This is a genomic window from Nostoc sp. DedQUE04 (assembly GCF_034530995.1).
Classification (GTDB): domain Bacteria; phylum Cyanobacteriota; class Cyanobacteriia; order Cyanobacteriales; family Nostocaceae; genus Nostoc.
Genome location: NZ_JAVRCA010000024.1, coordinates 1 through 57,671, shown reverse-complemented (window position 1 = coordinate 57,671; position 57,671 = coordinate 1). Strand labels below are relative to the sequence as shown.

Below are 57,671 nucleotides of genomic sequence, written 5' to 3'. Positions count from 1 at the left end.
CTCCAAAAATCAGGAGCTTTTTTAATTAAGTTGACTAAAATTTGGTTAGTTACCCAAAGCACGATCGCAAATGGAAATTCGCGCAATCCTTCCCTTGTCCACTGTAAGTAACCAAACAATTTCTCCTGTTCCGATTGCTCATTTCCCAATCTGAGAAAATACAATTGTTCAGCACCCGTCACAGTGATTACCGCCGGATTCTGCTGACGGAGATATTCTTCTTGTTGTACCAGTTGGTTAATAGCAGCTTTGAGACTAGGTTCTTGACGTGCTAGAGTTACTCGATATACACCGAAGGCAGGTTGTAGTTCAGCTTCATATTGAGCAATAATCCGATCGCGAAAGCTAGCATCATCGCAAACTGCAATCAGTAAATTTAATCCCCGCTTTTGAGCTTCAATAGAAACAATTAAATCATCATACGCATCTTGATTTTCTCCTTCATCATCTAATAATTCCTCATTTAACATTAATGGCTCCCTGTCTTTTTAAGCTTTCGATAATAATTGGATGAACATCATACCAAGTTTCATCAGTGCGATATTCTAGAACATACAGCCCGTGTAACAAATCTAAAAACTCTGCTTGTTTGGGGTCGTTGGGCATAAATTGTTCATAAACGCTCTGCAAAATATCGATATCAGTTTTTCCTAAGCGTATCGAAAAATCATTGCGTATTTTATTGATTGCTTGCAGAAGAATTTTATCATCAATAATAACTTCGGCTGAGGGGTTTCGCCGGATAGTTCGCAAACATATACGACAACATTCTTTAGAAATCCGAATTAATTCTCGCAATACGCCACCACTGTAAATCACAATTTTTTCAGCAGTTTCTACCGCGATTAATTCACTGGGAATCCGCTTTTGTAAAACTTCACCGAGAATCTTTGTTGCTTCCCGACGAGGTTGGGCATTCGGTAAGCGATTTTTACCTTTATCAAATATTTTTAATACCGGCATTGCCACAACTTGATCGTTGGTTTCAGTAGCAATTATTGTGCTAATAAATGTTTCTCGAAGGACTGCGATCGGGATAGTGTAGATAATTTGAAAGTTAGGTTGACAAAGAGCTTTAATGTTATCTCGATAAATTTCGTTAACTCTGCCTAAATCCAGTTTATCTAAATCATCAATAATTACTAAAACGTTTTGTTTAGTTGCAGCTTGAATTAAAGCAGCTATTTCGTTAATTCTCGCAACTAAATCTGATAACTTGCGTTCAAATTCTTGCTTAATTTCATCCCGAACGCTTGCATCAGCTTTTAATTTAGAGCTAATCAATTTTAAGAGGTCAAAACCTATACTAGCTTCTGCTTGCAAATTTAATTCTTCAGTGCGAGTGCGGGTAGCAAACCACTTATAAAGAGCTTCTTTAGTCGATTGTGGAATATCAACTCGGCGGGCTTCTGCCTCTGTCATTAAATTAACTGCGATCGCAAACAGTATATTAATATGATTAACTGCCGACATTTCAATTTTATCGGCAATAGAAAACAGAACTACAAAATATTTATCTTGAATTTGTCGGCTAAACTCAGCTAACAAAGTAGACTTACCACATCCTCGATGTCCTGTAAAGACTATTTTGCCATCTCCATTAGGGCTATCTTCTACTAATTGGTTCAGGTCTGCAATCAAATCATCACCATATTCGACTCGAAATCTTTCCATTTCGTTCCGTTCCATTAACGGAAACAGTTCGAGATTGCTGTATGCTTCTTGAAAGGAGTTTAATAAGTCTTGAGACATTGGATAGTGCTGTTAACGTGCTAACTATTCATATAATGGCTCATGATTTTTGAAGCACAAGTTTAGGTCATGTCTAGGATAGAGTATGCCTAGATAAATGATCAAATTCAGTTAATAAATAACTACTAAGTGAGTGATATGTTATGTCTGAAAAAGAGATGCCCTAATTCTCAAATTTCAACCTATCAATGAGTAACAGAGGTTAATAATCAATAAGACTGAATGATAGATTATACATTCGATAATTCAGACTGAATGATAGATTATACAGATAATATCCTAAAAGCTACTTAACATATAAATAAAATAAAATTTTCAGTTATAAAAATAAATTTTTAGTGTGCTTCGTCTCATTTCCCTCTAGCCGATGCGATGGTAGCTGTTGTTACTATTAGTTAGTAGTCTGTCAAGGAATAATTAACGAGTACATTCTTTGTAGAGACGGCGATTTATCGCGTCTGTCTAACGCGTCAATTTTTTAGACGCGATAAATCGCGTCTCTACATGAGATAATAAAGCTCCGCGACATCAAAACCAGCTTTTGCGACATCAAAACCAGCTTTTGCGACATCAAAACTAGCTTTTGTGACATCAAAACTAGCTTTTGTGACATCAAAACCAGCTTTTGTGACATCAAAACCAGCTTTTGCGACATCAAAACTAGCTTTTGCGACATCAAAACTAGCTTTTGCGACATCAAAACTAGCTTTTCTCAACGAATTTCAGCAAATATACCCGCATCTATCTAATTGGCTAATGCCATCCAATGCTTTTATAATTCTGTAACTTCACTGTGGCTGGTGCATCTGCTTGTTGCGTATCTTGATGATATATAAATAACTCAGTGTATAAAGTCAGGGTTATTTATAAATTAATCCAAATAGGAAAACTATATGCAACGGAAACGAAACTCCATCTCACTGACTAAAGCTGAACGACGGATTGAAGGAATGCAGACAATTAACCCTCAGTTAGACTTTAGTAATGGGTTTTCAATTGCTACTTACAACACTAAAGTAATTGAGTTACGAGAAAAGTTAGCCGCTTATAATCAAGCACAAATAATAGTAGATAAGACACACAATGCATTAATAGAAGCAGAACGAGAGTTGAATACTTATTCTGAGCAAATGCTGTTAAATGTTGCATCTCGCTATGGCAAAAATAGTGATGAATATGGGATGGCTGGTGGAACGCGCAGGTCAGACCGCAAGAAACCACGCCCAGTAGTAAACCAAACAGTGACATCTGTGAAGTAATTGTTTGGACTCGCCGCTTCTTTAGATAAGGGTGCGTTGACCTTTGTGACAACGCACTATTAAATAATTCGTAATTCGTAATTCGTAATTCGTAATTAAGTTTTATGACGGGGATTTAGACCCGATATTTGATGGCGAGATTGAAAAACACTGCCTTATCAATAGACCTCTTACAAAAGTAATTTTTGCACTCTTGTGGGAAAAGGGGAAAGGTTAAAGGGAAAAGGTTTTTTATTGTTCCTTTCCCCTTTCCCCCTTACCCTTTTTCCTACTTTTGCAAAAAGTCTAATTTACAACATAGATGGTTTGATATTTTCCCCTTACCTGCTATTCTGATTCCAAGCTATGGGGTTATGAGGTATACAAATCTTGCCAACTGCTGAACAAGGCATCAGGTGTGTCATACTATGTCAATCTTTGACCAATACATTCACTCCTATTTACATTATCCGCCTCGATGAACAAACAGGTAATGTGTTTATTTTGGCAGGAGATAACATAGAGATAGAAATCTATCGCAATGGTTTTTGGAGGTTCTTGTGATTGAGCCACAATTTAGCAGCATGAGCAAAACCGAGTTAAGAGCCTTCGTCATTGCTCACCCCGACAACAAAGCAGCGTTTCGTGCTTTTGTTGACCGCTTTACATCTGAAGCGTCTCCAGAGACTTTTGACATCCCAAAATCGAATGCTGAGATTGAAGAAGTTGAAATTTTGATTAAACAAAAATTAGAACAATTATAAATAAGCTAGATTTTAGAAGTTTCTTTTAAATCTTACATAATTAATTGAGTCGAACAACTGTTCGGTTTTGCAACCTACCAAGCTATCCGATTCGGTTTAATATTCGCAGGTTGTCGCCTTCCTCGCTTGTTCAAGTTTGGACTCTCTGGTATACACTCGATAAATTCCCATTTACCAACCCTAACAATGGGGAGTACTCACGCTACAGCCACAGCCACCACCCGAAAACCCACATCATCGGAAGGATTTGTGCGCGCGTCCATAAGGCGATTGGCAGAACGGCAATCTCTGGCATGGTTCTTCCAACTACTTCCACGCAGCAGCATAATGTTATTATCTTTACCACCAGTTAGCCAATCCAAATGCCGTCGTCTTGAGGTGTTTCTGACATATTACTTTAAATATTTAGATGAAATTTTCCCATAAATACAGATACAAGGGTAGAGATAGCGATTCCGATTATTAAGAAATTTCAGTTACCCTGAAATTTCACTGAATATCTTGGATATTGTACCAAATACCATAGAGATGCCGAAATGTTTTACAATCAGCTTCTTTTTGCCTCATTGAGATACTTCAAAACCAGCTTTACCCATTAGCAGTTAATAATTTAAAAGAATGCATCAATCAGAAAGAAGAAGACGGTTCTCAATTTATACGTAGAATATATTGCTACGAAGTTATTTGGAAGTGCGCCCAAAGTATGCTCTACCTAGCTTTTTATCAAGCTTGGCATCAACAAGAGAAAGTGAAAGATGGAGAGTAGGAAAAAAAATATTTCCTCCAGCCAAAACATAAGCGAAATGTAGAAGCAGCAATCCCTTGCAAAGACGCGATTCATCCCATCTCGTAAGCGTCTCGTAAATCTATCACGTCCGATCTTTCCGCAATCCAGGGAATGCGTCGCCCCTAGTAAAACAGATATCGTAAACAGAATGAAAATGCGATCGCAAAAACGATCCCCCCCTTGTAGAGACGCGATTCATCGCGTCTTCTTCCTGTGTTCGATTCATCGCGTCTTCTTCCTGTGTTTGATTCATCGCGTTTTCTTCCTGCGTTCGATTCATCGCGTCTTGTACTATTGACGGGTATAACGATGTTTCACCCCAATCGGGAAATATTCAAAATCACCCATTGGCGCTAATGTAACCTGTGGTGTTTGATATTCTACCGGAACATAATTAGCAAACTCGCTATTTAGACGTAACAATTGTGAAAGAATCGAAGATGCGATCGCAAGTCTTTGAGCTTCACTACCCTCTACCCCGACTGCTAATTCCACAACTACAGATAAAAATCGGTTTTTATCTGCATCTTCTTTCACCTGCAACACGAATTTACCCGTCACCCATTCTTGAATTCCTGGTTGTTCTAATCCTACCGTCACATTTTCGGGATAGATATTTGCACCAAAGTAAGAAACTGTAAAGTTAGAACGGCCGAAGACATAAACAAAAGGTAGCTGATGAATACCTCTAGGTGAGTGCTGAGTGCTGAGTTCTGAGTTTGGAGTGTTGAATTCTGAATTGTGACTCTCATTCTGTAACGCTGCAACAGCATCAAATCCCCATTCTGCTAAAAATTGCAGCATGGCATCATAACTAATTATCCCGCCAGTATCCAAAATGTCATAACGCACTAAGGGAATACCGTTATCTCCCGAAAACAGCAATCCGCCATCTTGAGCTTCAAAAAAGCGAGTGAAAGGATCGTATTGTACTAATGTGGGTAAACGCGATTCTCCAAATAAAGCTCTCGCTGCATCGGGATTTTCTGCTAAAAAACGGCGAATACAGATACTTAACGGTGTTTCATTACCCAAAACTCCGGCATCCGCAGTACCGTAAAGTGATGCAAAATCATAACAAGGATTTCGCGAACCAACTCTTTCGCCAACTAAACTCCGCCATTCTTCACTAAATACTTCTCCCGCCATCACTAATTTAATCTGATATTGCTGCCACTCCACACCACGAGCGATACCAGTATCAATCACATCTTTTAAAAATGGCGGGTATCCCAATAACACCACTTGCTCAAAACCTGAACCAAGTTCTTGGACAACTCGCAAGATTTCTTCTTTATTATTACCAGGAGTAATTACAGTGATGGGATAACCTTTGCTAGCAAGATAACGACAGCAATTAGTGGTAAACATTCCACCTACCCAAGTGCCTAAAGTGAAACAAATCACTGCTAGGGTACGTCTGGTATCTGCATAGAAACTATCGTGAAAAATCTGTTCAAAACGTGTGGCGATTTGGAGTTCATCTGTGAAAAAACGAGGCCAAAATGTCGGTTTACCACTAGATCCTGATGAAGCAGCTATCATGTCGCACTCTTGGAGTTGTCCGTTGCGGCACAAGTCAGCTAGAGGATAACGCAGTATATAATTTTGTTTAGCGATCGCTGGTAGTTTTTGAAACTCCTCTAAGGTTTGAATAGTCGCGGGATTAATTTCCCTTTCTGCTAAAAACGCCTTGTAGGCTGGTACATTCGCCGCCACATCGTGAAATAAGCTCAAAGCTGCCGAAGTTTGAGTGTTGAGATGCCTTTGCAGTAGAGTTTCTAGGGGGGTAGACAAAAAATCTTCAAATGCTTTAATTACTTGCTGATGTCTTGATTTGCCGTTCATGACACTTGCTTATTTATCCTGAAGTAGAACCAACACCGTTTAAAATAATTCGTAATTCGTAATACTCGCCTTCATGCGAGAAGCAAGCTACGTAATTCGTAGAATATCCGAAAATGAGGGTATGTGCGTTGTAGTCATTAAATAAAACCTTATATTTATCCTTCAGCACCATGCAGCTCTATTGCAGTAAACAACACACAAATAATGGTAGTAACCGCTTTTGCACCCATTGTGGCGAACCATTACCTCTTGCTGTGGGACAGGTTGTGGATAATCGTTATCAAATTATCCGTCATTTAGGACAGGGCGGCTTTGGACGCACCTATTTGGCGGAAGATATCAATAAATCCCATCAAACCTGTGTGCTGAAGGAATTTGCACCCCAAGTACAAGAAAATCAAGATTTACAAAAAGCTAAAGAGTTATTTGAAAGAGAAGCAAATGTCTTAAAAAAACTCCAGCATCCACAGATTCCGCGTTTTCACGCCTCGCTACAAGTGAAGATAGGCACTAAAGATTTTTTCTTTTTAGTGCAAGATTATGTGGATGGTGATAACTACTACCAGTTATTAGAACAGCGTGAAAGTCAAGGAAAAACCTTTAGTGAAGAGGAAGTAATCATCCTCCTGCAACAAATTTTACCTGTACTATCCTACATCCACTCACGAGATGTAATTCACCGTGATATCTCTCCCGATAATCTCATCTGGCGGCGTTCTGATAATCTACCAGTGCTAATTGATTTTGGTGGCGTCAAGCAATTGCCAGCTTCTCAAGGTTTTTGGCGTACCAAGTTGGCTGAAAATAATACTTTGCTGGGTAAAAAAGGTTACGCTCCAGAAGAACAGCTACGGCAGGGAAAGGCATTTTTTAGTAGCGACCTATACTCTTTAGCGGTAACATCACTGGTGTTACTCACAGGTCAAGAACCGCAGAAACTATACGACAGCTATCAGGGAATTTGGAGGTGGGGAAAAGAAATTCGAGTTAGTCCCCAACTGGAAACAGTGTTAAAAAAGATGTTGGCTTATCGACCGAGCGATCGCTACCAACGAGCCGAGCAAATCCTCAGAGATTTACCATCGCCAACTGCAACTAAATCTTCAGGCAATTATATTACCACCAAAATCAAGACGATGGTAGTTGCTCCGGGAAGACAACGCGCCAGTGCTGTTGTAAGTCGATTCCAGAGGCAAACACAAGCAATTGTGAAACCGGCATCTTTCCCTGTTTGGATTCGCCCTTTTGTGATGAGTTTAGGGGGAACGGCTTTAGTTGTCTTAACTGGCGCAGGTGCTTGGGCGGTAGTAAATGCAGTGATTAAGAGTGTAACTTCAATTACTATCCCATCAATTTCATTACCGCAAATCCCCCAGTTTCCCAATCCCAGCGGTAAACCAGCAGGCGACAAAGGAAAAAATAGCGATCTCCAGAAACTTATCAATCGTCGTCAAGAGCTAGAAATTACTGAAGGATTTTTTATTCGCACAGTAGATGATTTATTTTATACAAAAAAACCTGAATTAAAGGGACGTAGCCTGACATCTAAACCTGAAGATGCTGGTTTACGAGATGAATGGTCTGATATTGCCGATAATTTATTAGATAAACTAGAACAGGCTGACCTCAGTACAGCAGCTCGTCGGAAATTAGGTAACTATAGTCAAAAAGATTACGATACATTGAGACAACAAGCGCGATCGGGGCAGTTTGGCAACTATACAATCGATCAGTTGACTAAAGACACAAATGAAAAATTCGATCGCTTGTTTCCCGATCAGCAGCGTAAGAAACTCAATCAACAGACTTTTGGTCAAATTTGGTATGCGATCGCAGCCGATCGAGTCAGTAAAGTACAATCTGGCAAATAAAGCAACTGGGGATTGGGAACTGGGGACTGGGAACTGGGGAAGAGTAACAAATGACAAATGACAAATGACAAATAACAAATGACAAAAATATATTGTTCTAAAGGACATGAAAATTCCCCAGGTAGTCGCTTTTGTCTCCAGTGTGGCGAAAATTTGTTGGATACACCCATGAGTTATAGTATCCAACCAGGAATGACTTTAGGCGATCGCTATGCGATCGTGCGTCAAATTGGCCAAGGTGGCTTCGGACGCACTTATTTAGCTGAAGATGTCAACCGTTTCCGCGAACTTTGCGTTTTAAAAGAATTTTCCCCCCAAGTTCAAACCGCTTACGTTGTCCAAAAAGCTGAAGAACTGTTCGAGAGAGAAGCGAGTGTTCTTTATAAACTGCAACATCCCCAAATTCCCCGCTTCCGGGAACTGCTGCGGCTGAATTTAGGGGGCAAAGAATATCTATTTTTGGTGCAAGATTATGTAGAAGGGGAAACTTACAATTCTTTGTTAAATACCCGGATACAACAGGGTTTGCGCTTTACAGAGGCGGAAATACGCCAATTGTTCCAGCAAATTTTACCAGTGTTGGAATACATTCACTCACTAGGAGTAATTCATCGAGATATTTCTCCAGATAACTTAATGCTTCGGACTGTTGATAAACTGCCAGTTTTAATTGATTTTGGTGGTGTCAAACAAGTAGTAGCAACCGTAGCTTCCGAATATTACCAACCCGGTATGGTTGCACCTCCGCCAGCACCAACCTTATTAGGCAAAATCGGATTTGCACCCCCAGAACAAATGCAAACTGGGTTAGTATCTCCCCACAGCGACTTGTATGCTTTAGCAGCAACAATGTTGGTTTTACTGACAGGAAAACAACCCCAAGAATTAATTGATACCTATACTCTCAGTTGGCAATGGCGACGGGAAGTTAATCTGAGTCAAAATTTGGCACAGGTATTAGATAAAATGCTATCGGCTAGACCAAGCGATCGCTATCAATCAGCCCGTCAAGTACTCCAAGCCCTCAACTCACCGCCAGCGAACTATCCGCCAACTCAATATCCCACTCCACCACAACCCACATCCGCCACCGTCGCCGTCTCTCCACCTCCCCCACCTTCGCCAACCCCTCCATATCCCTCATATCCCTCATCTTCTCCCTCTTCCTCGTGGTGGACGCCAACAAAAACCTTCCTGGTGGCGGCGCTAGTCGCTGGTAGTGTGGGATTAATTTGGTGGGGATTGAATGGCAGACGAGATGTGGGGCAAGTCGATCCTAATCCTACAGCCAGTCCCATTCCGACTAGCGAACAACCAACCGATCCTCTAGCGCAATATTCGCCAGCAGAACGAGAACGCAAAGAAAGATTAAGCGATCGCCGTCAACAGTTGAGTATTGACTCTAACTTCTACGTGAACTTAGTGAATCAAGTTTTTTGGGACAGAAATCCCAGTTTACGGGGACGTACTCTCAGCAATGGCCCTGAAGATGAGAGTTTGCGCGCAGAGTGGGATAAAACAGCTTCAGAATTACTAGAAAAGCTTGCACCACTGAGTAATAATGCCCGCCAAAAACTAGGAACTTACACAACTGCTGAACGCGATCGCTGGAAAGCAGAAGTTAACAAAATCAATGTTGGTAGCCGTTCTTTGTATGATTTGGGAGATAACGCATTCTTAAGTGTATTTCCTGAGCAGCGAGGTAAAAGTTTCCAAGGTCAGCCCATTGGACAAGTTTGGTATGGATTTGTTAGCGATCGACTCAGTGCAATCCTTGACGGTAGCGCTTTCCAGAAACTTGTCTTCGATCCTGGGGCTACTGGCAAAACAGTCAATGGTACTCTCCAATCTGGTGGTGGGAAAGTATTCATTGCTGGACTTGCCAAAAACCAATCTCTAGACTTGAAGCTAGAAGCAAATTCCCAAGTCTTGTTATCAGTCTATTCACCCTCTGGCAAAATTCGATTTTTAGAAGATTCTACCAAGCGTAGTTTGTCAACTAAATTACCAGAAAATGGATTTTATGAGTTTGTCGTAGTTTCCACAGCAACGAAACCAGTAGATTATCAACTCACTATTACAGCAGAAAATCCCACCGCTTCCCCATCACCAACACCCACGCCCACGGAAATATCCACGCCGACACCAACACCCACAGCAATCCCGACACCCACACCAACACCCACGCCTACAGAAACCTCCACACCTGAACCGGAACCTACACCAATACCAACTCCTGAGACAACGCCATAGTACCGCAAGGCGGAAGTCAAAAGTCAAAAGTTTGTATATCAAGGCTTTTGCTTGTTTAAAATGGTGGCTTGATTTCCGCCGCGCTGTACTAGTATTGGTGTTTAGATTAAGAAAGGACAAAATGACCCAGTAGTGCTGAGTTAAGGATCTCAAAATGTATATAGTTAAAAGTCGAAGATTTAAATTAACTTTGAGGCTTATTTCCTTTGTTTAATAGTGCCTTTTTTAATAATACTTATAGCTAAGACCGCAAAAAAAGTGATGAAATGGATAATTTTTTATATAACAAAACCATTAGTAATCTCAGCAATCATAGGATCAATCATAGGATCGCTCTGGGCAATATTTTATCTACTGTATAGCCAAAATATTCAAATAACTCTCAAATTATTTTTCTACTCATTTTTGGGAGGATTGCTTGGTGGAATAATTGGTGGTTTTATTGGTCATCTAGTTGGTTCGAGGGTATCTGAAGAATTTTCAGGTGATTTCTTTATTACCTCTGAAGGCGCAAGTTGGATTATTTGGCTTTCAATTTTCTGGATTATAGGCATTATTGTGGGAGCAGTTTTAGGAGGATTGATTTTTATCAGATTTTATTCATAATCCGTTCTGGATAAGTACGTGTTTATAGATCCTATTCGTGCACGTATTTTTTAGTTTTTTGTCGAATTTCCATCTTTTATGTTATGTGTTTAACTAGAAATTTTTCCGGCTAATACTACTATACATATATTATAAATGAAAACTCAAAGTATTATTGTAATCGTAACGATTCCAACAGTTATTTTAGGAATGCTTGGAGCAATTTGGGCAATATTTTATTTCAGATATACCCAAAATATTCAAGCAAGTTTTGAATTGTTTTTCTACTTCTTTTGTGCCGGTTTGATTGCTGGAATAGTTAGTCTAATTATTGGTATTTTATTTAAGTCGATACTTTATTAAAGTATCAGGTTTGGGATGGACATTATTAGAAGGTTCTTTGAGAGAGAGTACACTAATAGTACTTTTTTATACCTAAATATTAATAGTTAATGTTTCGCTCTCTAGTGGTCAAACTTTAGCTATTCTCATTGCTGCACCTTTATTAGAGGATGTTTGAAAAGTCGTATTGTCGGTATAAAAAGTTATAAATACCCCTAAATCCCCCGATATATTGGAGGACTTTGATTCCCGTTCCCACTTTTTTAAGGGGAGCTAGGTAAAATACTTTTCAAACAACCTCTAAAGTCTAGCTAGTAGTCTCTCAAGTTTAAATTGATAGGTAAGTAAGTTCGTAGTAAAGACTTTAGTCCTTAGTTTTCTAAGCACTAAAATGCTTACTACAAACTTTTCATTACTAGCTTAGACATTAAACCTCTTGCAAAAATCCTTGAATACCCCTCCCCAACCCTCCCCGATGTGTTGAGGAGGGGGCAATATTTCAAGTTTCCCCCCTTTATAAGGGGGGATTAAGGGGGGTCTATTCGACTTTTGCAAGAGGTCTATTGTAGTAGTACAACACGGCGGAAATAAACATACCATTTCAAATCAACAAAACGCTTATGCTGCATTAATTTTGAATTTTGAATTTTGAATTTTGAATTCCGCCTTGCGGTAGTAGTGTCTTTCAATCTGTTTGCACTACACCTAAACGCAACGCAATTCGCTGGTGCTTCGTTGGATCGTAAGGTCTACCTCTGTGCATCACTTGTGAATTGTCCCAAAAAATAATATCTCCTGGCTGCCAAACATGAGAGTAGACTGGCGTACAGTCTAGAACAGTCCTAAACAAATCCTCCCAGAAACGTTTTGCTTCTTCTGGTCGATCTTCCATACCAACTGCGATCGCAGTGTCCGAACCTAAATATAATCCCTTTTTACCAGTGACTTTGTGAGTGGACACAATGGGATGCAGTTTCTTCGGTATATCAGTATCTGCATTGGGTTTTTTAGAAAACATTGGTGGTGAGTGATACATCGACATCTGCTCTAATTGCTGCTGATGTTGAGGATCTAGGTTATTGTAAGCTTCTACCATATCGAGGAACTCGGTAGTGTGAGGTTGTCCATCTACACCTTGCGGCACTTGTATTCCATAAAGCATTACAACATATAGTGCGTTCATATCCAGTCCCTCTGTACTAGGGAGACCATCTTTATCATGATGCCATTGCCATGCATATTTCCCGGCTGGATCGGGAACCGGCCCCTTCGGATTGCCCAATATATAGACATATTGGCTTTGTAAGTCTGGACTAATCTCAGGATCTAATGTTTTCGGAGGGCCGCCAAACATAAAATCGCCAAAGGTCTGCTTGGCAAATTCTTTTAATTGTTGTGCAGTCATCTGTTGCTTTCTGACGACTACAACGCCATGTTTCCACAGTGATTCTTTTAATTCACGCGACTCTAGATTTGTGAGGCAGTTAAGATTACAACCGCGCAGGACTAAACTCCAGATCAAATCTTTCTCTCTAATTGCGGGTGCTACAATCTCGGCAAACTAAATCCTTATTTTTAGCGTTGCTGATTACGACGCTATCGAATAAACCGTTGATTAGTCGTATTGACACTTTTTCCATAACCTAGTTACGATTTAGTAACTGTCATAGCCGAGCGATTTATTATTAAATTGTTTAGCTGTAGATAATCAAGAATGTTTTGAAGCAGCAAATATTTGAGCAACAGGAATAATTTAGATTATGCAATGGAAACCAGACAATCAAACGCTATTAGCAATTGCCATAGTATTCATTGCAACGTGTTTTTTTGGAGGAGTAGTTGCTGGAATAGCTACTCTAATTATCACTAGGAAAAATAATTTTTTTGTTGAAATATTTAGACTATTAATTGGGGCTATAGGAGGATATGAAAGTGTATTAATCTGGAGTATTTTCTCTCTGAAAAACAAAAACTCAAATGAAATACTTAAAGCAATTATTTATTATCATCAAACCCCCCCTGGTTTCTTCCTTTTGAGTATATCGATTATATCCGGTGCAATAGGTGCAAGTATAGCTATATTTATGATGAGAAAAGTATTTCGCTGGCGTTCATAAATTTTGACTATAGGCTCCGACAAAATTGTGATTACCTAACTGCTGAAGAGTCTTGGTTATAGTGGTTCTAACCCCATCGCTGATAGCTATGTTAAGTTTGGCTCCTCTGGAAGGTGTTGGGTTTCGTTCCTCAACCCAACCTACGCATAGATTTATAAAAACTTATTACAACAAAGGTTTCTAATTTTTATCTCGTGAGAGTCATAAAACAGCGCTAATCAAAGTCTGTCGGTAAATTTGGTTGCCGATAATGTTGAAAAAGTCGATTTATTTGTGTTGGTGTCACACGTCCAAGAGAAAGTTCTGGTAACGCACCTTCAGGGAAAAAACCTACTTCTTCAGTTTCAATACTTGATGATGGAGAACCACCAATAAGTTCGCAGTGAAAAAACAGCTTGTAGACATAAAACGGTAATGGTGGATGTCCCTGTTTGTTTCTGTCATAGACTGCTAAAAGTTTGATAGCGCGTGCTTGATATCCCGATTCTTCATATACTTCTTTTACAACTGCCTCACTGGGCGACTCACCAACATCAGCCCATCCACCAGGTAAAGTCCAGCAGCCGTCTACTCGTTCCTTGACTAACAATATAGTATCGTCACGAAAAATTGCTCCTCGCACATCAACTTTGGGAGTTGCATATCCGAGTTCACGGCTAAATAAATCGAGGACATAGCTGTGTTCTACATTTGAGTAACTCGCCATGATTTCCGTGGCGATCGCTCGTAATTGTTTGTAACGTTCTATATCAAAAGGGTTTTCAGAATAGGTTAGACCATTTTGAGCGATCGCTTGTAACTTCTGTGCCCATTCCAGCCATTTGGTTTCCACAGTTTTTTCTCCTATCTACAGTAGAGGCGCACATCTGTGCGCCTCTAACGATGGTTTAATTACCTGAAAATTGCTGTAACGTCTATATTAAGCATCATCTAAAGCTGCAATTCCAGGCAACACCTTGCCTTCAAGTAACTCCAAGCTAGCGCCGCCGCCGGTGGAAATGTGGCTCATTTGATCGGCTAAACCAACCTTTTCCACAGCCGCTACTGAGTCACCACCGCCGATAATGGTAGTTGTGCCAGTTTTACCGATTTCAGCGAGGGTATGAGCGATCGCTTCTGTACCTTTCGCAAATTTATCAAACTCAAACACACCCATTGGCCCGTTCCAAATTACCGTTTTGGTATCTGCAAGGGCTTCTTGGAAAAATTTCACCGAGTCTGGCCCAATATCCAAACCCATCCAACCATCGGGGATATTCTCAATGCTAACGGTTTGAGAATTGGCATCTGGGGCAAAGTTATCTGCCAATACCACATCTGTGGGAAGCAATAAAGCAACGCCACGTTCCTTAGCTTTAGCTTCCAAAGACTTCGCTAGTTCCAGCTTGTCTTCTTCTACCAACGACTTACCAACATTCAAACCACGGGCTTTGTAGAAGGTGAAAATCATCCCACCGCCAATGATTAGCTTGTCGCACTTCTCCAGCAGTGTTTCAATTACGCCAATTTTGCTGGAAACTTTGGAACCGCCAATAATTGCTGCTAAAGGACGTTGGGGATTTTCAATGGCATTTTGCAGATATTGCAATTCCTTCTCAACCAAATATCCAGCCACAGAAGGGCTGAGGAATTTAGTCACACCTTCAGTAGAAGCATGGGCGCGGTGTGCAGTACCGAAAGCATCATTTACATAAAAATCAGCATTAGCTGCCAATTTTTTGGCAAATTCTGGCTCGTTTTTCTCTTCTTCTGGGTAAAAACGGACATTTTCGAGTAACAGCACTTGGCCATTTTGCAACGCGCCAACTTTAGCTGCAACTTCATCACCAATGGAATCATCAGTTTTAACGACTTCTTGCCCTAGTAACTCAGACAGACGTTTGGCAACGGGAGTTAGGCGTAATTTGTCATCCACACCCTTGGGACGCCCAAAATGGCTGGCGAGAATGACCTTAGCTCCCTTCTGCGTCAAATCTTGGATGGTTGGTAGAGCGGCGCGAATGCGAGTATCGTCGGTAATGTTGCCTTGGTCGTCCACAGGCACATTAAAGTCAACCCGCACTAAGGCACGTTTCCCAGAGATATCAGCCGAAGATAAACTTGCTAAACTTTTTTTGGACACACCAAACTCTCCTGATTGCCTTTTTGTTATTGTTTTGAAAGTAGAACCATCAAGATTTTACCGGAGTCAGGGGTACCCAAGTGACAGATATATTTAAGACGGTATTATTTCCTATCGATCAAAGCCGGGAAACGCGGGAAGCTGCTGATGTTGTTACCAACGTAGTCAAAAAGTACAGCAGTCGCTTGGTGCTGCTGTCTGTGGTAGAAGAAGCGCCTCCAGACGCACCTAGCGCCGACGATCCAATGGTGTCGCCAGAGGTAGTTGCGAAACTACTGGAAAATGCCCAATCTTTATTTTCTGGGCAAGGAATTCAATCTGAAACCTTGGAAAGGAAAGGCAAACCAGCTTTTACGATCTGCGATGTCGCTGATGAAATCGGGGCAGATTTAATTATCATGGGCTGTCGGGGGCTAGGTTTGACTGAAGAGGGAGCGGATGATAGTGTTACTACTCGTGTGATTAACCTTTCCCCTTGCCCAGTGTTGATTGTGCCTTAGCAGTGTGTTGCCGAATACTAGTTGTAGTGCGATCGCTAATAAAAAGTTCTGCGGTTGTTGTAAAAAGGGGGCTGAGGAAGGTTGTCCTAGATTTAGTAGTGCTAAATAAAGGCATCAAGTTTTAGCCTTAAGCAAGCATTATTGACTCCTACCTCCTGCCCCCTGCCTCCTTAAACCTTAGCATTCTGAATTTTTTGATTATTATCTAATTTTCTGATTCCTCCAAAAACAATTAACCAAACTACTACTACAATCCAGTGAATTAAAACGATCGCAAATAAAGATCCTGTGAGGGTATATGCAACAGTACAGATAATTCCCAAAAATGCCGCTAAAACAAGAAAAACACGATCAAAAAATGTAGGAATTCCAGCTTTAAAAAATGTTTTAGCATTCAAGGGATGATACAAAACAAATAATAATAAACTCACTATTGCCCACAAAGACCATTGGAACCAACTGGTAATTTCGCTAGGATGAGGAAGCAAAAAAATGCGAAAAAAGAGTTCTTCCACAATTGCAGGTAAAAATAAGCAACGTAATATTAACAAGCATTTATTAGTCCAATTTGCAGACCAAAGTTCTATCTGTAAAAATCCAAATTTCCAACCATAAGGTAGAGCAAGAATACTATAAATTATCAACAGTACAACAATAACTAACCAATCTTTGAACCTCGGAACTACTAAGGACGCTAAAGTGCGATTTAAAAGAATTGAAAGTGGTGAAATATTGGTAAAAGGAATCTTAATTTGTCCTAAAAGTGCTGTTGGGGCAATGGGTGTAATATTAGATTCCCAACCACCAACTTGATTAGTTCGCAATACTTGCATAGTTGCGCCATGTTTTAAAAATATTGCAGCTAGGTCGTCATGTGCAAGTCTAGGCATTATTGTTCGCCATGTTGTCAAACCAGCCCAAATACTACGATCTTGAAATGGTTCCGTCGTTTTTCCTCTGCCCGTACCTGCAAGTATACCTGCTTGACTTTGCCAATCAGCGCGAACTATACCTAAGGGTGCTAATTGTTGTTCCAAAGATTGACCTAATTCAACTAGCTGCTGAAAGCGTAATGTTTGCGGGTGATTGGGGTTGGCGCGTATCCAAGTTTGAATTTGAGGAGTTATAGCAACTTGGTTTTTAATTGCTAATATCGCAGCATAAAGTGCTTGGCTTGAGTCTTGAACGCATGAGGTAGCAGGTGATACCATTGCGCCACCAGTTCCATCACCAACTCGATAACGTGCCATTGTTATCTGTAATTGTTGCTGAAATTGTTTTAAAGGCGAAAGTTTAACACCATCAAAATCATAATCCTGCGTTACAGGGTCGAATTGGATCAAAATATCTGATACTGGACGTGTTGCCAGCCAACCACGTTGTAAATTACCCATATAATCAGCCCATGTATGCGTTCCGGCAATAATTCCATCGGGGTTATGGGCATAAATTTGGTGGTATTTAGTCTCAAAGCGTAATTCGTTAGTAAACTCGTCACGGACAACTTCTGCAATTCCAAAAGCAAAATGTCCGGTGATAGTATAAGGTACTCCTAATGGTTCAGCTTTACGTCCGCCAATTCCACCAAATAGGTGTAGAACAATAGCCTTATTGCCTTCTTGCCATGTTGATATAGATTGATTAAGGGAATTTTGTGTTTCTCCAGGCTTTAATAATACAGTATTGAATTTACCTTTATTTTTCTCAGTATTTTGCCAATTTACATCTTGGATGTAATTTAGCCCTAATTCCTTACCAGTAATAATTTGACGGGGTTGAATTTGCAACAGAGAACGAGGTGCAAGTGCGCGTACCGTAAATACGCCCTTTGCATCGGCAGCACCATAAATATACCACCCATCTTCACCCGCAGGCGATCGCTCGATTTTCTGCGAACTTGAAGGAGCAAAATTTCGCGAATCTATTACTTGTTGGGGAATGCGAATAGTTTCTTCAATCCCATTAAATTGATTTGCATTAGGATTATAATGTTGTACTAAAAAATAATCGTTAAACTGCTTTTGATTTGAAAATAAACTAGTTTTATATTGAGATTCAATCGGTTTAATTATTTTTACCAACCCATAAAATCTACCAGTTGCCAAAACAGGTTCGCGTTCAATTTGCAAAATAGATTTTTCTTGATTTGCATCAATGATTGTAGTTGAATCTAAAACAACAATTGTTTCATCATCAGGATTTGCACCAGCCAAAGAGCGTAAAATCCCTACCTGACGAACTCCATTTAGTCGAAAAGGATGAATATTTCCTTGTTTTTGGCTTTTAATTACTTCAGGAGTGAAATTTATATCTCGCGTTAAAACTCGTTCTAAAGCCAGCAAATTTTTATTCTTTTTCCAATCCAAACGCACAATTTTACCTACCAAATTTTGTGCTGTAGGTGGTGCATATTGTACTTCCATCCATACCCAATCTAAACCATCTTGTAATTGCTGTTTCGTTGGTAAAATTAACCTTCCTACCCAATCGCCAATAGGTTTATAAAGGTTTGTAGATGGAATTTGGGCAATGGGATAAAAAGCAGATTGATTAAAGTTTTGTTGAATATGGATTGCGTAATTACTTTTTTGTACTAACTGGGGTTGGGTTGGGGAGAGTTGGCACAACGCAATTACTGCAATGAACACTAGCAGTAAAAATTTCGTAAATCGTAACCTTGCTTTTCGACTTAATCCCCGGAAAATCATATATTATCAGCAAGTTTTATTTGCTGATAATCTTACTATAAATACACAATTTTGACTTTTTGCTCTAATTTAGGGCTATTTCATTCTAAATGTAGGCGATATATAAGACATCTGGTGAAATTAAATATGCTTTATCTAGAATCTTTGTAGAGACGTAGCATTACTACGTCTCTATATTCTTTTTCAGCAAATATCTAATGACAAACAGAAAATTCTGAGCGTGAAAAATCAGCGCTCAGAACTTTAGAGACAAAGCTTGCATATTTACACGCTTTGCCTAACAGCTTAAAAACGATAGTTGCGATCGCGCACCCACATACTAACTGGCACTGCCTTTCCTTGTGGATCTACTTTCGCCTTGACCACAATAGGTGGTACTTGTCCTCTGCGGGCGCGTTGGGCTTGCAAATCGTTGCGAATCTGCTGCCGTTGGTTTTCTGGGATGTAATATGTTTCCAAGCCGTAGTTAACAGAACCATCCTGATAAACACCTTTTAAGGCTGCCTGATTGGCTCTAAGAGTTGTGGGGCGATCGCTACTTACTCGTAACGGTCTCCAAGCTCTAGGAACACCGCGACCAGAAGATAATTGCTCTTGCAAAGTCACGTAAATATTGGTTCCTTCAGGCAATCTTCTGCCACTTCCACGACCTCTGCTGACTAATGTTTGCCAACCAGGTAGTCTGCTCAAATTTGAGGTACGGGATATGTTGTAGTCTAAGGCTAAGGTGTTACCTTCTAGGACATTGTTAGGATCTACAGGTACGGTTTGCAAAATCACCGTTTTACCTGTGACATCTGTATAAACTGCTTGGGCTGGTACTGCCATAATTAGCCCTGTTTGTAGCGCCAGGGGAGCTAGTAACCGCCAAAAAGGTAAGGGCTTATTCGATTTTTGTTCAGTAGCAATCAAGTAATCCCGAAAAGTCACCTTATTGGAAAATTCGGCTTCGGGAGACAAGGGTTTATTTTTAGATTCAGAAGAAGTATTACTCATGAGCGTAGTCCTAAAAAGCAGAGGTCTTGAGGAGGTTAAAAGTAACGAAATTAGGACTGACGCAGAGAAACTTTAAAAATTTTGAAGTACAGAGATTTCTCAATTTTGGATTTTGGATTTTGGATTTTAGATTTTTTATTCAATCCAAAATTTAAAATTCAAAATCTAAAATTTGCCCTACTTTTTACTTGTAGAGCTACCACCAGGTAGGCGGCGTTCAAACCAGAGTCCAGCGCTAATTAAAGCAGAACCGCACAGGATATAAACTAGCGACTTAAAAAGTAAGTCGGTGTCGTACTCCTGCACGCGACTGATAATTTGCAGTGTTACTAACAGCATACCGCCCCAAAAGGAACTTCTGTTGCTTAATTTCAATCCTTCTTGAATTAGTCCCCAGGCTAATGTTGCAAGAAGTACATTGAAAATAAAAATGCCAAGTTCATCAATCCGGCTGATAGTTTGATGCCAAAAAGGTACGATTGCAATAAAGACAAGAAATGTACTAATGACAGCAGTTGTGAAAATCACTTCGCGGCGCGGAGGGTTATTTCTTTGGCGCAATAGAAATAACCATTGCAATACCGCCAAGCCGCTAAGAATCCCCAAATCGATAATCGGCAGAGACTCAAATAAGTTTGTCAAATTCGTTGGCTGATTATAACTATAATTTGGAGATTCCCAGACCCAACGAAAAGACAGAACGTAAAAGACAACGCCGAAGCTTACTAACGCTAAATTACGGGCTAGATATTGAAACAACCTGTAATTTATGGTTGGAAACAGTAAATCATCATAACTCCAGAATAATGCAGGTGGGAGTGCAAAAGCAAAAGATGCCACCCAAGGGGCTATATCAGCATAATTTAGCAGTGGCAGTGGATTAAGGTTAGCTTGTAAGGAACTAGCAAAAACAAAGGCTGCTAGACCAAAAATCCAACGCGATCGACAGAAGTATGCTAAAGGTACAAATACCAGCCATGCCAACAAAGGCAAATGCTGCACTACTAGCCGCGACCAAGTTAACTCTCCTGTTGCGTACCATAAGTCTTCTAGTCCAGTCCAATAGCCGATTTCTACGAGGACAATTGATAGAATTCCTAAAGAATTTAAGGACAAACTGAAAGCCATGACTACAACACCGAATCCCCAAGCGAGAAACAGTTGAGAAACTGAACCGACAATATTGAACATCTGGGCCATCAGCAGTAAATTTGCACCGAAGATGAAGGCACTTAAAATTAGCAACCCTTCTCCCAGTAGGCGTTTGCTTCGTTCTGGCTTCTTCCCTTCAGGTGGCCTCCAGTTGTAAAATCCAGCGATCGCGATCGCAAAAAACAAACTCATCATCAAAATAATTTTGACTTCTCGCGATCCTCCTTGCCAGTTTCCTGATACAAAGGTAATTATGCCTAAGCATAAAAGTATGCTACCGATAGCGATCGCTATTGCTTTATTGCGATCGCGTGCAGCAGCTTCCAGGTTTTTAAATTGATAACGTTCTGCTATCTGCTCATACTGCGAAGAACTAATTAATCCTTCATCCCTCCATAATTGTGCTTGTTTGCGTAATTTGTCCTGAAAACTATCTAAAAACATGACCTTCTCCGGTGCAGTGGGGTAGCTTGGCCATTGCGTTCCCAATGGCGGTCATTATATTTTGAGTATGAAGCCAAAAGCCTTAATTACATTGTTCTTGTGTAACAGTTTGATTTTGATTTAGATACAACGGACTAATTCGTAATTCGTAATTCGTAATTCGTAATTCGTAATTTATAATTCATAATATTGATGGAAAAACCTTCTAATTTATTACTTAAAGTTTCGCGGCGTTTGTTCGCTAATCTAGATGAACAAGAAAAATTTATTGAGGCTTTAATGAATCCTCAGCCTTTTTCACCTAGTATTCTTTGGTGTCAAGAAAAGCCAGATATTTCACCTTTGACAGTGCAAACACCAACAGCTTGGCAACCACAATTTATAGACCGCTTATCTCTGGGAGAAAAACCTGGTAAGCATCCCTTGCATGAAAAAGGATATTTCTATTGTTTAGATTTTTCTTCGGTGTTTGCAGCTAGTACTTTGTTAGCTATTCCTAAGTCAGTGCGTTTAGTTTTTGATATGTGTGCCGCACCAGGAGGTAAAAGTATCTTCGCTTGGAGAGCTTTAAAACCTGAATTGCTCATCAGCAATGAAGTAATTGGTAAACGTCTGGGAATGCTAATTTCTAATTTGAAGCGTTGCCAGGTTAGCCCTAGCGCGGTGGTTAATCGAGATTCGAGCATATTTGCTGAAATGTTTCCCGGCTCTAGCAATCTAGTCATCGTAGATGCTCCGTGTACTGGACAATCTTTACTTGCCAAAGGTGAAAAAGCACCCGGATGTTTTCACCCAACTGCTATTAACAAGAGTGCAAATCGGCAAAAGCGTATTATAGCTAACTCCGCTAAAATTGTTTCACCGCAAGGCTATCTTGCTTATATGACTTGCACATATTCGCCCGAAGAAAATGAGCAAGTTTGTGAATGGTTTTTAGAACGGTTTCCCTCTTTTAAAGCAATAGAAATTAGTAATTTAGCTAAATATCAATCACATTTAACCACGATGCCTTGTTATCGGATATTTCCTCAAGATAGGTTAGGTGCTGGTGCATTTACAGTCCTGTTTAAAAATACTAATGAAGATGAAGATGAGCCTAAAGAAGCGGATTTAAATACAATATCTTCTCTATATATCTACCAAAATTTGAAAAATTCAAATTCTATTATGTCCGTATAATTAGTTATGACTTAGTTGGGGAATTATATTTGATTAATCGTAACCCTTCTAGTCTGAGAGCTTCAGGATAGAGAGCTTTGTAAATATTGCAATTTGGAGATTGAATATCGTAACGACCTGTAGCTTTAAAGGTTGCTAGAGAACAACCACCTGTACACCAATATTTCCACTCACATATACGACAACCTTCTTTTTCTTCAACTGACAAATTCTGAATACCTGCTTTATCTTGTCGCACAAGAGTTAAAGGATCTTGAGTTTTAGAGGCAGATATAGTTTTATGTAGCTGCATCTGGCATTTAGCAATTTGCCCTTTGTAATCAAATACAAGATAGCTTTGCCCAACTCCACAAGTTCGTTTATGAGGAGATGCTAAATTAGCACGATCGATCAATGAACCTAGCAAACTTCGATTAGGTAATTTCAATTCGATAATTTTGAATGCTGCCAACATTCCCTCAATTAACCGAGATTCTTCTAGTTGCAAGTCTTCATAAGAAGCTGACAGTTCGTTTTCTCGATAGAAATTTAAACTAAAGGGTAGATTATATTCTAATATCCATTCCAGAAGATCGGGTAATCCTTCTGCATTCCGCCCACTAATTGTAATCGAAATATCTGGTATTAACCCATTTTGCAAAGTAATCTTAATACCTCGTTCAACATCTGCAAACGATCCCTTTTTGCTTGTATAAGAACGTTGAATATTGTGGAAATTTGATAATCCATCTAGTGAAATCATTAGACGCAGATTTAATCTTTGTAGCATCTCAATAATTTCAGGCGTAATCAATGTTCCATTACTGAGAACAACTCCATCTAATATAATGTCTGTTTCTTTGCTAAGGGATTGAGCGTACAAATGGAGATCCTTAATTAAAGGAGAGCATAGTAATGCCTCTCCTCCTGCATATTTCAGTTTGACGCGGCGGTAATTATTTAAGGTTGCAGAGCGAAATGTAGATTCAATAGCTGCTTTACCTATATCGATTGACATATCTTTTGCTTCGTGCGGAAGATAGCAATAGTCACATCTTAAATTACAGCGATCGGTGATATGCAACCATGCTGTTAAAGTCTCTGGTATTTCATTTAAGCTAAATGAGGAATAATTATTGGGTGCAATTAAACGTGCTTGATATAGTTCTTGAATAGCTGTCTGTAAGTTTATTGGGTCAATCTCAGGATGTTTTATTGCAATATCATTTAATTTCTGAGGATTTGTAAATTGTTTGAGTAAAAATATCGCTGATTGATTCAGAACTGCTACTTGATGATAAGTACCAAAACAGATAGAATAAGTATCATCTAAATTCATCATCTGCGAGTTAGGAACTCTCACAAATTCTGTGTCCAACATCCCCAGAGGTAATCGGATATTTGAGCTTAATTCTGTTAAAGGGGATAAGTCACAGGCACAATCTCCTCCATCACAATCGCATTGCCCAGTTGGTACGTAGGTAGAATTAAGAGAAACTAAAATTTGGGGTCGATCAATTTTTTTACTAAGCATGAGAAGATGGCTGTTTTGTGGCACGTATTCTGGTCAAAAACATTTGTTGATCGCACCATTCCTTGAGAGCTTTATGATCTTTCCACTGAGATTTTAGTTGCTGAATCAGAGTTTTAGAAAGTTCTATAGGCAATCGTTCAATTTTCTTTTGGAGCAGATTTAGCTCATGTTTAATCGAATACGGGCCGAAACCTCCATGTTGAAAGATTTGGGGTATTCCTTGAGCATATTTACTAAAAGCAAAATTGTAGTTAGCTTGTTGAAATGCAACATCACCTTCTATACGTAACATGCGGCCAAAGTATAGTGTATGAATATTTTGATATGATTGAAAGCGATCGCTAAGTTCTTGTGCATAATCGGAAATATGGTCGTAGGCTTTTGCATAATAATCAAACTCAGCTTTACCTACCAGGCTATCGATGGCATACCGCATGTCATTGTACTCTAAACTAGTCTGATAAGAGCGATCGTTGAGTTTTAAAGCTTGGTCTTGTAGCGTGCGATCGCCTGTTTGAAACCCAAGATGCCAATATACACTAGCAATTTGGTGCAAAATTCCAGGTAATTCCTCTTCAAGTCCATATTTCTCTGCGAGTTTTAGGCTTTTTTCTAAAGCATTTTGAGCAAGACTTAGCACATTGAGATCCCACTGCACCTGTGTCACATCCCAAACAGCTTCATTTACTACCTCAGCACTAAACCACTGATTTAAGCCTAACTGAAAGTATGCCCTACACAGTATTTGATTATCGTTTTCTTCATTGTCACAACGGCTTAATGCTCGTTCAAGTAGTTGTTTCGCTTTAACATAATTACCATTATCTACCAAAATAGTAGCAGAGGCAATTTCGGCGTTGGCTATTTCGCGTTCGCTCTCAACACTCGACCACATATCAATAGCAGCCTTAAAACACTGTTCAGCCTTGACATAATCTTTTTGTTGTCCGTATAAAAATCCCAAATTATTCTGAATGCTAGCCATAACTTGAGTTAAACCTTTGTCAGGAGTATCAATTTCCATAGCAGCCTCCCAACCTAGTTTGTAATATTTCTCAGCTTCCTGAAAGTTGTTGAGTTGTCTATGCAGATAACCAACTAAGTTAGCTACAGCAGGAATAGCGTATGATAGCTTTTTGCCTTGAACTAGGGATAAACACTCTTGCTGATATTTTAAAGCTTCTTCATAAAGGTGTAACTTGGTATTTAGCATTCCCAAGACATTGTAAATATCCGCTTGATGAGAAGAATTAGAAGATTGATCGGATAGCATTCCCTCCAACTTTACTAGTTCATTTTCTTTTGTACTCTTATCTTTAAGAGCATGAACAATCTTTGATTCAAAAATAATCATTTTAAATTTTTGATCTGGATTTATTTCTGTTTCAAACTGTTTGGCAATTGCCAACAATTGATTTACAAAGCCAAATTTTTTGGATTGGCGGCGTATCCTATCAGTAACTTCGTGCCAAGTTTCAAAGCCTGTTATCGGATCGGCATATAAAGCATTCCAGAGCCATCGCGTAGTATTGAATTCTCGCCGTTGCTTAACTTCTTCAATCAGAAACTCGATACTAGCAACTTGATGAGAATCATCACAATAACGTTGAACCTCCAATATCCTTTTTTGTGGGCCTAAATCATAATCTTTTTGCTCAAAATATTTAGCAGCAATCCGACTATCTCGTTTTCTCCATTCCAAATCGGGGTCAATATCTGCCCATACATATTTTTCAACTAAGTCTCGCACAATATCATGTAATGATATTTGAGAACCACTGATTACTGGTTTTATAAAAAAGTAGCTTTGTGCATCAAGAAATAATCTTTGAGCATCTTCTGTAGATAGTTCTAATAAATTAGCAATATCACAGCTATCTAATGGGTAGATACGTGAAAGTAACAGAGTTAGCCGATCCATTGATGTCCGAAGCTGTGTAATATGTCGAACCATCTCAGCTTCAAATCCACCAGTTTTTTCTAACCTGCTGGGAATAGTTTCTATATTTTCACTTTCTAACCAATCTGGTATGACTTCCCGATAAGCATACTCTACTCCAAATTCAATCATGATCGGGCTACCACCAGAAAGAACTATGATCTTTTTAACCAATTCTTGTCCGAGAGTAAAGTGAAGTTGTTCCTCCTTGCAACGAATGTATGTTTGTACATCCTCATGAGTAAATTCATTTAATTCTAAATAAGTTAATTCTTCTTCTTTGAATGATTTTTCTAAAATTTGATGAGCAATATTAGGACGACCTGCTAAAATAAATACGGCATTCTCTAGTTGATGGCATAAATTGCCAATACACTCCCAAACTTGCTCTCTGACATCTGCTTGTCCTAACTTTTCAACCGTATCAATTAGAAAGACTAGTCTCTGTTGGCTGGATTTGCGATTAATTTCATCGACCAAGAACTTTTCAAGTTGTCTGCGTTCTTGTTCGTATGCACTTTGACTGAGGCGGTTTTCATCTTCTCGCAGTTGTCGTAACCGCAGCAACCATTCTTTATATGTATGGTCGTATAATTGTTTGGCGATTTGAGTGTATAAATCTTCTGCATCATTAAAAACAGGGATATCGCAATCAATAATTTCACTTGTGCCAATTTGAACTTGGTTTAGACGAGATTTTAATGCATGAAGCAACCAAGTTTTGCCAATTCCACCTCTACCCTCTACTAAAACTACACGCAGTTTATTAGATTCCTGAACAAGGGAAATAATTCGATTTAGATGTTCTGCACGACCAACAAACTCTAATTTATTTAGTTCAGACATAATAGACTCCTATTTAATTGTTAGTTATTTTGAATGGCTTCATCAAGCTTTTGAATTAAATCTCGATAGGGTGCGTCATTATATTCATCATTGTGTAGATAGTAATTGACAAGAAACTGAAATTCCCAGTCATTTTCTACTTCAGATTTAAGGGTATAAATAAATTCATGAAATTGCTCTCGATCTGTATTGCGAAATATTCCCAGAGTTTCCTCAACGGTTTTATCAAAGAAATCATTACGGAGTTCTTGTCGATAAGCCAGACTATTTGGGCCATAATTGATGAATCCAGCGTGTTTCTGAAGACTTTGAAAAAAATATTGCATAGACCAAGTACCCGCAACAGCAGAATTATTCTTTGATTTCAGTTCGTGAATATATTCCCAACAGATTTGAGCCGCTTCAGTGCAAAGTTCTTGAAAGTCATCAGGCGAGGTTTCTCGGAGTAGACCAATAACTAACAGCCGCCGTGTCATCCCATCTTTAATAATCGTTTTATCACGAGTAAAAATAGATGTCTTTGTAAGTTCAGCATTTAATTTAAAACTATCGTCACTGAAAGGTAACTTAAATCTCCGAACAGCTTCCTTTAATATCCAAGTTCCATTGAGTATAGGAAATATACTCAATTTTTCAATAGATTCGTATAGATGATTATTTTCTTTTGTCAAGCTTTCTTTAATCTGATCTCTACACTTTTTGAGGTTTTTTTCCCATAATTGGTTTCCATAACTGTTTAAAAGCCAACTAACTGTGTAACAACCATCTCGATAAACTTTTAGCGCTTCAGCAATTCCCCCTGGATGTCCACCAGTTAAATACAGTAAGTGTCCTGCTAGTAAAGCAAGACTTTCAGAAGTCATCTCTATAGGCTTGAGATATTTTGTTGCTGTATCTTGAATTACTTCCCAGTTAAAAGGAGAGAGTATTAGTTTAGGAAAAGTCCGATCTAATGGAAGATCGATCAAACAACGAGCTGCTATCACAACTCGAAGTCTCCGCGAATTATCTTTAAAGAACTGTAATTCTTTTAAACATTTTTCAATTCTCCAGGCAAATTCCTTAAAGTCATTAAAAAGTTCATTTAAGCGTTGCTTTTGTGGGGCACATCCATCCAGATCGATTAGCAGCACAATACCTTTTTTGCCCTGTGATTGCCATTTAGCCCAATTTCTATGCAATAGTGAACCTAAACGTTCTCCCCAACTTAAATCATGTCCTTCAGGAAGCTTAAGTTGCAGAGAATTTGCTAATCGGGTTTCTAAGTTTTCAATAGTTTCATAACCAGAGATGGGAGCGTAAGCACAACACCATTGCAATTCTTGAAACCGTCCCAGTATTTGTTTGAGAAATTCTGTTTTTCCATAGCCTTCAGGTGCTGTCACCAGACGATAAGGAGGAGAATTAATTGCTGTAATTTCATTAATTGCAGCATCGCGATTAGTGAATGGAATATTATCAGATTCAACTTGCACTAAAGATTGTTGATTTAGCTGGTTTAACTCTGATTCGATTTTATACATTTCCTCGAATTTATCATCAACTTGTCTTTGCAATTTATTTTTATCTACATCATTACTCGTCCGAGCCATTTGCTTGCTGAGGCTTTCAACCTCAGTTTTTAAATTGGCTATTAACTGTTCTAGATAGTTTTTTCGTAAATCTACAGAGCTTTTCATTTTATTTAGGTATTAAATTAATTGTTTATAGTATTAAGTTCGCTTTCTACTCGCTCTAGTTCTTGTAAAATGCTATCAATTTGGCGTTGAATGATATTGCGATCGCTCGCACTAAGTGTATAGTTGAGTTGATTGTAAGCCACCTCATAATCACTACTAAGAACGTCAAAACGTTGTTGCAAAGTTTTGATTTTGAGTTGTTGAACTCTACTAGAAATATTCTGGATATGCGCATGGGATGAAATCGGCTTGTCGATTTCATCCCATGCTTCAATCAATACATCCGCAGGAATCATAAAAGCAGTTTTGATATCTTCTCGCCGCATCTCTGCTGCTACAGCCATTCCAACCACTCCTACAAGAGTTTCATCCCATATCGGCGCACCACTAAAACCCGGTTCTATTCTGTAGCCGGTGACTTTACTATCTTCTAGTTGCACCCATCCCTTTCCTTGTCCATCTCGCAACACGCCTGTGGCCCAAACGCCATCATTATGTCCGTTAGGAAAACCGAATATGCGGAAAGGGTGCTGCCAAATATTGTTACCTCTTATTAGTTGGATAGCTTGGGTTTCTTTAGGCAACTGCCCTTCGATTTGCAACCCAGCAATATCTTCAGGCTCAGAGGTTGATGCATTGCTAACGACGGGTTGCCAAAAAACAACTTTAGCTTTTAGTTGTTGTCCTGATGCAATTAGGGGGAAATCTAAATAAATATCATTATTAGGAGCTTCAACTATATCCTCTGGTAAAGATAGGGCTGAGGTAACAACATGAGCGCACGTCAGGATGTAATTTCGAGTTCGTCCAGAGACTAAAAAACCTACACCAACTACCGCACCATTGGCATGAAAAATCCGGGCGATCGCTGACCTAAAAGTTTGAATATAATTATCTGTATTCGCTACCATACTATGCCTTGTCTTGCTTCCATTTCAAGGTAATTTCGTAGTTAGCTTCACCACTTACAGAGGTAAAAATTGCACCCGCCGCCGCATTTAATTTAATACCAAACTTAACCTCTACCTCATTGGCAGGTGTATTAAGCTGACTCAGTTTGGTGATAATTGCTGAAGCGACAGGTTGTATTTGATCTAATACATCTTCAAATTTCTTTTTAGCTTCAACTACCATTTGCCCTGTATCTGGTCTAGCAACACGTACAAGAGCATTGCTATTTTCTGGTTCATCAACTTCAGCTAAAAACTTCGTGCCATCTTTGAGAGAAAACTCTGCGATCTGTTTCTGATTCATAGTGAAACCTGTGATTTGAAACTAATAGTTTAATGTGTTGACCATCAAAAGAGTTTGCCGAAAATTTTGTAATTTTATTTACATTTAATGGTTAACTCGTTAAATACTTCTCTAGCAATTACTTACTTTTTTCTCCCATTTCATTAAGCTTCTGCCCATACTCTCCCCACGCATCGTTTATTGATTGACAGCTGACTAGAATCTGTCTCATTAATTTTGCGGGGTTGCGAAATCCCCGACTTATTCCAGAAGTCGAGGATCTCGTAGTCCTTATCTATCAGAATTAATAACATCAACTCTAGTAATCCATTAAGCTAACTTTGCCTGCTACGTAGTAAACACTTAAGTGATTAACACAGGACTAAGGCCTTGACTACAAACTGATTTACCCAGCATCTTTGACTTGGTAGCCCACTAGAAATTTGTGAAGTTTCTAAATAAACTGACCAACTTCCTGCTGCTTGGGCATTACAGCTTGCTTGACTGTCATGTAATAGATTTAATAATTGTTATATTAGTTATATCTGTAGCTTTAGTTCAATTAGTAATTATACTGACTAAGCTGGAAAATTGCTTGAATCTAAACTAAGTAGGCAAGAATAATACAAGCTATATTACACAATGTAAATTTAATTAAACTTTTTTGTAGTAACGCTATGTAAACCCTGAAAATCCTAATAGCTTCGATCGATGCGCGCCTTATGGTTATCGACTCATGCCATGTCCAGCTAGATCGTCGCTGGAAGTTTCCTAAAGAGCCTACTACAGAGACAGGTTTAATTATGAATATGGACGAAGTTTAGGAATCCTTGCAGGAGTTACGAACAAAAATATCCCCGACTTTTTCAAGAAGTCGGGGATTTCAAGCTGTCGAAATGAGAATGAATATGTGTTGAAGAATTAATTGAATTGCTGGTTTTCGGAAGTACCAAGGAAAAATTCCTCGCGAATAGTCTATCAATTTGGAGAACAGTTAGCGCAAAAATCAGGGCTGAATTTGCAGTATTGGCTACCTGTCAATTGGTAAGCTGTACAATAAGGGAAACTTGTAAGTGGAATTTTGGCTGCTTGTAATTTGGAACCATTCGCCAATGTTTCAGTAAGTTTGGTTTTATCAGCCAAAAGGATAGCTAAAATCTTCGGTAACGCTATGCAAGCAACAATATTGAGCAACGTTAGCATTATGCCGTCGATAAAATTCATAGGTAATCATCTCCCGTGAAACATAGGCGATTGCTGTTCTTAGATGCAAACACAATCATTGCTTGCACTCTATGTAAATTAACTTTAACATAAATTTTTGTAAATATAAACGTGGAATTCCTGGAATTATCATACACAGAAGGGAATGTGGATAATAAGGATGGTTATTGTAGCAAAATAACAAAATAAGCTGGAAAATAATCAGTTTAAAATCTTTAAGTAAGGTGTTATGTCAACAACCCAAACCGCGTCTTCTTTTTTATCTAACATCAGCGAGCGAGAACGTGAGGCATTAAAGCGGTTGGTAGATTACACAAATGTGGAATCGCTACCAGAAATTTGGCCTTTGGCAGCTCAAAGATTTGGTGATGTTGTCGCCCTCCGCAATCCTCATGCTAAACCAGAAGTAGCAATTACTTATACCCAGTTGGTAGAGAAAATGCAATTATTTGCTGCTGGGTTACAAGCGTTAGGAGTAAAGGTAGGCGATCGCATTTCCTTAATTGCTGACAACAGTCCTCGGTGGTTCATTGCCGATCAAGGCATCATGACTGCTGGAGGCGTTGATGCGGTGCGTAGTTCCCAAGCCGAAAAAGAAGAATTGCTGTTTATTATCACTAATAGCGGTAGTACAGCGATCGTCGTTGAAGATTTAAAAACACTTAAAAAACTCCAAGATCGCCTCAAAGATTTACCAATTCAAGTGGTAATCTTACTCTCCGATGAAGCACCACCAACAGACGAAACCCTAAAGGTACTCAACTTTTCGCAGTTGCTCGAAATCGGGAAAAATCATAATTTTGTGCCAGTCAAGCAAAATCGTGACGCTCTGGCAACCCTAATTTATACCTCTGGCACTACGGGTAAACCCAAGGGTGTAATGCTGTCTTATAGTAACTTGATGCACCAAGTAATCAGTTTTGGCACAGTATTGCAACCAAACCCCGGCGATATCGTTCTCAGTATTCTACCTTCGTGGCACAGCTACGAACGAACTGTTGAATATTACCTACTGTCTCAAGGTTGTACGCAAGTTTATACCAACTTGCGCTCTGTAAAAGGGGATTTGAGACAATTTAAACCCAATTACATGGTCGGTGTACCCCGCCTGTGGGAGTCGATTTATGAAGGAGTGCAAAAGCAGTTCCGCGAACAACCAGCAAATAAGCAACGCCTAATTAAATTTTTATTGGGCATTAGCGACAAATATATCAAAGCCCAGCGAACTGCTCAGGGATTGGATTTAAATAATCTTCATGCTTCAGCCGCCGAACGATTAACAGCTAAGATCCAAGCATCAGCTTTATTACCCCTCCATGCCTTGGGAGAACGACTGGTTTACGCCAAAGTTCGGGAAGCCACAGGAGGACAAGTTAAGCAGATGATTAGCGGCGGCGGTGCGCTTCCCAGACACATAGATAATTTCTTTGAAATTATTGGCGTCCAGATTTTACAAGGCTATGGCTTGACAGAAACTTCTCCTGTCACCCATGTACGGCGTCCTTGGCGGAATTTGATTGGCGCATCAGGGCTACCACTCCCGGCTACAGAAGCTAAAATCGTCGATCCTGAGACAAAAGCGCCTTTACCAATAGAGAAGCGAGGCTTAGTATTGTTGAGAGGCCCGCAGATTATGCAAGGCTATTACCAAAATCCCGAAGCGACAGCGAAAGCAATTGACGCTGAAGGTTGGTTTGATAGCGGCGATTTGGGTTGGCTGACACCACAAGACGATTTAGTGCTGACTGGCAGGTCTAAGGATACGATTGTATTGACTAACGGGGAAAACATCGAGCCACAGCCGATCGAAGATGCGTGTTTGCGATCGCCATACATCGATCAAATTATGCTCATCGGTCAAGATCGGCGCAGCCTGGGAGCCTTAATTGTCCCCAATGTCGAAGCCATAGAAAAATGGGCCGCAAGTCAGAATCTAACGCTGGATACGCCCAATAATCAAGTGACTTCCTCAGATAGTCAAAAAATTGACTTGGAGAGTAAAATGATCCAGGATTTATTTCGCCAAGAATTGAATCGGGAAGTCCAAAATCGTCCAGGCTATCGACCGGATGACCGCATCGGAACGTTTAAACTCATCCTGGAACCGTTTTCCATCGAAAATGGCTTGATGACACAAACACTAAAAGTTCGCCGACATATCGTCACGGAACGCTATCGCGATATTATTGACGGCATGTTTGCCTGATCATTCCACCTGCTAACTGTAAAGAGTGAACGTGAAATATTTATGGATGTCTCCAAATCTAATTTGCTTCTCAAACGCGTCGTTAACGTCAAAGTTATTGTGACTCCCCTGTGGAAAGAGGAAGTACAACAGCAGCTGCAAGCGCAAATCAATCAACTCGATCAGCAACTGCAACAGCTAGACGTTGAAGGACAAAGAGCGATCGCAGCAATTCAAAAGCAGAGTCTGCAACCACCTGGGCCTCAGACTCTCCAACAAATTGACAATATCCAACTCCAAGTCAATCAAAAGAAAAGTGAATTTTTGGAGCAAAAAAATCAGTTGCTGCAAAATCTCCAGCAAGTGCAGTTTCTCCAGCAAGATCAGGAAGTCAATCAATTCCAAATGGAAGGCTTTTTCCGGGTAGAAATCGGTGATAACCTGATTAGCAAAATGCAAGTCGAAATCGTTCTACGCGATGGCGTTGTAGAAGAAATTCGCGGCGACATTTAAATTTGTCATTTGTCATTTGTCATTTGTCATTTGTTTTCTGACCAATGACCAATGACCAATGACTAATGACAGATATGATTTAACTTAGTGTTAGCGTGAGAACGGCTCCCAGCCCAACATTCCACCTGGGAGCCAGCCCAAACGATTTGCCACACTGGAGGTGAGCTAATAAAAAGCGATCGCCCAAAGGTTGTCATCTCCGCTCGATATTTAACCGTCCCAACTGAATTATTACCCCGCTTGATTTGTGTAATCGTCACTAACGCCTGATTTGGTTGGGGATAAACTACCTCTATCTTTTGCGATCCTCCCACTGCTATCTCCTCAAAGGCATTCAGGGCGAGGGTAGTAGGATTACTGCCTTGGAGAGATGAGTTAAGTTTTTCTAAAGGTATGGTTTGATAATCGGAACGCTCTGAGAAGGCTGCAACTTCCTGAGACTGATGTATTGCTCCCACCTGCTGGGTTTGCCCATCACTAGTCTCAACAATCGGTGCAGATTGCTGGTGCTGAATAATATAAACTCCAGTACCAACTGTAGCAGAGATACCTAATATCACAATCAAAAAGAATTTCAGCTTTGCCGACATAAAAGTAAACAGGAATTTCAAATAGGTTTATTACCAATTTTGAATTCTAGATTGAACTACATCCCATATCCTCTATCCGTGAGAAGCTCATGTATCTTAAGTAGTGGTTATGAGAAATATTAAATAGCAAGGGAACAGGGAACAGATGTATACTAAGTTTTTTCAAAAATCAAATACAAGTCCTATAGACCTCTAAGCTATATTTAGGTTCCTAGAGTTATTAGTGAATAACCAATGCCCCATGCCCAATGCCCCATGCCCCATGCCCAACCTAAAATATAAACAGTCTAAAACTCTCCCACCAAGATACAATTCGATCTGATAAAAACTGTTAAAGTCCATAAACCATTGATTTCCAAACCACCCTATGAGCATTCACGAAGTATTTATGCCGGCGCTGAGTTCCACCATGACGGAAGGCAAAATCGTCTCCTGGGTGAAATCGCCAGGGGACAAAGTGGAAAAAGGCGAAACAGTGGTGGTTGTAGAGTCAGATAAGGCAGATATGGATGTAGAAACCTTCTATGAAGGATTTCTTGCCCATATCATAGTTGAAGCTGGTGAAACTGCCCCGGTAGGATCTGCGATCGCCTTTATCGCCGAAACGGAAGCTGAAATTGAACAGGCGAAATCTCAGGCTAATTCTGGTGGCGCGGCTGCTACTCCTACCTCTTCCCCTGAACCAGTTGCCGCCACAGCCTCAGTCCCCACACCTGCCTTAGCATCTCAAAACGGCTCTAATCACAAAGAAGGAAGGCTTGTAGCTTCACCTCGTGCCCGTAAGTTAGCCAAAGAACTCAAAGTTGATTTGACTACACTGCAAGGTAGTGGCCCCCACGGACGCATTGTCGCCGAAGATGTAGAAGCATTGTCTAACAAGGGCAAGCAACCCACCCCAGTTGCCCCACCAGCACCCGTACCAACCAGCGCCCCAGTTGCACCCCCAGCACCTCGGACACCAGCACCCGCACCCGTGGTAGCGGCTGTTCCTGGTCAAACCGTACCTTTAACTACCTTCCAAAATGCCGTAGTGCGGAACATGGTAGCTACCATATCCGTGCCCGTCTTCCGTGTAGGTTATACAATTACCACCGATGGATTAGACAAACTTTATAAACAAATTAAATCCAAAGGTGTGACAATGACAGCGCTACTAGCGAAAGCTGTAGCAGTGACATTGCAAAAACACCCATTGTTAAATGCTAGCTACTCAGAGCAGGGTATTGTTTATCATTCTGATATCAACATTTCTGTAGCAGTGGCGATGGATGATGGCGGATTAATTACACCTGTGCTGCAAAATGCAGACACAGTGGATATTTATTCTCTATCGCGTACTTGGAAGTCTTTGGTAGAACGTGCCAGGACAAAACAACTACAGCCCCAAGAATATAACAGTGGTACTTTCACCCTGTCCAATTTGGGGATGTTTGGCGTAGATAAATTTGATGCGATTTTGCCACCTGGACAAGGCTCAATTTTAGCGATCGGGGCATCCCGTCCGCAAGTGGTAGCAACACCCGACGGTTTATTTGGCGTGCGGCAACAGATGCAGGTGAATATTACTTCTGACCACCGGATTATTTACGGTGCCCATGCTGCGGCGTTCTTGCAAGATTTAGCAAAATTGATTGAGACAAATCCTCAGTCTTTGACACTGTAATTTTGAAAAGACACCAAATTTAAATGTTAGCGCTATCAGCGAGCAGCAGTTTTTCGTAGAGTAGCGCTAACAAGAAACAATACTTACACTTAAATTTTTTATGGACAAACTATGTGGCGATATTACGTCTCTACATGAGTTCATGTTCAAAGTGATATCAAAGTGACATACGACAATACCCTGAAATATCTGGTTGAGGAGTATCCAGAAGATTTTATCCGCTACTTACTCGCATCTGAAGCAACGGATATCCAGATTCTCAAAACAGAATTAAATCAAGAACCAATCCGTGCCGATTCTGTAACCTTTTTGCAAACTGCCAATCAAATACTGCATTTAGAGTTTCAAACCTTACCAGCATCCACTCCACCCTTACCACTGCGGATGTTGGACTATTGGGTGCGGCTATATCGACAATACAATTGCGATATCGAGCAGATAGTGATTTTTCTTAAACCGACAACTTCAGAAGCTGTCTTTGTAGATCAATTTACTGCCCGCAATACTAGCCACCGTTACCGCGTCATCCGAATTTGGGAACAAGAACCAGAACCCTTGCTGTTATCTCCTGGTTTATTACCTCTGGCAACTTTGGCGCGAACGGATTCTCCTCAAAGTCTACTTCAACAGGTAGCAGTTCAGGTGAGTATGATTGAAGAAGAAGCCACCAAACAGAGTATCTCGGTATGTACCCAACTTCTAGCAGGGTTGGTATTCGAGCCAGAACTAATTCGTCAGTTTTTGAGGAGAGAAGATATGAGAGAATCTGCCATTTATCAAGAAATTCTCGAAGAAGGACTTCAAGAAGGGAGACAACGAGGCATTGAACAAGGTATTGAACAAGGTATTGAACAAGGTATTGAACAAGGTATTGAACAAGGTCTTGAGCAAGGTATTGAACAAGGAAGACAATCAGAACTAAGGCTAGTGATGCGTCTATTAACTCGTCGGCTTGGTTCAATTAATTCTCAGTTACAATCTCGGTTGCAAGAGTTGTCCTTAGCTCAATTAGAAAACTTGGGTGAAGTATTACTAGATTTCGCCAGTGAGGCTGATTTGATGAATTGGCTTAATACAATAGAAAGTTAGAGTTTGCTTTAAAGCTTTTTACCAGTTACAAAAAAAGTCAAATTTTCGTACCAAGCTCCTTGTTCAGTTGCTTCTGCTTCAGTTTTTTGACTATATTCTGCTTTTAATTGTGCCATTCCCAGATGAAGAATTTGGCGATCGCAGACTCCGCGCTGTGGGATAATTTCAATAGTGCGTAGGCGTAGCCCGTCGTAGACATCGCTCCCAACAATCGTCTCATCTGCTACTCTTTTAAATATACTGGAATCAAAAGAAACTAAAAGAAATTTTATTTCCTGGTGCCAACGCGCTTGAGTCGGAATCCCCTTTGGAGAGACATTAACCAAACCTCTCCTCATCTGCGTATTATGTAACCTTCCACCTGCTAGCCGCCAATCTATTTGACATGAATTACCAAGCTAAATATTAATGCTGTGCTGCTGTAAACAAAGCTCTGGACATTCAAAGGCAGGTAAATAATGCTGTTCAAGCACAATCCCGTTCCAGTGATTAGTGCTTGATAAAATAGGAGGTTTGCTGCTCATCGGCACAAGATTTCCGCTTGCCACATGAATGGCTGAGAGTTGTTCAGATTTCATGTTGCTACTCACTTGTGAGCTACTACAAAAAAGATGGTAATCTAATGCCTAACAAAATTACACTATTAACTTCTTTTCACTAGCCCTAGCAGATGGCTCTATTTCTTCAGTCGATTTACTTAAAAAAATCATTTCTTCCTCAGCGTACCTCTGCGCTTACCTCAGCGTACCTCTGCGTTTAAAAAAATAAAAAAGGTGGGCATTACCCACCCAACAAACTTATCCCTTCACACAAAGAACTTGCTTGAGAGTCGCTACAACCTCAACCAAATCCGCTTGATTTGCCATCACTTGCTCTATCGGCTTATAAGCCCCAGGAATTTCATCTAACACCCCCTCATCTTTGCGGCATTCTACACCATTTGTTTGCTCTATTAAATCATCAAGTGTATAGACATTTTTTGCCTTATTTCTAGACATCAAACGCCCTGCACCGTGAGAGCAAGAACAAAAACTATGGGCATTACCTTTACCCTTAACAATGAAAGACTTTGCCCCCATTGAACCAGGAATAATCCCATAATCTTCAGTCTGGGCGCGGACTGCACCCTTACGAGTAACGTACACATCCTCATCAAAATGCACTTCTTTTTCGGCGTAATTATGATGACAATTAACCTGTAATAAAGGTTTAGTTGCCTTCCCACCTACGAGATGTTTTTCAACTATGTGCTTAAAACGCGCCATCATCACATCACGGTTGACACGCGCATAGTTTTGTGACCATTGTAAATCGTGCCAGTATGCTTGAAATTCTGGCGTACCAGCGACAAAGTGAGCCAAATCTGGGTCAGGCAATTTATTACCTGCCATTTTTGCTAATTCTCTGGCTGTGTGAATATGACACTGGGCGAGTTTATTGCCAATGTTACGCGAACCAGAATGCAGCATCAGCCAAACTTGATTTTCTGTATCAAGGCACACTTCAATAAAGTGATTTCCTCCACCCAGAGAACCCATCTGTTTCATTGCTTTACTTTGTAGGTCTTGCACGCCGCGATGCAAGTCTTTAAAATCATCCCAGTGTTGCCAATTGCTGACGGATTTTTCAACGTCTTTATTTTCGTTAAATCCAGTCGGAATTGCTGCTTCAATATCCAGGCGGATTTTCTTTAGTTTACCTTCTAGTTGTTCGGCGGTAAATGCTGTTTTGATCGCGCTCATACCGCAACCAATATCCACACCGACAGCAGCCGGGATAATTGCTTCTTTGGTTGCAATTACAGAACCCACTAAAGCACCTTTTCCTAAGTGAACGTCTGGCATTAATGCCACGTGCTTAAATACAAATGGTAATGATGCCACATTCTTGGCCATCTTGGTTTCTTCTGGACCTAAAGAGTGATTTGCCCAAGATAAGACGGGTGCTGGTGTGGTAATTTCTAATTTTTCGTAGGGCATAATTTTTTCTATTTTGGATTTTAAATTTTAGATTGGGTATAGGGCAGTGATAATTATCGGTATGACATATAACCCATTACCTAGTTAGTTGTAGCAATTTATATGTTGTATTGTCTTTCATTTGGCTCCCTGAATTTTTGTGAAGCTGAAGAACTTACTTTTAGGAGTTATATTTTTGTATTATATATGTAATATAAATAAATTACAAATGTCAATCTATCACCACAGGGAGAAAGCAAATATTTCTCCAATATATTAAAATTTGTAAAGAAAATCACTGTGTTTAAATAGCTCCTTAAAGTTTCGACACAATAATATGGCAGTGCGTCAAGATACAATCTGGGAACGTTTTTTATCCCCTGTAGTGCGTCTTTTGATTGATGAAGATGGGTTACGGCGTTACGCTGATAGTATTAATTGGGAGAAAGAGTGCGATCGCTATCGACGAGATGATGTCATAATTCCGTCGTACTATAGCAGTCAAAACTTTCACGGTATTACTGGCGGATATCTAACTTACGATGCAGCAGTTACTTACGATCCGGTTACTCAATACGTTCTACCGCCTAATGAAGGTATTGTCCGTCAAGCTTTAGTTGATGCCGTCCAGGTAAAACCACGACGCATACTCGATTTAGGTTGCGGTACTGGTTCCACTACTTTAATGTTAAAGCAGGCTTTCCCCGAAGCGGAAGTAATTGGTTTGGATTTATCACCTTATATGCTGGTAAGGGCGGAAGATAAAGCTAGAAATGCTGGCTTGGAGATAGTCTGGCGACACGGAAATGCTGAAAAAACTGGTTTGAGGGATGCAACATTTGACTTAGTAACAGCTTCTTTGCTATTCCACGAAACACCAGATGCGGTGTCTCTAGCAATTTTACGAGAAAGCTTCCGGTTGCTGGTAACTGGAGGACAAGTATTAATTCTAGATGGAAATCAGAAGACTCTGCGTCAGTTAGAATGGCTCAATGACGTTTTTGAGGAGCCATATATTCGTGAGTATGCTGCTAGTAGTACAGAAGCGAATATGGGTGCAGCCGGATTTGAAGCGGTGCGATCGCAAGATGTATGGTGGATAAATCAGGTAACTAGCGGCATAAAACCGATCGCAACTGAAAATGTTCGTCATTATACTCCCACATCAGTAGATAATAATGATTTGGAGGGACTTGGTTCTCCAGCATTTGGCATAACGGCATGAGTTTAAAGGCAGTTCTCTTTGATTTTAATGGTGTCATTATCAACGATGAGCCAATCCACCTGCAACTGATCGATGAGATTCTCATTGAAGAAAATCTCCAACCCCAAAAGGTGAGTGAGCGTCAAGCTTCTCTTGGACGCACAGATCGCGCTTGTTTTGGGCAACTACTTGCTAATCGTGGTAGAGTAGGCGATGAAAAGTATTTAACTCAGTTGTTGTACCGCAAAGCAGAAGCCTATGTGGTGGAATTAGAGAAAATAGAGAAACTGCCTTTATATCCAGGTGTAGAAGATTTAATATTTCAGGTGCGATCGCGGAATCTGAAATTAGGGTTAGTCAGTGGCGCGATTCGCAAAGAAATAGAACTGGTACTCAATCGCGCCAAACTAGCCCAACATTTTAAAATTATCGTTGCGGGTGATGACATCACCAACAGTAAACCAGAACCCGATGGTTATTTACTGGCCGTGAAACGTCTGAATCAAGAATATCCCGAATTGAATCTTCAACCACACGAGTGTCTGGCGATTGAAGATACACCAGCCGGGATTGCAGCAGCGAAGCGAGCGCAAATGCAAGTTGTAGGTGTAGCGAATACTTACCCATTCCACATGCTCCAGCGCTGCTGTAATTGGACTGTTGATTATCTCAGTGATTTGGAACTCGAACGGGTGCAGAAGGCTTATTCCCAAAAAGAGCCTCAACCATCGATAACTGAATGTTAGAATACTATATGGTGATGGTGTATTGAGTTAATGAGTAATATTACTCTTGACTTGACACCGATTAAGGGGAATTAGCTCAGTTGGTAGAGTGCTGCGATCGCACCGCAGAGGCCATCGGTTCGAATCCGTTATTCTCCATTTGTCCTGTACATTCGCACATTATATGTCGCGATTCGCAAATTAATGTCGCTTGTTGCCAATTAAGGTCGATTTCGTAGGTTTGTGCTACTAATTTTAGTATATTAGGTTTTCGCAAATTAACGTCGTCTTCTTTCAGCATTAACTGTCAAATTTACCACAAGCAAATTATTTTTCCTTAATATTTGTTCGATCGCAGCACTCCTTTCAACCCTCCTAATAACTTAGTTGTACTTTTTAACCATTTTCAAATCTGGTTAGTACGAGTACATATTTTCTATTGCTTATTTTTTCGAGCTACCCCTAGCCGGGGTGGTTGTTGAAACCATTATTGAGTTTTTTGCTAGCGGAGAAGAAGATTACTTTCAACCCACCCCTAGCCGGGATGGTTGTTGAAACTATAGTCTATGTAACCAACAGCAACTTAGCTAATTGAACTTTCAACCCACCCCTAGCCGGGATGGTTGTTGAAACGCAGTAGTCAAAAGCTATCGGCTCAAATCGTGATTCTTTCAACCCACCCCTAGCCGGGATGGTTGTTGAAACATATTCATCAAAATTTCGAGCGTATATCAACTCTTCTTCTTTCAACCCACCCCTAGCCGGGATGGTTGTTGAAACTTAGGTGTTCGGGTTGGACAATTTTAACTTTGTCTTTCAACCCACCCCTAGCCGGGATGGTTGTTGAAACTCTACCCGTCTAGAACCCTTGCTATAAAAGCTTTCCATACACATAATTTGGCAGGTCTGCTTAAAAAGTCTCGAATTGCAAATTAAAAAACTAAATGCATTGACATACTAGTTTCTTAAATCAAGACTGGATAAGGGTTTTAAAGTTTTGGCGGGACTCCAGGGATTTTGCCCCCGCTTTGACACGCCAAAAAAATATTTGGAGGGTTCCCCCGACGAAAGGGGTGATTCAGTAGCCACCACTGTGGTAATCCACACCGTTATGAATAACGACTATGGCTAAAAGCCTTACTTCTTATTGCTGGGAGCGCACCTATCCTGTCTTGCGACAGCAGCATCAGAAGCGGGCAGCTACCAGGGTCAGAAAGCATGACGATCTGACAACCGCCAAACTAACCCAGATTTTTCACAGTACATTGGCTCAAAAGAGCATGAACTGCGGCGCTGTTATAAAAATATTATATTTCCAAGGTTCGGATTAGTGAATTAAATTTAAGCGGCTTGACGTTCTTGGTAAGCAAAGACGGCTAAATTTCCCGCTTTTTCTTGTGGACTACCTTTGATTGGCTGTGTACCAATTTCAGTAGAAATTCCGACTTTTGCAGCTTGGGATTTAATACTCTCAATTAATCGACCGTAACTCCAGCGATGAATGCTCATACGATATTCTCTGGCATATTTTTCTTGAGCTTCTTTGTAACCAGGACATTTCTTTTCTGCTCTGGATTGAATTTCGCTACTGACTTGCTCACGCATATCGCGGAGTTTTGGGATAACTATGCTGTCTGCTTGATAGGTTTTGGCGATCGCAATAATTGCATCTGCTAATAATCTATCTATATATTGCCCTAACTCTGATTCACCAAAGGAGTTTGGCGCATTCTGTTTCTGAGCTTTGTGTCGTTCGTGAGATAGGCGTTGCTGTTGTTGTCGCCTACGATTGAGAAGATTGTAGTTTTCACCAAGTAGTTGTTTTACACTGCGATAAGCTAGAACTTCATTTTTAACAACATCTACCACCGCTACTGTGACTGGCTTTTTTAGACCAAAACTAACGCCAACTAGGATTGAGGGTTGACCTTGATAATTAGGCTTGCTGGGACGAGGAAAAGGGTTATTAATTCGATCTAGCGTTGATTGCTGACGAGTGATAAAAGCTTGCTGTTTATCTTTGAGGTCATCTTTCTGTTTTACCTTCGTTAAAGTTTTGGTAATTGTGGTGACTTTCTCTTCAACTACCTGTTGAGTTCCTTCAGTAGTCCACATCCGAGTATCTAAAGAGCAGTAAAGATACAGCTGATTTCCTTTCCAGACTTTACCTTTTTCCTTACCTGGGAACCAAGCAAGCCTCCCTGAACGCAGAGTGAACAAACTGCTTGAATGTTGGTTTTTACTATTGCGTTTAATTTCTTGATCCTCTAAAAAGCGTTGAAAGTACTGCACATGACGCTTATCACAGTAAATCTCAAAGGTCAGTTTTCCCAAGCCATTGAACCGAACAAAGAGACGACCTTTGTCATTTTTTAACCATGTCATATCTTCGTTAGATTCGTAAGCCACGGGAAAGGGGACATCAGCAGTTTTTCTTAAAAGTGCTGCTTGCCAAGCTTTTGCCTCTTGTTCATTTTGAGCTACATTAGCTGTAGCAATTTCTAAAGTTTCTAACCACTCTTCTCCTGTCAAATCTCTACCTTTCGGTATGCGGCTTTGAAGTTGGTCTTTTAATCGCTCAATTTCTATTTCCTTTTTGCGTCTATTTCTAGTAAATTCTTCTGGGTCTTCGTCGAGTTCACTGATTTTACACTTATTTTTGAGCAGATATGCGAGAGCGCAACGAGTAAGAGAGTCTTCTGTTTCTCCGTAAGTGTTTAAGAGAATTTGGAAAAGTAAAGATTTTTTGGACTTTGTAGATTTTTTAGTCTTTTTGCCCTTTCTCTGGTTGCTATTCTGCTCGGACTGGGGGGTAAATTTGGTAAGAATTTCCGTGGCTTTAGTACGAATTACGTTTAAGCTATATTGACTTTCTTGTTCGAGTTCTAGATCGCTTTTGAGCATTTTCAGCCAACGCTCTTTCCCTTCTATTTGGTACTTTCTGCGTTTTTGTAAGGCGAACCAGGATTTATATACATAATCCACTAAAGCGATCGCTGAGGTGTAAAAGCGTCCAGGTTGATCAGCAAAACGCTCTTGAGTTTTGAGAGCGTTAACGAGTGTTTTGAGTAATTCAGTAGGTATTTTGCCTTCTTCTAGCCAGGTTTCAAATTCTGGGTTTTATTTACTACAGAAGCTCCACTGGGTAACGTCGCTCAACTTGACACAGATGAGAAGGTTGTTTTTGCTCAACGCATCATAGTTATGCAACCTAAACGAGAAGTGCTTGATTCAACATTTCTCAAATATATGCTTCTTTCAAATGTGATGCAGGAAAAAATACATGAAAAAGGCACTGGAGCAACGGTTAAAGGAATCAAATCTCAATTACTGAAGAAAGTTAAAATATATTTTCCTCGATCTCTGTCCGAACAAAAACAGATTGTAGCAATTTTGGATGAGGCTTTTGAGGGGATTGATAGAGCGATCGCAAACACCGAAAAGAACCTCGCAAACTCCCGCGAATTATTTGAAAGCTATCTAAACGCCATTTTCACTCAGAAAGGCGATGGGTGGGTAGAGAAGAAAATAGAAGATGTCTGCGAGTCGATCATTGATTGCATTAACAAAACTGCTCCAATAATTGATGAGGCATCGCCTTTTAAGATGATTCGGACTACCAATGTTCGTCATGGTTGTGTAAATCTAGATTCTGTAAGGTATGTCACCGAAGAAACTTATCGCCAATGGACAAGGAGACAAATTCCAAAAAAAGGAGATGTTCTTTTAACTCGTGAAGCACCAATGGGAGAAGTTGGAATGCTGATTACAGATGATCATGTTTTTTTAGGACAACGCATTGTTTCCTACAGAACTGATTCTAATCAATTAAACAACAAGTTTTTGTTATACGCATTTCAATCTAATGACTTACAGAATCAGATTAAGGCTTTCGCATCAGGTTCGACCGTTCAACATATGAGAGTTCCTGATACGAAAGTTTTACAGATTGCTGTACCACCGCTCTTAATACAAAAAAAAATTGTTGAAAAACTTGATACTTTACTGATTGAAACCCAACGCCTCGAAACCATCTACCGCAAAAAAATCACCGCACTCAAAGAACTCAAACAATCCATTCTGCAAAAAGCATTCACTGGCGAACTTACCGCAGACACTGCAAAAACTGCTAAAGAGGGAATTGCAGCATGATTACCCTAGAAACCCTTGAAAAATGGCTGAATGCACCTGCTGAAACCGAGAACCTTGAATTTAAACAAGCCAAGCAGCAATTTAATAAAGTTGACTTACTAAAGTATTGTGTAGCATTAGCTAATGAGGGAGGTGGATATCTAGTTTTAGGCGTAACCAATAAGCCACCACGTCAAGTTGTAGGTTCCCAAGCTTTTCCATCACAGACTTCCCTGAATGAAATTAAATCCCGTATTGTAGAAAAACTAGGATTCCGCGTAGACGTAACAGAATTAGCCCATCCCAATGGTCGAGTGTTAGTCTTTGAAATACCACCTCGTCCTTTAGGACAAGCATATACCTTTGATGGTGCATACTTGATGCGATCTGGTGAAGATTTACGCCCGATGACACCAGATGTACTCAAGAAAATTTTTGCAGAAGACCAACAAGATTGGTTTTGCCAAGCTGCTCGATGTGACGCTAGCCCGGACGATGTAATCGCCCTCCTAGATACCCAAACATACTTTGAACTGCTAAAAATTCCCTATCCAACTACCCGCGATGCTGTCCTAGATCGATTGCAGAGTCAACAGTTAATTAAACCAACAGCACATGGTTGGACAATCACAAACCTAGCTGCGATCCTGTTGGCAAAAAAACTGGATGCCTTTTCCCCTACCTTGGCTCGTAAAGCTTCCCGTGTCGTAATCTACGAAGGTATCAATAAGCTAAAAACTCGTAATGACACCACAGGCATCCGAGGATATGCTGTTGGTTTTGACGGATTAGTGGATTTTATTCACTCAGCAGCACCGCAGAATCGCTTTATCGAGGAAGTTGTACGAGAAGAAGTAAAGATGTTCCCGAAACAGGCTTTACGAGAACTTATTGCTAATGCTTTGGTGCATCAGGATTTTCTAGCAACAGGTACTTCAGTGATGATCGAGATGTATAGCGATCGCATTGAGATATCTAATCCTGGTATCCCACCCATTAAGGTAGAGCGATTTATTGATGAAAATCGCTCCCGTAACGAACAACTCGCCAACTTAATGCGACTTTTCCATATATGTGAAGAAAAAGGCAGTGGCATTGACAAAGTTGTAAGTGCAGCAGAAATGTTTCAACTACCCGCACCAGATTTTCGAGTAGGTGACACACGTACTACAGCAGTGCTGTTTGCCCATCAAGATTTTGCCGATATGAGCAAGAGTGATCGAATTCGAGCCTGCTACCAGCATTGCTGTCTGCTGTATGTCAGCAATCAACGAATGTCTAACCAAACCCTACGAGAGCGGTTTCGTCTAAGTGAGTCACAAGCAGCTAATGTTTCTTACATTATTGGATTCACCAAAGAAGCTGGCTTAATCAAGGCAGATGAATCCGAATCAACCTCTACCCGCTATGCTCGCTATCTCCCTTTTTGGGCGTAAAAGTCCTTAAAAGCAAATCGAGATTAGGAACTCTCAAAGCCTGAAACCCTTGCAAAAACAATAAAAAAGTCCTTAAAAGCAAATCGAGATTAGGAACTCTCAAAGCCTGAAACCCTTGCAAAAACAATAAAAAAGTCCTTAAAAGCAAATCGAGATTAGGAACTCTCAAAGCCTGAAGCCCTTGCAAAAACAATAAAAAAGTCCTTAAAAGCAAATCGAGATGAACGAAATATGAACGAAGCCGAAACCCGTGCCGAACTAATTGACCCCGCACTCAAAGCCGCAGGCTGGGGAGTTATCGAAGGTAGTCGCATCCGCCGCGAAGTTATTGCCCCTGGTCGGTTAATTGGCAACAGTAAACGCGCTCAATCAGACATCGCCGATTATGTCCTTGTTTATCGTGGTGAAAAACTCGCAGTCATCGAAGCTAAAAAACGCGACTTACGAGATACGGAAGGTTTAGGACAAGCCAAAAAATACGCCGAAAAATTGCAGACTCGATTTGCCTACTCTACAAATGGCATCGGCATCTACCAAGTAGATATGCACACAGGTGCAGAAGGCTACATCAACCAATATCCCACCCCGGAGCAACTCTGGGAAGCGACCTTTAGCGAAAATAATGCGTGGCGCGATCGCTTTGCAGCCATTCCCTTTGAAGACAAAAGCGGTACATGGGAAACCCGTTATTATCAACACAATGCCATTAAGCACGTTCTAGAAGCAATCTGCCAAGGACAAAACCGGATTTTGTTAACAATGGCAACTGGCACAGGTAAAACCTTCATCGCCTTCCAACTAGCCTGGAAACTCTTTCAAAGTCGTTGGAACCTCAGCCGACAACCCACCCGCCGTCCGCGAATTTTGTTTTTAAGCGATCGCAATATCTTAGCGAACCAAGCCTATAACTCTTTCTCTGCCTTCCCCGACGATGCCCTCGTCCGCATCGACCCCGAAGCCATCAAAAAACGGGGTCGAGTCCCCAAAAATGGCAGTATCTTTTTTACGATTTTCCAGACTTTTATGACTGGACGGGACGACGCTGGCAATCCTACGCCCAAATTCAGCGACTATCCCCCCGACTTCTTTGACTTTATCATCATTGATGAATGTCACCGAGGAGGAGCCAGTGACGAAAGCACTTGGCGGGGCATTTTAGAATACTTCTCCCCAGCCGTACAACTTGGACTCACCGCCACCCCCAAACGAGCAAACAACGCCGATACCTACGCCTACTTCGGCGAGCCAGTCTATACCTACGCCCTCAAAGACGGCATCAACGACGGGTTTCTTACTCCCTTTAAAGTCAGACAAATCGAAACCACCCTAGATGAATATATTTACAGTGCCGAAGATGAATTAATAGAAGGTGCAGTAGACGAAGCCAGAACCTACACTGAAGCTGACTTCAACCGCATCATTGAAATTAGCGATCGCGAACGCTATCGGGTGCAGTTGTTCATGGAAGAAATCGACCAGAATCAAAAAACTCTGGTGTTTTGTGCCAACCAACCCCACGCTCTAGCTGTGCGGAATTTAATCAACCAAATGAAGATTAGCTGTGACCCTAATTACTGTGTCCGCGTCACCGCCAATGATGGGAAACTGGGAGAACAGCACCTCAGCAACTTTCAAGACAACGAGAAAACTATCCCCACCATTCTCACCACCTCCCAAAAGCTCTCCACTGGGGTTGATGCCCGAAATGTTCGTAACATTGTGCTGATGCGTCCCATCAACTCGATGATTGAATTTAAGCAAATTATTGGTCGCGGTACTCGCCTATTTGATGGGAAAGACTACTTCACTATTTATGATTTCGTCAAAGCCTACGAACACTTCAACGATCCTGAATGGGATGGCGAACCCCAAGAACCTGTTATTGTCAAAATTGCCAGAGGCGGAGATCAATCAAGTGCATACACTGACCCTACGACCAATAGTAGTATAAATAGAGGCAGAACTAAAAACGAAACTACAGAAGTTCCCAACCCCAAAACCATCAGAATCAAACTCGCCGATGGTAAAGAGCGGACTCTCCAGCACCGGATATCTACTAGCTTCTGGAGTCCAGATGGTAAACCTATGAGCGCCGCAGAATTTGTGCAACGTCTCTTTGGTGAAATTCCTGAACTATTCACAGATGAAGACGAATTAAGAGCAATCTGGAGTCGCCCTGATACCCGTAGAGCTTTATTAGAAGGACTGGCAGAGAAGGGGTACGGGGAAGAACAACTTACAGAAATTAGTCGCCTGATTGATGCTGAGAAAAGCGATTTATATAATGTGCTGGCTTATATCGCCTATGCCTCACCACCTATAAGCCGCCGAGAGCGTGTCCTCGCTCACAAATCATTAATTTTCTCGCGCTATATCGGCAAACAGCAAGAATTTCTCGACTTTATACTTGAACAATACATTAAAGCTGGGGTGGGGGAACTCGATCGCACTAAATTACCTCAACTGTTAGAGTTGAAATATCATACCGTTCGTGATGCTGTTGAAGAACTAGGGAGCGTTGCGAATATCAGTGAAGTATTTATCGGGTTTCAGCAGTATTTGTATTCACAGAACATAGCAGCTTAAATTGAACAGGTCATTACAACTAAGCACCCCAGTTAGCCGATTAGCTCAAAGCTAGATAACCATAGCTAAAAATGGCGATCGCCTGTTTCGTCGTTAGGGTGCAAACGCTTGTTTTTTAGTAAGGATCTGGTCAAGATAATATGAATATCCTTTTCAATTAATTACGGGAATCTTCCACTTTTAAGATCGCTTAGGGGGATGCCGTAAAATTCTTGGGCTTGTTGAATCGCTTTTTTGGTGTCATCTGCCATCACACCGTTGAGCTTGCCTTTATAAAAACCGCGCTCCCGTAATCGGGTTTGGATTTCCAGAACGCCAAAGTTGCTTTTCGGGGCAGTATTTATTGAGCTATATAACTTAGCTCGTGTAGTTGGGCCAGCAACACCGCTTGCTGCTAAGAAATTAGCTGCCTGAAATCTCCTTATAGCATCGGCAGTGTAGGGACCATAGTAGCCATTTGGCTCTCCCTCTAAATATCCTGCTTGAATCAGATGTTTTTGGAGAACTCTAACAGCTTCGCCACGATCGCCTACACGGAGTTTATCTCGATTTGCTACCTTTTTAGGAGCTTCTCCTCCATCACCGATACCAACTGCCGGCAATTTACGAAATGTTCCCGGGCCAACAATCCCATCAACCTCTAATTTGTAAGACTCTTGGAACCGCTTGACAGATTCTTCGGTAATTGGACCAAATATGCCTGTAGCGTTTCCGTAGTAAAAGCCTGCAACTCTTAAGCGTTCTTGCAAAATTTTGACATACTCACCTTCATCGCCTTTTGCAAGATAATTAATCTTACGAGGAGTAGATGGAGGTGAGCCTACAAAATCACCAACACCTTCTTTTGGCAATAAATCTAAAGTATCTCGTTTCACAATGCCATCAACTGTTATGTTTTTAGCAGATTGAAATTTTCGGACAGATTCTTCCGTTTTTTGATCGTATATTCCTGTTATTTCTCCCTTATAAGACCCATCAACTAACAGTTTCTGTTGAAGTCCTTTGACATTTAAACCTCGATCTCCTGGTTTTATAATACTATCTGAACTATAGTCTGGAACTTCTCCTTTACTATAATTCATTATTCTAGCATTTATACCAGAATTTATTAATTTTTGAACCCACTGATTTGCTTCATCCTCAACATAGAACCATCCTGTATTAATCACCAATTTTCCCTGATATTCCATCCTAAAAGGTGGTTGTTGTAGCTTCTCATCTTTTAATTTATCAGGTTGTTTCTTCAATATTGTTTCTCTAATATACCGTGTTCTATTTTGGATTTTCTCTCTTTGTAGATTCTCTACTTTTTCTATTACTGAAGCACTATCATCATTTATATATACTATATAGATTCGACCACCTTTTGTCTCGATTTCTTCTTGCAATTGATTGCTTTTTTTAGTAGCTTTAACAATTTGCTGATTTTTATTGTTTAATTCTAAATCTTTGAGAGCCAATTTGTATCCAGTCTTTTTTAGCTGTTGAGCGATATTTCCTAATTTATTCTGCATTAAATTGAAATCCTTCTCTTTTTGCTCAATTTTGGAGTTAGCTTCCACTTCTTTTTGTTTTGCTATTTTAAGTTTATTTTCTGTATAAATTTTTTGTTTACGTAATTTATTTGTTTCACTTTTTGTATTTTGGAGAATATTTTTTGTATTGTCCAGTTCTATCTGATATTTATTTTGTTCTATTTTTAAATGTTCCTGTTGTTGTTTTAATTCTATAGAGGCTTTATTTGATGCTTCAAGCGCTTTACCTGACTGTACTGCCTTTATCCCCATTGCTATTGCCACCAAAGAGATTAAAGTTGCTCCCGCTAGGCCTATACGAATAGTCTTCTTAGTTTTATGTTGTGTTTCTATTAACCTTTGATTAGCTTTCTTCTCTTCATGTAGAGCTGATTCTGCTTTTGCCTGTGCCTCAGCTAAAATCTGCTTCGCTTGCTTTTCTGCATCCAATGCTATTTGAACTTCTTGCCTATCTAACTGCTGGCTAGCAGCTAAAAATTGGTAATCTTGATCCCCCAAACTTTTGCCCCCTGCCCATATCTGAGCATCCCGTAATGCTTGCCCCCTTAACAGGCGTGATTCATCCTGACAATTGGAAACTAACCATGCTGATAATGCTTCTGCATAGGGACGCAGTTGGACTAGCCCTTTCTCAACCCAACTTTGATTAAAAACAGATTTATAAATACGGTTATAAACCCTTAACTTTCCTTGCTGCTTAACTACCAATCCTGACAACCGCAATTGCATTTGTTCAGGACTGTCATCACTTGCAACTTCTCCCTGCTGTAAAATTTGCTGATACAACCCCAACAGCCTTGCTGTACGTTGCTCAGATATGAAAAGACGATCGCGTATTGTCCTTAAATGCTCTGGTTCATCTTGTGATTCCCAATTTTCGATGATACGCGATCGCACCAATTCTTCAACTTCCGCCGCTTTTATACCAGCAAAGATGAATTGACAAAGTTTTTGAGTGAGAAATGGTTGTCCACCAGTCCAAGCCAATACCTCATTTAGCACTGTTTGGGGATTAGTAACTTTTCCCACCAATCCTTGAACTAATGGTTCAGTTTCATGCAGTTGAAAGCCATTGATTTCAATCGCTTGACCAACATTAAACGGCGTGCGGTTTTTATCTTGAATCAAATCCGAGGGGGTAGCGACTCCTAGCAATGTAAAGGTGAGACGTTTGTATTGTGGTTTGTCAGCACGCTGATTACAGCAGTCTCGGATTAACGCAAAAAAATCGTCACTTGAAAAATTTAGGCTGAGAACGCTATCGATTTCGTCTACAAAAATAACTATGGGTTGAGAAACTTCAAGTAGCAGAACTTCTTCAAAAAATTCACTCAATCGCTGTACCGGAGAAAGATGATCGCGATCGCGCCACCAACTTCGTAAATTAAACTTGCTTGAAAGCTCAAAACTACTGACTAAAATACGCACTACACCCGCATACCATTGATCTGATGTAACGTGCTGGCTACCAATTTTTGTCAAGTCGATTACAGCACAGGCAATACCTTCGTTTTGTAGTCGTTGCATTGTTTGCACTCGCAAGCTAGACTTGCCCATCTGCCGCGAATTCAAAACATAACAGAACTCGCCAGCCTTCAACGCTTCATACAAATCTGTATCTGCTTGGCGCACCACATAACTGGGAGCATCAACTGGCAAACTTCCCCCGACTTGATATTCGTAGGCTGGGTTTGGTGCTGTGTTCATTAATTGACTCTCAGGCGATCGCAGAAATATTGACGATACAAATTGCAACGTGGCGTGACATCATTTCCTTGCTGTAGTAGCAAGCCCATGCTGAGTAATTTAAAGCATTCTATCGAATTCAAGCGAACAGGGCTAGTAGCGGCAACTACTTTCCTAATTGCAGCAGCTAATTCCGGATGCTGTTCTAAATTCCACAAATGCCTTCGTAAATGGTCGCTATAAGGCCCAGCTTCTGTGGGTGCTTTTTGTAAGAGCAAGTTAAGGGTAATATCCTTTCTGGCAATGCGATAAAGTGCCATCCGTACAAGATAGGGATGTCCTCCTACCATTGTCATTAACTGCTCAACTTGATTAAAACTCCAATTAAGTCCATGCCTTTGTGCTAAATCTAGTACCTGTTGGGCATTAAACTCTGGTAATTCAATTGGCAAGCCTACATTAAAAGGTGATTGGTTAATATTCAACGGAATATAAACTTCGGTAGAATGCACCACTACCAACCGCAGTTTCTTCCAAATCTCCCGATTTTTTCCATCTTCATGCCAAGCGCGTAGTAGTCCAAAAAAGTCGGCAGCAATTTCGGGATATTGAAATACACAATCAACTTCATCCAATCCCAACACTAGCGGTTGGTTGATTTCTGCCAAGAGATAGTCCTCAAAATAAGCAGTGCAGTTATCTTTACTACCAAAAATCTCGTCCCAGTAATCTGTTAACTTGTTGGGTATCCTTAACCTCCGTCCTACACTGGCACAAAACCACCGGAGGAACTTGTCCAAATCAGCAAAAACCTTTCCATCCGCTAACTGAAAGCTCAAAGGCACAGTTAAATAATCTTGTCGTGAAGCTTCATGAAGAATCCGCGCCATGAGAGAGGTTTTACCCATTTGCCGAGGAGCTTTAATCCGAATCAGAGAACCTGGCTTCAAAATTGCCTCATTGCAGCAAGATTCAATAGGAGGACGTTCAATATAAAATTCTGAGGCTAAATCTACCTGTCCTTCAGGTAATTCTGGTTCTGCTACTGGCATAGGTGGATCTGAAGGCAGAAGGATAATTTTCTCCTCTGTGCGAGTGGTGAAGTCTTTAGCTTCCTCACTACCTGCCAGTAAACTCAAGACTTCGTGCAAAATTCTAGAAGTATCAGCAGGCGACTTCCATTCTCGCTGCTGAATCTGATTTAAATAACCTCGTAAATCATAATTGAGTGGTTCACTCCAAGGGAAGTTGACGCGAATGGGCAAAATTACTGGCTTATGTTCAGAACGTAAATCCTGCAACTGTTTTGCCCGTCTCACTTCTTCTGTCACCATCTCACTGGTGGCTGATCGTGGAGACAACAGCAGTAAGAAGTAATCACAACGTTCTAATTCTCTATCAATGCGTTGAGGCCAGTTTTCTCCTAAGCGAATACTCTCCTCTGCCATGAATACTTGATGTCCAGCAGCTTTGATAACTTCGTAGAAATTCTGGGCAAGGCTCAAATCCGGATCTTGACTGCGATAGCTAATGAAAACTCTGGCAGTTTTGCTGGCTAGTGGTAATGGTGGCACATTGGGATGAATATCTATAAATTTTGACAAATTTGACCATTTTTCTAACACTGTCGATAGTGGTAGAGCCAACGCACCTTCTGTATTGTCGTAAGCAGCAATTAATCCAATAACTCGTTGAGTTTCAGCGTCAAACACAGGCGAACCACTGTAACCCCCTTGTACCTGTTGGGAATTTGCCTTAACACGCAATCGCAGCATTGGCAAGTTGCCAAATTCGGACTGCGGGTTAATGTCAGTGATCGTGCCATCAATCGAAGCGCCTAGAGGAAAATCCAGCCGTCCATAGCCAATAGACAAGAATCGATCCATTGGCTTAAATTTTAAAGATAGAGGCGCTGAAGCACCCTGATAACCAGGTAATTGCAAGATGGCAAAATCATCGCTGATGCGATCGCCCAAATAAATTAACTCAACTCTCTGACGATTGATTCGGACTTTTTCCCAACCACCAACTGACTCAACTACATGAGCGCAGGTAAGTAAATATCCTGTGGGTGAGACGAAAAAGCCTGTACCTTGGATATTACCTTCTGGAGTAGCGATCGCCACTGTACAAGCTTTAACTAAATCCCAACTCATGAAAATTTATTACTTGTTTACTTCTGGTGTCAGATTCCATGTGATTTTCACCTTAAGTGATGCTTGTCCAGCAGATTCGACTACATAGACTGAGCCTTTGGCAGTAAAATTCACGCCAAACTCAACTTCTCCACTCATGGGTTGCGATTCTTGCTGCAAAGTACGAAATGCCTTTGTAATTGGGCGACACCCATGAACAATCAAATCCCTCACTGCATCAAAGCTCGCCTCTACTTTTTCTATAGGCAACTCACCAGGAGCAGATACACGGCCCACTGATACATCTGGGACATCAACTGCTACCAAAATCGTTCCACCATCCTCTGTATTCAGTTCTAAAAGTTTACGAGCCATAATTCAATTAGCTTGTGAATATCTGTAAAAGTATCAATTAAGTAATTTTTCAAATAAATTTATCTAGGATTTTTAGGTAAATATTTTTTTCAAAGGAAATCTAATTAAGGATAATTGCTAAAAAAATGATACCAAAAAAGCAATTCCTTTAAAAACTTATACTAATTCAAAAAATGTTTGCGACAGATACAGAAACCGCCCAGGAACGCAATATTGAAGCAGGTGTGTTGCTCACTGATTCAGCAACAGCCCAAGCCTTGCGCTTGTAGTTTGACAGTTCGGCGTCTCACAAAATCCTGCGTCCCATTCCTGGGATTTGATTGTTGTAGCAATCGCTTTCAAACGATATCAACCTGAGAAACAAAATTCTCTTCACCTTCATCTGATACGTATTCCAACAGTTCCCCTGGTTGACAATTCAACGCTTTACAAATGCCATTCAATCGTTCCGGCGCTAATCTTGGCATTTCATCAACCTTACGTAATCTATAAATTGAGTTTTCAGTTATACCAAGTATCTTGGCTAGATCCTTATTTTTAACCCGCTTTCGTGCCATCACTTCATTTAATTTCCAGCGAATCACTTGATTCTCAGATATACACTACATCACCAGTTTAGTCGCTGCTAGATGTAGATTTATCTACTCTTCAGTATTCTGTTTAACAAGTAGATATATAATACTCTAGATTTTATTAATCTACACTTGACGTATTTCTACGTGTCACGTAGATTAAATTGTAGACAAAAACAAAAGCGATCGCCACTCCGGGAAGAGACTGCGATCGCCTTTTGTAAAACCCCATTGATGAGGTTACTTAGATGATTGTACAAGAAGAATTTGATAACCAAGCCTTGGCTCAATCAGAGGTTGAGGGCTACGTTGACCAACTAACAGACCCAGCACCCCCAGAAATAGAAATTGATTCCATAAACGATGATTTTGGAGAACTTTATCGAGTTTGGAGCGGTTCACAATTGTTAGGTACTTTTTATCAAAATCTGGAGGGTAAATGGATAGCGCAGCCTTGTAATAGAGATGAAAGACCCTGTTTTGATACTCCTTTGCAAGCACAGTTAATCATCATAGCTGTTAATGGCTTGCTGGTTGCAGATGTAGCATAACCCTTAAAAAATTTTCCCATCGCCTGGAGACGTGGTTCGTACCCGTCTCTTTTTTATTTATGAGTGGCAGTGCGATCGCATCTCTAAATATTCAAGATTCGCAAGAATCAAAATAGCAAAAGGTCAGAATGTAGAAATTCCTGACCTTTTGCTGACGAAAGTCGGCTGCTCTGCCAACTGAGCTACAGCCCCTTCTTATGGAACTGACGGGACTCGAACCCGTGACCTACCGAATGACTGAAAAACTTAATTTTATGACTCTGATCTTAGCGAAATCAGCTTTGAGTTTACATAGGCAATAACCGAACTTGTAGATAAAGGAAACCGAGCAAGTCAATAATATAGCGATGAAGAGATTTGCCTAAAATTTTAAACATCTTCTCCCCAGCAATGAGTCAAGTCCTGAGAGGTAACAGTCTTCAAACCATCATCTGTATAAAACACAGTGGCACACCAATCTCGATACATTCTTTTCTTGTCTGACAGGATATTAAGCGGGTAAGATGGCTCACGATATAGCCTAATTCCCCAAGCCAAAGCCAAATTCCTTAGTCTTAAGGCATCAATGATTACATCACGCCGAGCAACAAGAATATCGCACTGATGCCTCTCCCAACTTTCACCAGCTTGTTCTATAGTAAAGGCTAGGATTTCCCCATTTGCATTCAAAAATAGGCCTGCCTGGAAATCCACAATACCCAATATCCTTCTGAGCCACTTTGCTGGCAACCACTTTTCTGCATCACCATCTGGGCTGCGCCAATCAATTTTACAAGTTCCTGCCAGCAAGGGAATCGTTTTGGTTTCTCCGGCTGAATTATGTACCACAGGATGGATAATTCCTTCTGCTTCTCGAATCCAGGGGGCCCAAACTACTTCACATGGATCTTGGTAGGTTTTCGTCGCATCTACAATCGCTCTAAAATCATGTAAGTTCCATGTTATTTCATCACACACACTTTCCGTTAAATGAGAAGATGCGAACAACGGGAACGCAAAACTGGATGCCCAGAAGGTGGATTCAGCTTGACTATCCACATGGCATCTATTAACACACGCTTTCAATACCAACCATTCATGGTCTTGCGCCCATTCTGGAAATTGACTTGATTCAGGCAAAAGCAATGGCTCAATTGGTGGTAAAGGAGCTTTCTGTACCCACTCATTGACTCGATCAATTTGAAGTGGTTCAGTTAAGTCAACATCTGGAACAAGCTCTGAAAATTCTAAAACTAAATCAGAATCTAACTGATCGTAACCAATATCAGATGCTGGGTTATTTACTTCAGCCAAAAGCCCCAAATTGACCAGAGGTTTATGGCGTTTGTTGTTCCAATCGTATCCACTGATGCGGGCAGCCAAGAAGCCAGCGAGTTCGTGCGTAGCAGCCCAAACATACTTTTCTCCGAAAGTAGCGATTGGACTTTGTTCTCCGTATCTTGCCATACGATTTTGGCGCAAAATAGCGATATCAGCCCCCAAAATCTCACCAGGCTTACCACCTTGAGGATCTCCAATGAAAACATCTTTAGCCCAACCCATATTCAAAGCATAAGCTCGAACAAAAGCAAAACCGAAGCGTTCAGGATCTAAACCTCGTCTACGTTGAAACCCGTAGTTTTTCCTCATCTTCTTCAAGATGATT

Annotated in this window: 48 protein-coding genes, 1 tRNA gene, 2 pseudogenes and 1 CRISPR repeat array (1 of these 52 running past the window's edge); of the genes and pseudogenes, 24 read left to right on the top strand and 27 right to left on the bottom strand. The window is 40.5% G+C overall.

Translation table 11 applies throughout. From position 1 onward, the window contains the following. The 3 genes from RM049_RS18075 to RM049_RS18065 all read right to left on the bottom strand — a co-directional run. A protein-coding gene (locus RM049_RS18075) for a tetratricopeptide repeat protein (protein WP_322705141.1) crosses the window boundary here: on the bottom strand, positions 1-470 show its 5' end (the start). Its footprint begins 1,360 nt before the window's first position; 470 of the gene's 1,830 nt are visible here — the first part of the coding sequence; it begins with the start codon at positions 468-470; its stop codon lies off the left edge, out of view. Next, positions 460-1,752, bottom strand: a complete 1,293-nt coding sequence (locus tag RM049_RS18070) for an ATP-binding protein (protein WP_322705140.1) — start codon at positions 1,750-1,752, stop codon at positions 460-462. The genes RM049_RS18075 and RM049_RS18070 overlap by 11 nt, the downstream gene beginning before the upstream one ends. A gap of 500 nt (positions 1,753-2,252) precedes the next feature. After that, positions 2,253-2,468 carry a hypothetical protein gene (locus RM049_RS18065; RefSeq protein WP_322705139.1) on the bottom strand — a complete coding sequence of 72 codons (216 nt, stop codon included), beginning with the start codon at positions 2,466-2,468 and terminating at the stop codon, positions 2,253-2,255. 177 nt (positions 2,469-2,645) lie between these two features. Here RM049_RS18065 and RM049_RS18060 point away from each other — a divergent pair, with 177 nt between their 5' ends. The 5 genes from RM049_RS18060 (at position 2,646) to RM049_RS39315 (ending at position 4,520) form a co-directional block, all read left to right on the top strand. Next, positions 2,646-3,011, top strand: a complete 366-nt coding sequence (locus tag RM049_RS18060) for a hypothetical protein (protein WP_322705138.1) — start codon at positions 2,646-2,648, stop codon at positions 3,009-3,011. A 369-nt stretch (positions 3,012-3,380) separates the two neighbouring features. Next, positions 3,381-3,554, top strand: a complete 174-nt coding sequence (locus tag RM049_RS18055; protein ID WP_322705137.1) for a DUF6888 family protein — start codon at positions 3,381-3,383, stop codon at positions 3,552-3,554. Continuing rightward, positions 3,551-3,754 carry a DUF6887 family protein gene (locus tag RM049_RS18050; protein ID WP_322705136.1) on the top strand — a complete coding sequence of 68 codons (204 nt, stop codon included), beginning with the start codon at positions 3,551-3,553 and terminating at the stop codon, positions 3,752-3,754. Before RM049_RS18055 ends, RM049_RS18050 begins: the two co-directional genes overlap by 4 nt. 186 nt (positions 3,755-3,940) lie before the next feature. Beyond that, positions 3,941-4,180, top strand: coding sequence for a hypothetical protein (locus RM049_RS18045; protein WP_322705135.1), 240 nt, complete (start codon positions 3,941-3,943; stop codon positions 4,178-4,180). Positions 4,181-4,319: 139 nt separating this feature from the next. Further along, positions 4,320-4,520 (top strand): hypothetical protein, encoded by a 201-nt coding sequence (locus tag RM049_RS39315; RefSeq protein ID WP_416211788.1) that lies wholly within the window; start codon positions 4,320-4,322, stop codon positions 4,518-4,520. Between the two features lie 103 nt (positions 4,521-4,623). Here the strand turns inward: RM049_RS39315 and RM049_RS18040 are convergent, their stop codons facing one another. Then, positions 4,624-4,794, bottom strand: coding sequence for a hypothetical protein (locus tag RM049_RS18040; protein ID WP_322705134.1), 171 nt, complete (start codon positions 4,792-4,794; stop codon positions 4,624-4,626). Positions 4,795-4,832: 38 nt separating this feature from the next. Beyond that, entirely contained in the window at positions 4,833-6,389 is a 1,557-nt protein-coding gene (locus RM049_RS18035; protein ID WP_322705133.1) for a phenylacetate--CoA ligase family protein, read from the bottom strand. 170 nt (positions 6,390-6,559) lie between these two features. Here RM049_RS18035 and RM049_RS18030 point away from each other — a divergent pair, with 170 nt between their 5' ends. The 4 genes from RM049_RS18030 to RM049_RS18015 all read left to right on the top strand — a co-directional run bounded on the left by RM049_RS18030 (position 6,560) and on the right by RM049_RS18015 (position 11,461). Further along, entirely contained in the window at positions 6,560-8,260 is a 1,701-nt protein-coding gene (locus RM049_RS18030; protein WP_322705132.1) for a serine/threonine-protein kinase, read from the top strand. 78 nt (positions 8,261-8,338) lie between these two features. Then, entirely contained in the window at positions 8,339-10,513 is a 2,175-nt protein-coding gene (locus RM049_RS18025) for a serine/threonine-protein kinase (protein ID WP_322705131.1), read from the top strand. Positions 10,514-10,774: 261 nt separating this feature from the next. Then, a complete protein-coding gene (locus tag RM049_RS18020) occupies positions 10,775-11,119 on the top strand; it encodes a hypothetical protein (protein ID WP_322670222.1) in 345 nt (114 codons plus the stop codon). A gap of 135 nt (positions 11,120-11,254) precedes the next feature. Then, a complete protein-coding gene (locus tag RM049_RS18015; RefSeq protein WP_322669127.1) occupies positions 11,255-11,461 on the top strand; it encodes a hypothetical protein in 207 nt (68 codons plus the stop codon). 664 nt (positions 11,462-12,125) lie between these two features. On the opposite strand, the gene RM049_RS18010 is transcribed toward RM049_RS18015, so the two are convergent. Then, the gene (locus RM049_RS18010) at positions 12,126-12,962 is read right to left on the bottom strand and encodes a TauD/TfdA family dioxygenase (protein WP_322705130.1); all 837 of its coding nucleotides are present in this window, start codon (positions 12,960-12,962) and stop codon (positions 12,126-12,128) included. A gap of 238 nt (positions 12,963-13,200) precedes the next feature. On the opposite strand from RM049_RS18010, the gene RM049_RS18005 reads away from it, so the two are divergent. Next, positions 13,201-13,557, top strand: a complete 357-nt coding sequence (locus tag RM049_RS18005; RefSeq protein WP_322670220.1) for a hypothetical protein — start codon at positions 13,201-13,203, stop codon at positions 13,555-13,557. Positions 13,558-13,771: 214 nt separating this feature from the next. Here RM049_RS18005 and RM049_RS18000 read toward each other — a convergent pair whose 3' ends face one another. Both RM049_RS18000 and RM049_RS17995 read right to left on the bottom strand, forming a co-directional pair. Then, positions 13,772-14,389 carry an NUDIX hydrolase gene (locus RM049_RS18000; RefSeq protein ID WP_322705129.1) on the bottom strand — a complete coding sequence of 206 codons (618 nt, stop codon included), beginning with the start codon at positions 14,387-14,389 and terminating at the stop codon, positions 13,772-13,774. Positions 14,390-14,476: 87 nt separating this feature from the next. Next, entirely contained in the window at positions 14,477-15,679 is a 1,203-nt protein-coding gene (locus tag RM049_RS17995) for a phosphoglycerate kinase (RefSeq protein ID WP_322705128.1), read from the bottom strand. A gap of 89 nt (positions 15,680-15,768) precedes the next feature. Between RM049_RS17995 and RM049_RS17990 the strand changes: the two genes are divergently transcribed. After that, a complete protein-coding gene (locus tag RM049_RS17990) occupies positions 15,769-16,179 on the top strand; it encodes a universal stress protein (RefSeq protein WP_322670366.1) in 411 nt (136 codons plus the stop codon). Between the two features lie 170 nt (positions 16,180-16,349). Here the strand turns inward: RM049_RS17990 and RM049_RS17985 are convergent, their stop codons facing one another. From RM049_RS17985 to RM049_RS17975, 3 genes are all read right to left on the bottom strand, one after another. Beyond that, complete coding sequence (locus RM049_RS17985; RefSeq protein WP_322705127.1) at positions 16,350-18,887, bottom strand: type II CAAX prenyl endopeptidase Rce1 family protein; 2,538 nt, start codon at positions 18,885-18,887, stop codon at positions 16,350-16,352. 285 nt (positions 18,888-19,172) lie between these two features. Beyond that, positions 19,173-19,883: a GDYXXLXY domain-containing protein gene (locus RM049_RS17980; RefSeq protein ID WP_322670216.1), complete on the bottom strand. Its 711-nt coding sequence runs from the start codon at positions 19,881-19,883 to the stop codon at positions 19,173-19,175. A gap of 177 nt (positions 19,884-20,060) precedes the next feature. Next, a complete protein-coding gene (locus RM049_RS17975; protein ID WP_322705126.1) occupies positions 20,061-21,479 on the bottom strand; it encodes a DUF2157 domain-containing protein in 1,419 nt (472 codons plus the stop codon). Between the two features lie 192 nt (positions 21,480-21,671). On the opposite strand from RM049_RS17975, the gene RM049_RS17970 reads away from it, so the two are divergent. Then, positions 21,672-22,658, top strand: a complete 987-nt coding sequence (locus tag RM049_RS17970; RefSeq protein ID WP_322705125.1) for an RsmB/NOP family class I SAM-dependent RNA methyltransferase — start codon at positions 21,672-21,674, stop codon at positions 22,656-22,658. Between the two features lie 4 nt (positions 22,659-22,662). Here RM049_RS17970 and RM049_RS17965 read toward each other — a convergent pair whose 3' ends face one another. From RM049_RS17965 to RM049_RS17940, 6 genes are all read right to left on the bottom strand, one after another. After that, the gene (locus RM049_RS17965) at positions 22,663-24,171 is read right to left on the bottom strand and encodes a radical SAM/SPASM domain-containing protein (RefSeq protein WP_322705124.1); all 1,509 of its coding nucleotides are present in this window, start codon (positions 24,169-24,171) and stop codon (positions 22,663-22,665) included. Further along, entirely contained in the window at positions 24,164-26,956 is a 2,793-nt protein-coding gene (locus RM049_RS17960) for a tetratricopeptide repeat protein (RefSeq protein ID WP_322705123.1), read from the bottom strand. The genes RM049_RS17965 and RM049_RS17960 overlap by 8 nt, the downstream gene beginning before the upstream one ends. 20 nt (positions 26,957-26,976) lie before the next feature. Beyond that, positions 26,977-28,635 carry a hypothetical protein gene (locus RM049_RS17955; RefSeq protein WP_322705122.1) on the bottom strand — a complete coding sequence of 553 codons (1,659 nt, stop codon included), beginning with the start codon at positions 28,633-28,635 and terminating at the stop codon, positions 26,977-26,979. Positions 28,636-28,652: 17 nt separating this feature from the next. After that, complete coding sequence (locus RM049_RS17950) at positions 28,653-29,546, bottom strand: trypsin-like peptidase domain-containing protein (protein WP_322705121.1); 894 nt, start codon at positions 29,544-29,546, stop codon at positions 28,653-28,655. A gap of 1 nt (position 29,547) precedes the next feature. After that, entirely contained in the window at positions 29,548-29,889 is a 342-nt protein-coding gene (locus RM049_RS17945; RefSeq protein ID WP_094352373.1) for a CU044_2847 family protein, read from the bottom strand. A 957-nt stretch (positions 29,890-30,846) separates the two neighbouring features. After that, entirely contained in the window at positions 30,847-31,092 is a 246-nt protein-coding gene (locus RM049_RS17940; RefSeq protein WP_322705120.1) for a hypothetical protein, read from the bottom strand. Positions 31,093-31,321: 229 nt separating this feature from the next. Between RM049_RS17940 and RM049_RS17935 the strand changes: the two genes are divergently transcribed. Both RM049_RS17935 and RM049_RS17930 read left to right on the top strand, forming a co-directional pair. Continuing rightward, a complete protein-coding gene (locus tag RM049_RS17935) occupies positions 31,322-33,298 on the top strand; it encodes an AMP-dependent synthetase/ligase (protein ID WP_322705119.1) in 1,977 nt (658 codons plus the stop codon). 42 nt (positions 33,299-33,340) lie between these two features. Continuing rightward, complete coding sequence (locus RM049_RS17930) at positions 33,341-33,790, top strand: YlqD family protein (protein WP_322670207.1); 450 nt, start codon at positions 33,341-33,343, stop codon at positions 33,788-33,790. 62 nt (positions 33,791-33,852) lie between these two features. On the opposite strand, the gene RM049_RS17925 is transcribed toward RM049_RS17930, so the two are convergent. Continuing rightward, complete coding sequence (locus RM049_RS17925; protein ID WP_322705118.1) at positions 33,853-34,380, bottom strand: hypothetical protein; 528 nt, start codon at positions 34,378-34,380, stop codon at positions 33,853-33,855. A 367-nt stretch (positions 34,381-34,747) separates the two neighbouring features. Between RM049_RS17925 and RM049_RS17920 the strand changes: the two genes are divergently transcribed. Both RM049_RS17920 and RM049_RS17915 read left to right on the top strand, forming a co-directional pair. Then, the gene (locus tag RM049_RS17920; RefSeq protein ID WP_322688462.1) at positions 34,748-36,043 is read left to right on the top strand and encodes a dihydrolipoamide acetyltransferase family protein; all 1,296 of its coding nucleotides are present in this window, start codon (positions 34,748-34,750) and stop codon (positions 36,041-36,043) included. A 162-nt stretch (positions 36,044-36,205) separates the two neighbouring features. After that, the gene (locus tag RM049_RS17915; RefSeq protein ID WP_322705117.1) at positions 36,206-37,132 is read left to right on the top strand and encodes an Rpn family recombination-promoting nuclease/putative transposase; all 927 of its coding nucleotides are present in this window, start codon (positions 36,206-36,208) and stop codon (positions 37,130-37,132) included. 8 nt (positions 37,133-37,140) lie between these two features. On the opposite strand, the gene RM049_RS17910 is transcribed toward RM049_RS17915, so the two are convergent. From RM049_RS17910 to RM049_RS17900, 3 genes are all read right to left on the bottom strand, one after another. Continuing rightward, on the bottom strand, positions 37,141-37,458 hold the full coding sequence (locus RM049_RS17910) for a hypothetical protein (RefSeq protein ID WP_322705116.1): 318 nt from the start codon (positions 37,456-37,458) through the stop codon (positions 37,141-37,143). Positions 37,459-37,530: 72 nt separating this feature from the next. Continuing rightward, a complete protein-coding gene (locus RM049_RS17905; protein WP_322705115.1) occupies positions 37,531-37,710 on the bottom strand; it encodes a hypothetical protein in 180 nt (59 codons plus the stop codon). 219 nt (positions 37,711-37,929) lie between these two features. Continuing rightward, complete coding sequence (locus RM049_RS17900; RefSeq protein WP_322705114.1) at positions 37,930-39,111, bottom strand: RtcB family protein; 1,182 nt, start codon at positions 39,109-39,111, stop codon at positions 37,930-37,932. 316 nt (positions 39,112-39,427) lie between these two features. On the opposite strand from RM049_RS17900, the gene RM049_RS17895 reads away from it, so the two are divergent. The 3 genes from RM049_RS17895 (at position 39,428) to RM049_RS17885 (ending at position 41,178) form a co-directional block, all read left to right on the top strand. Then, positions 39,428-40,315: a class I SAM-dependent methyltransferase gene (locus tag RM049_RS17895; RefSeq protein ID WP_322705113.1), complete on the top strand. Its 888-nt coding sequence runs from the start codon at positions 39,428-39,430 to the stop codon at positions 40,313-40,315. Further along, entirely contained in the window at positions 40,312-41,040 is a 729-nt protein-coding gene (locus RM049_RS17890) for an HAD family phosphatase (protein ID WP_322686486.1), read from the top strand. The genes RM049_RS17895 and RM049_RS17890 overlap by 4 nt, the downstream gene beginning before the upstream one ends. A gap of 65 nt (positions 41,041-41,105) precedes the next feature. Next, positions 41,106-41,178 (top strand) — tRNA-Ala (locus tag RM049_RS17885). A gap of 289 nt (positions 41,179-41,467) precedes the next feature. Beyond that, positions 41,468-41,869: a CRISPR direct-repeat array (repeat unit 37 nt; unit sequence CTTTCAACCCACCCCTAGCCGGGATGGTTGTTGAAAC). Positions 41,870-42,360: 491 nt separating this feature from the next. On the opposite strand, the pseudogene cas12k reads toward RM049_RS17885, so the two are convergent. After that, positions 42,361-44,139: pseudogene (gene cas12k, locus RM049_RS17880) on the bottom strand (type V CRISPR-associated protein Cas12k); the annotation flags it as partial. A 21-nt stretch (positions 44,140-44,160) separates the two neighbouring features. Between cas12k and RM049_RS17875 the strand changes: the two are divergent. From RM049_RS17875 to hsdR, 3 genes are all read left to right on the top strand, one after another. After that, positions 44,161-45,171, top strand: coding sequence for a restriction endonuclease subunit S (locus RM049_RS17875; RefSeq protein WP_322705172.1), 1,011 nt, complete (start codon positions 44,161-44,163; stop codon positions 45,169-45,171). Then, positions 45,168-46,586 (top strand): ATP-binding protein, encoded by a 1,419-nt coding sequence (locus tag RM049_RS17870; RefSeq protein WP_322705112.1) that lies wholly within the window; start codon positions 45,168-45,170, stop codon positions 46,584-46,586. The genes RM049_RS17875 and RM049_RS17870 overlap by 4 nt, the downstream gene beginning before the upstream one ends. Positions 46,587-46,817: 231 nt before the next feature. Beyond that, positions 46,818-49,172, top strand: a complete 2,355-nt coding sequence (gene hsdR, locus RM049_RS17865; RefSeq protein ID WP_322705111.1) for an EcoAI/FtnUII family type I restriction enzme subunit R — start codon at positions 46,818-46,820, stop codon at positions 49,170-49,172. A gap of 161 nt (positions 49,173-49,333) precedes the next feature. Here hsdR and RM049_RS17860 read toward each other — a convergent pair whose 3' ends face one another. The 4 genes from RM049_RS17860 to RM049_RS17845 form a co-directional block, all read right to left on the bottom strand. Continuing rightward, on the bottom strand, positions 49,334-52,414 hold the full coding sequence (locus tag RM049_RS17860) for a peptidoglycan-binding protein (RefSeq protein ID WP_322705110.1): 3,081 nt from the start codon (positions 52,412-52,414) through the stop codon (positions 49,334-49,336). Beyond that, on the bottom strand, positions 52,414-54,549 hold the full coding sequence (locus tag RM049_RS17855) for an AAA-like domain-containing protein (RefSeq protein ID WP_322705109.1): 2,136 nt from the start codon (positions 54,547-54,549) through the stop codon (positions 52,414-52,416). The genes RM049_RS17860 and RM049_RS17855 overlap by 1 nt, the downstream gene beginning before the upstream one ends. A 9-nt stretch (positions 54,550-54,558) precedes the next feature. Then, entirely contained in the window at positions 54,559-54,903 is a 345-nt protein-coding gene (locus RM049_RS17850; RefSeq protein WP_322664592.1) for a CU044_2847 family protein, read from the bottom strand. Positions 54,904-55,241: 338 nt separating this feature from the next. Further along, the gene (locus RM049_RS17845; RefSeq protein WP_322705108.1) at positions 55,242-55,487 is read right to left on the bottom strand and encodes a helix-turn-helix domain-containing protein; all 246 of its coding nucleotides are present in this window, start codon (positions 55,485-55,487) and stop codon (positions 55,242-55,244) included. A 236-nt stretch (positions 55,488-55,723) separates the two neighbouring features. Between RM049_RS17845 and RM049_RS17840 the strand changes: the two genes are divergently transcribed. Together RM049_RS17840 and RM049_RS17835 are read left to right on the top strand one after the other, a co-directional pair. Then, positions 55,724-56,026: a hypothetical protein gene (locus RM049_RS17840; protein ID WP_322705107.1), complete on the top strand. Its 303-nt coding sequence runs from the start codon at positions 55,724-55,726 to the stop codon at positions 56,024-56,026. 31 nt (positions 56,027-56,057) lie between these two features. Further along, positions 56,058-56,207: a hypothetical protein gene (locus RM049_RS17835; RefSeq protein WP_322705106.1), complete on the top strand. Its 150-nt coding sequence runs from the start codon at positions 56,058-56,060 to the stop codon at positions 56,205-56,207. 188 nt (positions 56,208-56,395) lie between these two features. On the opposite strand, the pseudogene RM049_RS17830 reads toward RM049_RS17835, so the two are convergent. Next, positions 56,396-57,671 (bottom strand): annotated as a pseudogene (locus RM049_RS17830) (hypothetical protein); the annotation flags it as partial.

Excerpts from the sequence above, each read along its gene's own strand:
- RM049_RS18070 (WP_322705140.1), bottom strand. The coding sequence starts at position 1,752 with ATGTCTCAAGACTTATTAAACTCCTTTCAAGAAGCATACAGCAATCTC.
- RM049_RS18060 (WP_322705138.1), top strand. The coding sequence starts at position 2,646 with ATGCAACGGAAACGAAACTCCATCTCACTGACTAAAGCTGAACGACGG.
- RM049_RS18045 (WP_322705135.1), top strand. The coding sequence starts at position 3,941 with ATGGGGAGTACTCACGCTACAGCCACAGCCACCACCCGAAAACCCACA.
- RM049_RS18040 (WP_322705134.1), bottom strand. The coding sequence starts at position 4,794 with ATGAATCAAACACAGGAAGAAGACGCGATGAATCGAACACAGGAAGAA.
- RM049_RS18035 (WP_322705133.1), bottom strand. The coding sequence starts at position 6,389 with ATGAACGGCAAATCAAGACATCAGCAAGTAATTAAAGCATTTGAAGAT.
- RM049_RS18030 (WP_322705132.1), top strand. The coding sequence starts at position 6,560 with ATGCAGCTCTATTGCAGTAAACAACACACAAATAATGGTAGTAACCGC.
- RM049_RS18025 (WP_322705131.1), top strand. The coding sequence starts at position 8,339 with ATGACAAAAATATATTGTTCTAAAGGACATGAAAATTCCCCAGGTAGT.
- RM049_RS18020 (WP_322670222.1), top strand. The coding sequence starts at position 10,775 with ATGAAATGGATAATTTTTTATATAACAAAACCATTAGTAATCTCAGCA.
- RM049_RS18015 (WP_322669127.1), top strand. The coding sequence starts at position 11,255 with ATGAAAACTCAAAGTATTATTGTAATCGTAACGATTCCAACAGTTATT.
- RM049_RS18005 (WP_322670220.1), top strand. The coding sequence starts at position 13,201 with ATGCAATGGAAACCAGACAATCAAACGCTATTAGCAATTGCCATAGTA.
- RM049_RS17985 (WP_322705127.1), bottom strand. The coding sequence starts at position 18,887 with ATGATTTTCCGGGGATTAAGTCGAAAAGCAAGGTTACGATTTACGAAA.
- RM049_RS17980 (WP_322670216.1), bottom strand. The coding sequence starts at position 19,883 with ATGAGTAATACTTCTTCTGAATCTAAAAATAAACCCTTGTCTCCCGAA.
- RM049_RS17975 (WP_322705126.1), bottom strand. The coding sequence starts at position 21,479 with ATGTTTTTAGATAGTTTTCAGGACAAATTACGCAAACAAGCACAATTA.
- RM049_RS17970 (WP_322705125.1), top strand. The coding sequence starts at position 21,672 with ATGGAAAAACCTTCTAATTTATTACTTAAAGTTTCGCGGCGTTTGTTC.
- RM049_RS17965 (WP_322705124.1), bottom strand. The coding sequence starts at position 24,171 with ATGCTTAGTAAAAAAATTGATCGACCCCAAATTTTAGTTTCTCTTAAT.
- RM049_RS17960 (WP_322705123.1), bottom strand. The coding sequence starts at position 26,956 with ATGTCTGAACTAAATAAATTAGAGTTTGTTGGTCGTGCAGAACATCTA.
- RM049_RS17955 (WP_322705122.1), bottom strand. The coding sequence starts at position 28,635 with ATGAAAAGCTCTGTAGATTTACGAAAAAACTATCTAGAACAGTTAATA.
- RM049_RS17950 (WP_322705121.1), bottom strand. The coding sequence starts at position 29,546 with ATGGTAGCGAATACAGATAATTATATTCAAACTTTTAGGTCAGCGATC.
- RM049_RS17945 (WP_094352373.1), bottom strand. The coding sequence starts at position 29,889 with ATGAATCAGAAACAGATCGCAGAGTTTTCTCTCAAAGATGGCACGAAG.
- RM049_RS17940 (WP_322705120.1), bottom strand. The coding sequence starts at position 31,092 with ATGAATTTTATCGACGGCATAATGCTAACGTTGCTCAATATTGTTGCT.
- RM049_RS17935 (WP_322705119.1), top strand. The coding sequence starts at position 31,322 with ATGTCAACAACCCAAACCGCGTCTTCTTTTTTATCTAACATCAGCGAG.
- RM049_RS17930 (WP_322670207.1), top strand. The coding sequence starts at position 33,341 with ATGGATGTCTCCAAATCTAATTTGCTTCTCAAACGCGTCGTTAACGTC.
- RM049_RS17925 (WP_322705118.1), bottom strand. The coding sequence starts at position 34,380 with ATGTCGGCAAAGCTGAAATTCTTTTTGATTGTGATATTAGGTATCTCT.
- RM049_RS17920 (WP_322688462.1), top strand. The coding sequence starts at position 34,748 with ATGAGCATTCACGAAGTATTTATGCCGGCGCTGAGTTCCACCATGACG.
- RM049_RS17905 (WP_322705115.1), bottom strand. The coding sequence starts at position 37,710 with ATGAAATCTGAACAACTCTCAGCCATTCATGTGGCAAGCGGAAATCTT.
- RM049_RS17900 (WP_322705114.1), bottom strand. The coding sequence starts at position 39,111 with ATGCCCTACGAAAAATTAGAAATTACCACACCAGCACCCGTCTTATCT.
- RM049_RS17895 (WP_322705113.1), top strand. The coding sequence starts at position 39,428 with ATGGCAGTGCGTCAAGATACAATCTGGGAACGTTTTTTATCCCCTGTA.
- RM049_RS17890 (WP_322686486.1), top strand. The coding sequence starts at position 40,312 with ATGAGTTTAAAGGCAGTTCTCTTTGATTTTAATGGTGTCATTATCAAC.
- RM049_RS17870 (WP_322705112.1), top strand. The coding sequence starts at position 45,168 with ATGATTACCCTAGAAACCCTTGAAAAATGGCTGAATGCACCTGCTGAA.
- hsdR (WP_322705111.1), top strand. The coding sequence starts at position 46,818 with ATGAACGAAGCCGAAACCCGTGCCGAACTAATTGACCCCGCACTCAAA.
- RM049_RS17860 (WP_322705110.1), bottom strand. The coding sequence starts at position 52,414 with ATGAACACAGCACCAAACCCAGCCTACGAATATCAAGTCGGGGGAAGT.
- RM049_RS17855 (WP_322705109.1), bottom strand. The coding sequence starts at position 54,549 with ATGAGTTGGGATTTAGTTAAAGCTTGTACAGTGGCGATCGCTACTCCA.
- RM049_RS17850 (WP_322664592.1), bottom strand. The coding sequence starts at position 54,903 with ATGGCTCGTAAACTTTTAGAACTGAATACAGAGGATGGTGGAACGATT.
- RM049_RS17840 (WP_322705107.1), top strand. The coding sequence starts at position 55,724 with ATGATTGTACAAGAAGAATTTGATAACCAAGCCTTGGCTCAATCAGAG.